This is a genomic window from Streptomyces ruber (assembly GCF_014648075.1).
Taxonomy (GTDB): Bacteria; Actinomycetota; Actinomycetes; order Streptomycetales; family Streptomycetaceae; genus Streptomyces; species Streptomyces ruber.
The window spans coordinates 57223-114150 of sequence record NZ_BMQK01000009.1 but is presented as its reverse complement, the minus strand read 5'-3'; the positions used below and the strand labels follow the sequence as shown (position 1 = coordinate 114150).

Sequence of the window (56928 nt, the reverse complement as noted above, 5' to 3'; positions counted from 1 at the left end):
TGGAGGCCGGGGTGTTGCCGCGGTTGTCCGCGAACTGCAGCGACAGCACCGCGAAGGCGATACCGACGATCAGCTGTCCGGCCATCTTCGCCTTGGCCCGCAGACCGAGCGACCGCCGCTTGACGATCTTGATGTAGTCGTCGAGGAAGCCGACCAGGCCCATGCCCGCCATCAGGCCGAGGACCAGCAGACCCGAGAAGGTCGGCGAGGCGTCGGCCTCGGGGTCCAGGTAGACCGTGAGCAGCTTGGCCCCGAAGTAGGCGAGGATCGTCGCCAGGATGAAGGCGATACCACCCATGGTCGGCGTACCGCGCTTGCTGCCGTGCGTCCGCGGGCCGTCGTCGCGGATGTACTGGCCGTAGCCCTTGCGGGCGAGCAGCTTGATCAGCAGCGGGGTGCCGATCAGCGTCAGGAAGAGGCCGATGACTCCCGCGAACAGGATCTGCTTCATCATCGGGTGACGACCTCACCCTCGGCACCGGTCTCGAGCAGCGCCTGGGCGACGCTCTCCAACCCCACCGACCGGGACGCCTTCACGAGCACGACGTCCCCTGGGCGCAACTCGCTGCGCAACAGGTCGACCGCCGCCTGTGCGTCGGACACGTGCACCGACTCCTCACCCCACGAACCCTCGTTATATGCGCCCAGTTGCAGCCAGGACGCTTCCCTGCCCCCGACCGCGACGAGCTTGCTGACGTTGAGCCGGACGGCGAGCCGTCCGACCGCGTCGTGCTCGGCGAGCGCCTCGTCCCCGAGCTCGGCCATCTTGCCGAGCACCGCCCACGTACGGCCCCCCTGTGCCTGTGCGGCCTTGCCCATCGCGGCGAGCGCGCGCAGGGCGGCCCGCATGGACTCGGGGTTCGCGTTGTAGGCGTCGTTGACGACCGTCACGCCGTCCGGGCGCTCGGTGACCTCCATCCGCCAGCGGGAGAGGGAGCCCGCCCCGGAGAGCGCGGTGGCGATCTCGGTTGCGGACATGCCCAGCTCATGGGCGACGGCGGCCGCGGCGAGCGCGTTCGACACGTGGTGCTCACCGTACAGGCGCATCGTCACATCGCTTGCACCGGAGGGTGTGTGAAGCCTGAACGCGGGCTGTCCGCTGTCCGTGAGTCGCACGTTCTCGGCGCGTACGTCCGCTTCGTCGCCCTCCCCGAAGAGGAGCACCCGGGCCCTCGTCCGGGAGGCCATGGCGCGGACGAGGGGATCGTCGGCGTTCAGCACCGCGACGCCGCCCTCGTCCGCCGGCGGCAGGGCCTCCACCAGCTCGCCCTTGGCCTGGGCGATCTGCTCCCGGCCGCCGAACTCGCCGATGTGCGCGGTGCCGACGTTGAGGACCAGGCCGATCCGCGGGGGCGTGAGGTCCGTGAGGTAGCGGATGTGACCGATGCCTCGGGCGCCCATCTCCAGGACGAGGTAGCGGGTGTCCTCGCCGGCGCTGAGCGCGGTGAGCGGCAGGCCGATCTCGTTGTTGAGCGAGCCGGGCGTCCACACGGTCGGCGCCCGGTGCTGGAGCACCTGGGCGACGAGGTCCTTGGTGCTGGTCTTGCCGGCCGAGCCGGTGAGGGCGACGACGGTCGCGCCGAGCCGGGTGACGACGTGGCGCGCGAGGGCGCCGAGGGCCGCCTGGACGTCGTCCACGACGATCGCGGGGACACCGACGGGGCGGGACGCCAGCACGGCCGCCGCGCCCGCCTCCACGACGGAGGCGGCGAAGTCGTGGCCGTCCACGTGCTCCCCGGCGAAGGCGACGAAGAGGCTGCCGGGCACCGCCTCGCGGGAGTCCCGGACGACGGGTCCGGTGACGAGCGCCGACGGATCCGGTATGTCGTGCGTCTGCCCGCCGACGACTGCTGCGATCTCGGCGAGAGAGAGGGCGATCACAAGTTCATCCCTGGGTCTTCTGGATAGCTTCGCGAAGCACCTGGCGGTCGTCGAAGGGACGCACCACCCCGGCGATGTCCTGGCCCTGCTCGTGTCCCTTGCCCGCGACCAGCACGGTGTCCCCGGGCCGTGCCCGGGCCACGGCGGCGGCGATGGCGGCGGCCCGGTCCTCGAAGACCTGGACCTCGCCGCGCTCGTGCGCGGGGACGGACGCCGCGCCCTGGAGCATGGTGGCGAGGATCGCGAGGGGGTCCTCTGAGCGGGGGTTGTCGGAGGTCAGTACGGCGGTGTCGGCGTGCCGGGCCGCGGCGGCGCCCATCGGGCCGCGCTTGGTGGTGTCCCGGTCGCCGCCGCAGCCGAGCACGACGTGCAGGTCGCCCTCGGTGACCTTGCGGAGCGCCTTGAGCACCGACTCGACCGCGTCCGTCTTGTGCGCGTAGTCGACGACCGCCAGGTACGGCTGGCCGGCGTCCACGCGCTCCAGGCGGCCGGGCACGCCGGGCACCGCGGCGACGCCGTCGGCGGCGGTCTGCGGGTCCAGTCCGGCGGCGGCGAGGGCGGTGATCGCGGCCAGGGTGTTGGCGACGTTGAAGGGGCCCGGCAGCGGCGACCTGGCGGTGATCCGCTCGCCCCGGGGGCCGAGGACGGTGAACGTGGAGTCCAGCGGGCCGACGTGGACGTCCACGGCGCGCCAGTCGGCGTCGGGGTGGCCCTCGGCGGAGTAGGTGACGACGGGGACGCCGGCCTCCTTCACCAGCCGGCGGCCGTACTCGTCGTCGAGGTTCACCACGCCCTGTTCGCTGCGTTCCGGGGTGAAGAGCTGCGCCTTGGCCCGGAAGTAGTCCTCCATGCCGGAGTGGAACTCCATGTGCTCCGGGCTGAGGTTGGTGAAGACGGCGACGTCGAAGACGCAGCCGTCGACGCGGCCGAGGACGAGCGCGTGGCTGGAGACCTCCATGGCGACCGCCTCGACCCCGCGTTCGCGCATGACGGCGAACAGGGCCTGCAGGTCGGTGGCCTCGGGGGTGGTCCGCTCGGACTTGATGCGCTCGTCGCCGACGCGCATCTCCACGGTGCCGATCAGTCCGGTGGCGTGGGCCGTCCTGAGGCCGCCCTCGACCAGGTACGCGGTCGTGGTCTTGCCGGAGGTGCCGGTGATGCCGATCTGGAGGAGGTCGTTCCCGGGCCGGCCGTAGATCGTGGCCGCCAGTTCGCCCATCCGCGCGCGCGGGTCGTCCACGACGAGCACCGGCAGCCCGGTGGCGGCGGCGCGCTCGGCACCGGACGGGTCGGTGAGCACGGCGACCGCGCCGAGCCCGGCCGCCTGGGTCACGAAGTCGGCGCCGTGCAGACGGGCGCCGGGCAGGGCTGCGTACAGGTCACCGGGGCGCACGGCGCGCGAGTCATGGGTGATGCCCGTGACGTCGGCGGCCGCCCCCGGCGGCTCGGCACCCAGCTGACCGGCGAGTTCCGCGAGGGGTGCGGCGGAGACGTGCACCGGCCTGGGCGGTCCCGGGTAGGTCACGGATTCGCCGTTCTGGGTGGTTTGGGACTGATCAGCGTGTGGCACGGCGGTGAGCGTACCGGGCGCACCCCCGCCGGAGCGAAGTGAGGCGCCGGGCGGGGCGTCCGGCGGAGTGTGGTTCCCGGCGTCGGGAGTGATCGTTGTCACGGGCTGGTTCCTGGTGGGTTCTGTCCGGTGGTGCTGATCGGTCGTTCGGGTCCGTCTGACCAGGGGTTCGCTGATCAGGGCTTGAAGGTGACGGGCAGCCGCGCGGGTTCGGCGCCGGTGGGCGGGATCTGGAGGGTCTTCAGCGCGAACTGCATGACCTCCTTGTACACGGGGCCGCAGATCTGGCCGCCGAAGTAGCTGCCCTCGGTGGCGTTCTGGATGGCGCAGTAGACGGTGACGCGCGGCTCGTCGGCGGGCGCGAACCCGGCGAAGGACGAGGTGTAGCCGTGGTACTTGCCGGTGGCCGGATCCACTCTGTTCGCGGTGCCGGTCTTGCCCGCGACGCGGTAGCCGGGGATGCGCGCCTTGGTGCCGGTGCCCTCCTCGTCGTCGACGACGGACTCCAGCATCCGGGCGAGCGTCTTCGCCGTCTTCTCGCTCACGACCCGGGTCTTCCCGGGCTCGGGTGCGGGGGTGAAGCGGCCGTCGGGTCCCTTGGTACCGCGGACCAGGCTGGGTTCGACGCGTACGCCGCCGTTCGCGATGGTCGAGTAGACGGAGGCCGCCTGCATGGCGTTGATGGAGACGCCCTGGCCGAAAGGGATCGTGTACTGCTGGGAGGTGGACCAGTCCTCCGGGTCCGCGAGGATGCCCTTCGTCTCGCCGGGGAAGCCGAGCCCGGTGGCGCTGCCGATGCCGAACTTGCGCAGGTAGGAGTGGAGCACCTGGTTGGCCTCGGCCTGGGTGTCGCCGAGCTGGCCGGTGGCCAGGATGGTGCCGATGTTGCTGGACTTGGCGAGCACGCCGTTGAGGGTGAGGTACCAGGTCGGGTGGTCCACGTCGTCCTGGAACAGCCGGTCGCCGCGGTGCAGCCGGTTGGGCACGGTGACGCGGGTCATCGGGGTGGCGACGTTCTCCTCCAGCACGGCGGCCATCGACATGACCTTGGCGGTGGAGCCGGGCTCGAAGGCGTCCTGGAGGGCCGCGTTGCCCATCGCGTCCGAACTGGCTTTCGACAGGTCGTTGGGGTCGAAGCCGGGCGAGTTGGCCATGGCGAGGATCTGACCGGTCCGCGTGTCCTGGACTATCACGTACCCGCGGTCCGCCTTCGACTCCTCCACCTGCTCGGTGATGGCGTGCTGGGCGGCCCACTGGATGTCGCGGTCGATGGTCAGCTCCACGTCGGAGCCGGGCACCGCCGGCGTCTCGGTGGAGTCGGCGGTGGGCACCTGGCGGCCGCCGGACTGGGCGTAGCGGATCTTGCCTTCCCTGCCGGCCAGTTCCGCGTTCAGCTGCTGCTCGATGCCACCGCCGCCCTTGCCGTCGGCGCTGACCCAGCCGAGTATCCCGGCGGCCAGCTCGCCGTTCGGGTACACGCGCTTGCTGCTGGGGTCCTGGAAGACGCCGGCCAGCACGTTCACCGTGCCGGAGTCCTCCCTGGCCTTCTTCGCGAGCGCCGACTTCAGGTCGCTGATCTGCTTCCACACCTGCGGGGTCTGGCGGCGGGCGAGCAGCACGTACCGGGTGTTCCCGGTCCGCAGCTTCCCGGCGATCTCCTTCTGGTCCTGGCCGAGGATCGGCGCGAGGAGCGCGGCCGCCTGCTCGGGCGCGTCGGGAATCTCCGTCTCCTCGCGGGTGAACATCGTGGGGTCGGCCGTGATGTCGTTCGCGTCGACGCTGATCGCCAGGGCCACGCCGTCGCGGTCGGTGATCCCGCCGCGCTCGGCGGCCAAGGTGTGCACCACGTAGCGGTTCTGCTGGGCCTTGGCGGCGTACTCGCCGGCGTCGACGGCCTGCACCTGGAGCAGCCGTACGACGAAGGCGGTCATCACCAGCGCCAGGGCGAGGCTCACCAGGCGCAGCCGGGGGCGCGGGCTGCCGAGCCGGATGGTGCGCGGCGCCCCGGGCCGGGAGGCGGGGCGGGGGGTGCCGCGGGAGGTGCTGCGCGGAGTGCCGGGGCGGCGTGCGGGACGGGCGCCGGGGCCGGGACGGCGCCGGGCGTCCGGACGCGCGGGCCGGGCGGGTCCGGGCACACGGCGGCGCGGCGGTTCCCTGTCGGACACTGACGTCACCTGCCGGAGGTCGTGGACGGCTGTGCGGGCTGCGGGGACTGGGCGGGCGGCGGCGGGGCGGGCTCCGGGGTCGTGGCCGGTGGCTCGGCCGCGGGCGGTGACCCGGTCGCGGTGAGCTCCTCGCGCGCGAGGACGAGGGGGACGGCCGGGGAGCGCGCGCCGGCGGGACGCGGCACGCCCTTGACGGTGCCGTCGGGGTTCAGGAAGGCGGGGGCGCCGCCCGGGACCATGCCCAGCTCGCGCGCGCGGCGCTGCAGGGCGTCGGGGGCCGCGTAGGCGTCCACGTCCCGCTGGAGCGCCTGTTCCTCGTCGGTGAGGCTCTTGGTCTCCTCCTTGAGGTCGTCCAGGCGGAACGACCCCTCGCTGAGCGCGGAGTTCAGCACGAGCAGGCCGATGAGCCCACCGCCCAGGACGAGCACGACCAGGAGGACGAACGGGGTGCGCGCGGCCTGGCCGGACGCCGTGGGGAAGAGCCGCGCCAGCCGGGCGGCCCGCCCCCTCAGCTCGGGTTTCCTGCTCAAGGCCCCTCCCTGCCGGTCGACTCGCGCGCCTCGGTACCGCTGTCGCGCCTCACCTGGCGTCCTCGCCGCTCCCGGCGGACTCGCGGATGCGTTCCGCCCCCCGCAGCCGGGCGGGCGCCGCCCGCCGGTTCTCGGCGATCTCTTCCTCGGTGGGAAGTTCGGCACCGCGGGTGAGCAGCTTGAGCCGGGGCTGGTAGCGCTCGGGGACGACGGGCAGCCCGGGTGGCGCGGTGGTGGCGGCCCCGGCCGCGAACACCTGCTTGACCAGCCGGTCCTCCAGCGAGTGGTACGACAGGACGGCGATCCGGCCGCCGACCGCGAGGGCCGCCACCGCCGCGGGGACGGCCCGCTCCAGGACGGAGAGTTCGCCGTTGACCTCGATGCGCAGCGCCTGGAAGGTGCGCTTCGCGGGGTTGCCGCCGGTGCGCTTCGCGGCCTGCGGCAGGGCGTCGCGGATCAGCTCGACGAGCCGGGCGCTGTTGGTGAACGGCTCCTTCTCGCGCTCGCGCACGATCGCGGACACGATCCGCTTGGCCTGCTTCTCCTCGCCGTACGCGCGCAGGATCCGCACCAGTTCGCCGGCGGGGTAGGTGTTGAGCACCTCGGCGGCGCTCATCCCGGTCGTCTGGTCCATGCGCATGTCGAGCGGGGCGTCCTGGGCGTAGGCGAAGCCGCGGTCCGCCTCGTCGAGCTGCATGGAGGAGACTCCGAGGTCGAACAGGACGCCCTGCACGCGCGGGACGCCGAGGCGGTCGAGCACGTCGGGCAGTTCGTCGTAGACGGCGTGCACCAGGGTGGCGCGCTCCCCGTACGGCGCGAGGCGTTCGCCGGACAGGCGCAGCGCCTCCTTGTCGCGGTCGAGGGCGACGAGCCGGGCCTCCGGGAAGCGCTCGAGCAGCGCCTCGCTGTGGCCACCGAGCCCGAGGGTGCAGTCGACCACGACGGCACCGGGCTCCGTGAGGGCCGGGGCCAGCATGTCCAGGCAGCGCCGGAGCATGACGGGGACGTGGCGGCTGTTGCTCAAGGGGCCCTCTCAGGTCCGGCACGGCGTCACGCACCGCCGGGTCCCCGCCCTCGCCCGGCCGGCGCCGGGCGTGCCCCCGGTGCGGGGACGGCCTGCCGGCGCCGGTGGCGTCAGCCGGCCGGGAGCGGGAGGAGGCCGAGCCGTACGTACGCGCCGCGCACGTTTCGGAAGGGGCCGGACGGCCGCCGGCCCTGACATGTCAGTCCAGCAGGGGGACCTCGCCTCCCGCTTCGCGTCACTTTAGTCCACGGTTTCGCGGGGTCAATCAACCGGCCTGCGCGTCGCGCTCCCGCCCGGCGGCGAACGGCGGAAGGGCCGGAATCACCCGTACGGCCGCGGCCCCGGGGCCCGTGTGGAGTACCTCACAACAAGTCCCGCCACTGTTCTTTGTCCGTGCTCACAGCGCGCTTGCGGGGCCGGTGACCAGTAACGTCTTAGGCATGACGACTTCCACACCAGTCCCCACCGGCCCCGAAGGCGCCATATCTCCCGAGGGCACCGTCACCGACCGGCTCGTCGAGGCGAACGAGCGGTACGCCTCCGCGTTCACCGACCCCGGGATGGACGCGCGTCCCGTCCTCCGGGTCGCGGTCGTGGCCTGTATGGACGCCCGCCTGGACCTGCACGCCGCGCTCGGCCTGGAGCTGGGCGACTGTCACACCATCCGTAACGCGGGCGGGGTCGTCACCGACGACGTGATCCGCTCCCTGACCATCAGCCAGCGGGCGCTCGGCACCCGCAGCGTGGTGTTGATCCACCACACCGGCTGCGGCCTGGAGTCCCTCACCGAGGAGTTCCGGCACGAGCTGGAGATGGAGATCGGCCAGCGCCCGTCGTGGGCGGTTGAGTCGTTCCGCGACGTGGACCAGGACGTGCGGCAGTCGATGCAGCGCGTGCGCACCTCGCCGTTCCTGCTGCACACCGACGACGTACGCGGCTTCGTCTTCGACGTGAAGACGGGGCTGCTGCGCGAGATCGACCCCGCGTAGCCCGTTTTCGTCACCCGGGCCGGGGCACTCGGACCCCTCGGTCACGCCGCCGTACCGGTTCTGCCACGCCCATAAGACCACGAGCCCGGCATATCGCGGGCAGTTGTCCACAGGCGAGTGACACGAATCGGTAACGGCGGCAAGAATGCGGGTGTGGCGTCACGCGGAACTTTTCGCGCGTGGTGTCCGTGTTCCGGGGTGGGCCGGTCCGCAACGCAGAGCGTCGGCCCGGGGAGTTGGGGTTCGCCCTGCTTCCGCACAGCCAGGGGAAGGGCCGAGGAGGGCCGGGTGACGACCTATGACGATCGAGCGAGCCTTACTGATCTGACCGCCACTGTGGATCGAGTCCGCAGTTCGGTCGAAGAGGTGATCGAGGGCAAGCCGGAGGTCGTACGGCTTTCGCTGACGGTGCTGCTCGCCGAGGGACATCTCCTCATCGAGGACGTGCCCGGCGTCGGCAAGACCATGCTGGCCAAGGCGCTGGCGCGATCCATCGACTGCTCGGTGCGGCGCATCCAGTTCACGCCCGACCTGCTGCCCTCGGACATCACCGGGGTGTCCATCTGGGACCAGCAGCGCCGGGACTTCGAGTTCAAGCCGGGAGCGATCTTCGCGCAGATCGTGATCGGCGACGAGATCAACCGCGCCTCGCCCAAGACGCAGTCCGCGCTGCTGGAGTCGATGGAGGAGCGCCAGGTCACCATCGACGGCCAGACCTACGAGCTGCCGAGCCCCTTCATGGTGGTGGCCACGCAGAACCCGGTCGAGATGGAGGGCACCTATCCGCTGCCGGAGGCGCAGCGCGACCGCTTCATGGCGCGGGTCTCCGTCGGCTACCCGAGCGCGGACGCCGAGCTGCGGATGCTGGACGTGCACGGCGGCGTCTCACCGCTGGAGGACATGCAGCCGGTGGCCCACGCCCACGAGGTGGTCAAGCTGGTCGAGGCCGTGCGCGGCGTGCACGTCGCCGAGCCGGTCCGGCGGTACGCGGTCGAACTGGTGGGCGCCACCCGCACCCACCCCGACCTGAGACTCGGCGCCTCGCCGCGCGCCACCCTGCACCTGCTGCGCGCGGCGAAGGCCTCCGCCGCCCTGAACGGCCGGGAGTACGCGCTGCCGGACGACGTGCAGGCGCTCGCCGTGCCCGTCCTGGCCCACCGTCTGCTGCCCACCGCCCAGGCCCAGTTGAACCGCCGGACGGCCGAGCAGGTCGTCCAGGAGATACTCCGGAACACACCCGTTCCCGCGGCCGCCCAGCCGCGGGACGGCTTCTCCGTGCACCACGGCACGTCCGCGTACGGCCGGCCGCCCCGGAGGCTGTGATGACCGCCGCGGTGCCGGTCCCCGACACGGAGCACGACACCGGCAAGGGCGGCCTGCGCACCACACTCGCCGGCCTCACCACCCGCGGCCGCTCCTTCCTGGCCGCCGGGGTGGCCGCCGCCGTCTGCGCCTACGTCCTCGGGCAGAGCGACCTGCTCCGTGTCGGCCTGCTGCTCGCCGTGCTGCCGGTGGTCTGCGCGATCGTGCTGCACCGCACCCGGCACCGCGTCGCGGGCACCCGCCGGCTGAGCCCCGCGCGCGTACCCGCGGGCGCCGAGGCCCGCGTCCACCTGCGGATGGAGAACGTCTCACGGCTGCCGACGGGGCTGCTGATGCTCCAGGACCGGGTGCCGTACGTCCTCGGTCCGCGTCCCCGCTTCGTCCTGGACCGGGTGGAGGCCGGCGGCCGCCGCGAGGTGTCCTACCGGGTGCGCTCGGACCTGCGGGGCCGCTATCCGCTGGGCCCGCTGCAGCTGCGTCTGGCCGACCCGTTCGGCATGTGCGAGCTGACCCGCTCCTTCTCGGCGTACGACACCCTGACGGTCGTCCCGCGCGTGGAGCCGCTGCCGCCGGTCCGCCTCAGCGGCGAGGCCAGGGGGTACGGGGACGGGCGGCAGCGCTCGGTGGCCCTCGCGGGCGAGGACGACGTGATCCCGCGCGGCTACCGGCACGGTGACGACCTGCGCAGGGTGCACTGGCGCTCCACCGCCCGCTACGGCGAGCTGATGGTGCGCCGCGAGGAACAGCCGCAGCGCGCGCGGAGCACGGTGCTGCTGGACACCCGGGGCGTCGCCTTCGAGGGCGCGGGCCCGGACTCCGCCTTCGAGTGGGCGGTCTCCGGCGCCGCGTCCGTCCTGGTGCACATGCTGGAGCGGGGTTTCTCCGTACGGCTGCTGACGGACACCGGCGACTCGGTGCCCGGCGAGGGCGCCGACGGGTTCGCGGGCGCGAGCCAGGAGTCGGCCGACGCGGCGGGCCTGATGATGGACACCCTCGCCGTGATCGACCACTCCGACGGTACGGGCCTGTCGCCCGCGTACGACGTGCTGCGCGGCGGGAACGAGGGCCTGCTGGTGGCCTTCCTCGGCGACCTGGACGAGGAGCAGGCAGCCGTGGTCGGCAGGATGCGCCGGCGCAGCGGCGGGGCGGTCGCCTTCCTGCTGGACAGCGAGGTGTGGGGACACGACCCGTCCGAGGTGCCCGCACCCGGCGCGGCGGGCCGGGGCGAGAAGACGGTACGGATGCTGCACGAGGCGGGCTGGACGGCCGTGAGCGTGCCGCGGGGCGCCTCGCTGCCGGACGTGTGGCGCCAGGCGGACCGGGAGCGGGCGACGGTGACCGCCCTGAGCGGCGCGGGCGCTACGGAGGGACGGTCATGAGCGGTCGGGCGAGGCTGGCGCTGTGCGCCTGGGCCGCCACGCTGATGGCGGCGTGCGCGCTGCTGCCGCTGGTGAGCGGCACCCTGTGGATCCTGCAGGCGGCGCTCCTGCTGTGCGCGCAGAGCGTGGTGGGCGTCCTGGCCCGCGGGGTGCCGCTGGCCCGTCCGCTGACCGTCGCGGCACAGGCGCTGGTGACGCTGCTGCTGCTGACGGCGGTCTTCGCCCGGGAACAGGCCGTCGCCTGGTTCGTCCCGGGCCCGCGGGCCTTCGACCACTTCCTCCGGCTGCTGGAGGCGGGCGCGGAGGACATAGGGCGGTACGCGATCCCGGCGCCGCTGTCCGGCGGCATCAAGCTGATGATCATCGGCGGGGTGCTGGCGATCGGCCTCGCGGTGGACGCCCTCGCGGTGACGTACCGCAGCGCGGCGCCCGCCGGGCTTCCGCTGCTCGCCCTGTACTCGGTCGCCGCGGGGCTGTCCGACGGCGCGGCGTGGCTGTGGTTCGTGGTCGCCGCCGCGGGCTACCTGATGCTGCTCCTCGCCGAGGGCCGGGAGCGGCTCTCCCAGTGGGGCCGGGTCTTCAGCGGCGCGTCGGGCGGCCCGGGGGCGCCGGCCGGCGGGGGCGCGGTCGCTCCGGTCCGTACCGGACGGCGCATCGGCGCGGTGGCGCTGGGTGCCGCGCTGGTGGTGCCGCTCGGTCTGCCCGCGCTGGACGGCGGGCTGCTGGACGGCACGGGCACCGGGGTGGGCGCGGGCCCCGGGGGCGGCGGCACGATCTCCGCGGTGAACCCTCTGGTGTCGCTGCGCGACAGCCTGAACGTGGACCAGGACCGCGAGGTCATGTCCTACCGCACCAACAGCGACGAGACCGACGACCTGTACCTGCGGATCGTCTCCCTGGACGATTTCGACGGCACGTCCTGGAAACCGGCCCAGCGGCGCATCGTGAACGTGCCGGACCCGTTCCCGTCCCCGGCCGGTCTCGGTCCCGACGTCAGGCGGACCGAGATCGACACCCGGATCTCGGCGGCGAAGGGCTACCAGCAGAACTGGCTGCCGATGCCGTACCCGGCCACGGGCGTGGACATCGACGGCGACTGGCGATTCGAGCCCGTGGGCCGCACCCTCGTCGGCGACCACGGGCAGGACACCGGGGGCCTGAGCTACGGCGTGCGGAGCATGATCGTGCAGCCGACCGCGGAGCAGCTCAGGAACGCGCCGGAGCCCGACGAGTCCATCAGGCGCCCGTTCACGCAGGTACCTCAGTCGCTGCCGCCCGTGGTGGCGCAGACGGCCCGTGACGTGACCGCGGACTCGGCGAACGACTACGAGCGGGCGGTCAAGCTCCAGGACTGGTTCGCGGTGAGCGGCGGCTTCACCTACGACACCGAGGTGCAGGTGGGCAGCGGTTCCTCCGCCATAGCCCGGTTCCTGAGGGACAAGGAGGGGTTCTGCATCCACTACTCCTTCGCGATGGCGGCGATGGCCCGCACGCTGGACATACCGGCGCGGGTCGCGGTGGGCTTCACCCCGGGCTCCCCGCAGGGGGACGGTTCGATGACGGTGGGCCTGCGGGACGCGCACGCGTGGCCGGAGCTGTACTTCGAGGGTGTGGGCTGGACCCGTTTCGAGCCGACCCCGAGCCGGGGGACGACCCCGTCGTACACGCAGACCGAGGCGCCGGGCAGCAGCAACCTGCCGGACGTGCCCCAGCCCACGCAGTCGGCGTCCAGCGCGCCGTCGGCCGCGCCCTCGTCGAGCGCGAGCTGCACGCCGCAGGAGGCGCGGCTGGAGCCGTGCGGGAGCGAGTCGCCGCAGGCCGGCGTGGGCGCGGGCGACGACGGCCCACGGCCGCCGGCCGTCGCGGCGTGGGCCCTCGGCGGCCTCGCGGTGGCGGCGCTGCCCCTGCTGCCCATGCTGTGGCGGATGCGGACCCGGGCCGTCCGGCTCGCGCCCCGCGGCCTGACGGGTGAGGGGCCGGCGGCCCACACCCTGGCGGTCTGGCAGGAAGTGATCGACACGGCGTGGGACCACGGGATCCCGCCGGACGAGTCGCGGACACCGCGGAAGGCCGCGGCGCGGATCGTACGGCTCGGCCGTCTGGACGAGCCGGCCGCGGCGGCGCTGCACCGCTTGGCCGGGGCGGTGGAGCAGGTCCTCTACGCCCCGCGCCCGCACCGGGCGCCGGGGCTCACCGAGGACGCCCGCAGCGTCGCGACGGCCCTGAGTGCGCAGGCCGGCCGGGGTACGCGGCTGCGGGCCCGGCTGGCCCCGCGGTCGGCCGTCCGCGTGCTCTGGGCGGCTTCGGCCCGCTATGCGGCGCTCAGGGCGGAGCTGTCGGCCCGCCGCCCGACGGTGCGCCGCCCGTTCGGCGCGAGCCGGAGCGGCTAGACGGTGGGTGGGCCGGTCGGCCGGTCGGTCGGCTGGCCGGCCGGCCGACAGAACCGCGCGGCGCGCTCGGTCACCGGGTCCGTCCGGGCGCTGCCCACCAGGGGCGGGGGTGCCTGTCCGGCCGGACGGACACCTCCGCCGAACCGCCCGGCCCGAGGACACTGCGCGTCTGCACGAGCCACGAGCCGAAGCACCCGGCCCACGCGATCGCGCCGTCAGCCGGGGTGGCGGTAACCGTCGGGCGCAAACGCACCACAGCCGCGTGTGAGGGGTGACCGACCAAGGTCGGTCACCCCTCACACGCGGCTGTGGTGCGGGCAGTCCGCGAAGCCTATTGACCCTGCTCGTCGCGGCGGCGCTGCCAGCGCTGTTCGATGCGGTCCATCATGGAGCGGCGCTGCCGTGGGCTGTTGCGGCTGCCGCCACCGGGAACGCCGGACGGCTGCTCACCCGGCTTGGGGGCCTTGCGCCAACCGGTCACGGCGAGCACCGCGCAGCCCAGCATGACGAGGAAGCCCACCACACTGACCCAGATCTGCTGTGCGACCATTCCGGCCATGAGAAGCGCGATACCCACCAGAAAGCCCGCGACCGCCTGGTAGACCCGTCGCCGGGTGTACGTACGCAGCCCGCTTCCCTCAAGCGCTGTCGCGAACTTGGGATCTTCGGCGTACAGCGCTCGCTCCATCTGCTCGAGCATTCGCTGCTCGTGCTCCGAGAGCGGCACGGAGTCCTCCTCATCGTGCGGTCGCCGGGGCGACCCGGGGGGTCCTCTTCAGGATAGGCAGGGAATCGCCCCCGTGAAACCCGCCCCTCTACGCCAATTCGCCAACCGTGACCCGTCATGGCACTCCGGTTCACTGAGGTGTGGATTCCCCAGCGACCGGCCCGTCATGCCGAACGGTCTCCCTCGATCATACGGCTCCGGACGCCCGATCGGAGGGGCTGTGGCGTACTCCATCTGCGGACGAGCCCCTGATCAGCGCTGCGCCGGCGCGGACGGGCCGAACCCCGGCCGTATCTCACGCCTCACCGAGCACGTGGAGCTGCGTGGCCACGGAGTGGAAGGCGGGCAGTTCGGCCGCCGCGGCCTCCAGCTTCAGCAGCGCGTCCATGGCGCCCGGCTCGGTGTCCACGAGCACGCCCGGGACCAGGTCGGCGAAGACCCGTACGCCGTGCACGGCGGCGACCGTGAGGCCCGCACCCTCGACGAGGGCGGTGAGCTGCTCGGCCGTGAAACGGTGCGGGACGGGGTCGCCCTCGCCCCAGCGTCCGTCCGGGTCGTCGAGCGCCCGCCTGGCCTCCGTGAAGTGCCCCGCGAGGGCCCGCGCCAGCACGGCTCCGCCGAGGCCCGCGGCGAGCAGGCTGAGCAGGCCCCCGGGGCGCAGCGCGGCGACCGCGTTGCCGAGGCCCTCGGCGGGGTCGTCCACGTACTCCAGGACCCCGTGGCACAGCACCGCGTCGTACCCGCCGCGCTCGACGACGTCGAAGAGGCCGTGCGCGTCTCCCTGCACGCCCCGTACCCGGTCGGCCACGCCGGCCTCGGCGGCGCGGCGCTCCAGCGCGAAGAGGGCGTTGGGGCTGGGGTCGACGACGGTGACGCGGTGCCCGAGGCGGGCCACGGGCACCGCGAAGTTGCCGCTGCCGCCGCCGGTGTCCAGCACGTCGAGGCCGCGGGCGCCGTGCGCCCCGTCCCCCGCGGCCTTGGCACGGCGGTCGAGCGCGTCCTTCAGGACCTCCCAGACCACGGCGGTACGGAGGGAGGCGCGGGGCCGGGAGGGGTCGGAGCGGAGCGACGTCGGTCGAGGGTGGGAGACGGGTGGGCGCATGGGGTCCGACACGGCAGTTGACTCCTCGGCGCGGCACCGCCTGCTGTGCGGCGGAGCGATGGAAATGCCTCCGCCCGTGCCGGGTGGCCGCGGCGGAGCGTACGGGTGTCCCACCCTAATGGGAAGCCGGGGAGCGCCCGTATCGCCGTCACGTCCCGCCTCATCCCGCGTCCGGTACGTCGCGCGGGTCCGGCGCGTCGGGCTTTCCGTCCTGCCGCGGCTGCGGCAGGACGGGCTGGAGTATGAGCATGCGCTCGACGATGCGGAGGAACATCGCCACGTCGCGGATCAGGTCGTCGGCGTCGCGGGCGCTCGCCGCGCCCCGGATGCCGGCCTCCGCGCGGGCGCGGCGCTGGGCCCCGGAGGCGAACAGGGCGCTCCATTCGGTCAGTTCGGGTGCGATCTCGGGGAGCACTTCCCAGGCGCTCCTGATGCGGGCCCGGCGTCGGGGGGTGGTCTCCGGGCGGCCACGTGCGGCGAGGACGGCGGCGGCGGTGCGCAGGGCGGCGAGGTGGGCCGTGGCGTACCGCTCGTTGGGAAGCTCCAGCCCGGTCGCCTCGTCCAGGCCGGAGCGCGCCTGGGTGAGCAGGTCGAGGGCGGCGGGCGGGGCCGTGGCCCGGCGGAGCACGGGGTGCACGTCGCCCGCCGGGCCGGTCAGTGAGGGGGCAGGGCCGGTGGCGCGGCGCCGGCGTGCGGCGGCTGCGTGGTGACTGGCCATGACGAACCTCCTGTCGTCTTCGTGACGGCACGCCCTGTATGGGCTTGCCGTATGTGCCCATCGTGGAGTACGGCACTGACAATCCGGTCTGACCTGGACTTTTGCTCCGTTCATAGGTTCGGAGTAGCTTTTGCACTGACCAGTCAGTGCAAAAAGTGAGCAGCAAGGGGGGACATGGACGGGCCTCACGAGCCGGCGGACGGCACCGGCGCCGGCACCCGCACCACCGGAGTCACCGTGGAGGCCGACGGACTCGGGCTGAAGGGGCCGCGCGGCCGGGTGTTCCGGAACATCGGGTTCCACGCGGAGGCGGGATCACTCATCGTCATTGAGGGTCCGTCAGGTTCCGGCCGTACATGCCTGCTGCTGGCGCTCACCGGCCGGATGAGGCCCACCGAGGGGCGTGCGAAGGTCGGCCCGCACCGGCTGCCCCGGCACATGGCGGCCGTACGCCGCGTCAGCGCGCTCGCCCACGTCCCCGGCGTCACCGATCTGGACCCCGCCCTGACCGTCGACGAGCACCTGCGCGAACGCGTGTTGCTGCAGCGGCGGTTCGGCGGATCGGTCCGGGGCGCGCTGCACGGACTGCTGCGGCTCCGGGGCGGCCGGGCTGCCGCGGCGGATCCACGGGTCGACGAGGCCCTGGCCGCCGCCGGACTCGACCGCGGGGCGCTGCCCAAGGGCGGCCGTACCGCCGTACGCGACCTCGGACGGCTGGAGGCGCTGCGGCTGTCCGTGGCGCTCGCGCTGATCGGCCGGCCGCTGCTCCTCGGCGTGGACGACACCGACCTGAAGCTCGCGGGCGCCGAACGGGCGGCGGCATGGTCCCTGCTGGCGTCCGTCGCCGCGGCCGGGACCACGGTGCTGGCGGTGTGCAGCGAGGCCCCTGAAGACGTCGGGGGCACCGGGAGCCCCCTTCACGTCCTGACCCTCCCGGACGGCGACGACGATCCGGCCCTCCCGGACGACGACGATCCGGCCCTTCCGGACGACGACGATCCGGCCCTTCCGGACGACGACAAGGAGACGGCGGATGCGCTCGCCGAAGCTGGCCGCACTTGAGCTCCGGCGGTTCGGCCGGGGCAGGCTCCCGCGCGCGGCGCTGGTCGCGCTCCTGCTGCTGCCGCTGCTGTACGGAGCCCTGTACCTGTGGTCCTTCTGGGACCCGTACGGCCGTCTGGACCGGGTGCCCGTGGCCCTGGTGAACGAGGACGAGGGGGCCACGGCGGACGGGGAGAGGCTGACGGCGGGCGACGACATCACCGAGCGGCTGCGCGACAGCGAGGTCTTCGACTGGCACGAGGTGAGCGCCGCCGACGCGCGCGCGGGCGTCGAGGACGGCAGGTACTACCTGTCGCTGACCGTGCCGCCGGACTTCAGCGAGCGGATCGCCTCCAGCTCCGGCGACAGTCCCGCGACCGGCGCCCTGCAGGTGCGGACGAACGACGCCAACAACTACATCGTCGGGCAGATCTCCCGGACGGTGTTCGCCGAGGTGCGCACCGCCGCGTCCACCAAGGCCTCGCGCTCGTTCCTGGACCGGATCTTCATCTCGTTCTCCGGCCTCCACGACGAGACGCGGAAGGCCGCCGAGGGGGCCGACGACCTCAAGGGCGGCATCGGGCAGGCCGAGCGGGGCTCCAGGGACCTCGCGGACGGGCTGGCGGACGCCAAGGAGGGCAGCGGGGACCTGTCGGCCGGGCTGACCAAGCTGGACAGCGGGGCCGGCGATCTGGAGAAGGGCTCCGCGCAGGTCGCGGCGGGCACCCAGGCGCTCGCCGACAAGGTCGGCGGCGCGGCGGACCAGGTTCGCCCCTTCCTCGCGGAGAACGGCCGGACCATCGCGGACACCGCGGACCTCGTGGCGGACGCGGCGGGCGGGATCCGCGAGCACCTCGACGCGTTCGTGAAGACCGCCCCAAAGGCGGCGAGCGGCACCCGCACGGCCGCCGAGACCCTCGACGAGATCCACGCCGGGCGCTGCGAGCGGCAGCCCGCACCCGACCCCGCCTGCGACGACCTGGAGAAGGCCAGGGACGCGGCGGCCGACGCCGCGGCGCTCGCCGCGGACGTGGACACCCTGGTGCGGAAGTACGACGGCGACATGAAGGCCCTCGACGAGGACCTCGCCGCGTTCGAACGGCAGGCCAGGGCCCTCGCCGAGGCGGCGCCCCACCTCTCCGAGGACCTCGACGACGCGGTGGCCGAGGTCGAGGCGCTCAACGAGGGCGCCGCGAAGGTCGCCCGGGGCGCGAAGACGCTGCACACCGGTCTCGGCACGGCACAGGAGGGCGCGGCGGACCTCGACACGGGGGTCGGCGAGCTCGCGACCGGCGCGACCGATCTCGAAGGGGGCCTGTACCGGCTGGCCGACGGCTCCGCGGAGCTCGCGGGCGGACTGCACGACGGCGTCGGCAGGATCCCCGACTACGACGAGGACGACCGCGACCGGCGCACCGAGGTGATGGCCGACCCGGTGCGGCTGGTCACCGGTGACCTGCACAAGGCACCCAACTACGGCACCGGCTTCGCCCCGTACTTCATCCCGCTGTCCCTGTGGGTGGGCGCGATGGTGGCGTACATGCTGATCCCGCCGCTCAACCGGCGCGCGCTCGCGGCGGGCGCCCCGGCGTGGCGGATCGCGCTGGCGGGCTGGCTGCCCGTGGTCGCCCTGGGGCTGCTCCAGGTGACCGCCCTGATGGCCGTGCTGCACTGGGCGGTGGGCCTGCGGATGGTCCGGGCGGCCGGGACGGTGGGCTTCCTGTTCCTGGTGACGGCGTGCTTCGCGGCGCTCGTGCAATGGCTGAACGCGCGCTTCGGGGCGGCGGGCCGCATCCTGGTGCTCGCGTTCCTGATGCTCCAGCTGACGTCCGCCGGCGGCACGTATCCCGTGCAGACCAGTCCGGGCTTCTTCAACGCGATCCACCCCTTCCTGCCGATGAGTCACGTCGTCGACGCCCTCAGGAGGCTCATCACGGGCGGGGGTACGGGACCGGTCTGGGAGGCGTGCGCGGTGCTCGCGGTCTTCACGGCGGCCGCCCTCGCGCTGACCACCCTGGCGGCCCGCCGCAGGCAGGTGTGGACCCTCGACCGGCTGCACCCGGAGCTGAGCCTGTGACCGCGCCGCCGCCGTCTGCTGTGAGAATCGACGCCATGGAACGCAAGCCCGACCCGGGGAGCGGCGGCAGCAGCCGTCGCGAGGCGACCCGGCAGAAGCTCTACGAGGCCGCCGTCACCCTCATCGCGGAACAGGGGTTCTCCGCCACCACGGTCGACGAGATCGCCGAGCGCGCGGGAGTCGCGAAGGGCACCGTCTACTACAACTTCGCCAGCAAGTCGGTCCTCTTCGAGGAGCTCCTCCGGCACGGCGTGGGCCTCCTCACCGCCTCCCTCCGCCAGGCTGCCGAGCGCACCGCCGAGGAGGGCGGGAGCAGGGTCGACGCCCTGGACGCGATGGTCCGCGCGGGGCTCGTGTTCATCGACCGCTACCCGGCCTTCACCCAGCTGTACGTGGCCGAGCTGTGGCGCACCAACCGGGCCTGGCAGTCCACGCTGCTGGTGGTGCGGCAGGAGGCGGTCGCGGTCGTCGAGGACGTGCTGCGCGCGGGCGTGGCCGGCGGTGAGTTCAGCGAGGAGCTCGACATCCCGCTGACCGCGGCCGCGCTGGTCGGCATGGTGCTGGTGGCCGCCCTGGACTGGCAGGCGTTCCAGCCGGAGCGCTCCCTGGACGACGTGCACGCGGCGCTGTCCCGGCTGCTCCAGGGGCGGGTGAGCGGCGGCCGCTGACGGAAACGCCGGTCCGTTGCGGCCCGTCCCCCGCGGGCCACCCCGAACCGGCGCTTCGCCGTACCCCCCGTTCCCCCCGGGTTCTCCCCGCTCCCCCGTGCGGTCTCCCCGGTCCCTCCGATCCCCCCGGTCTCCCCCGTGCCTCGCTCCCGCCGACTCGTCGGACTCACCGGCGGAAGGAGCGGTCAAGGGCGCGCACCGTTCCGCCGCCCCGTGTCGGCGGTGCCGGAGCCGCGCCCCTTTCCGTGCCCCCACTCTCTCGTCAGCGCAGGTCGGACCCCATCCGCGCGCGTACTCATCTCGTCGGCTAGGTACCCGTACCTAGATCTGCGCGCTCGCCCCCATGCCGGGCCGGGGGCGGCCGCCGCTCCCCGCCGGGGTCCCGGACGGGCTGTCGGCGGGGGCCGATAAAGTCGCGGCATGGCACGGATTGCGGTGATCGGAGCCGGGTTGGGGTCGATGGCGGCCGCCGCCCGGCTGGCCGTCGCGGGCCACCGGGTGGTGGTGTACGAGCGGTCGGAGACGTACGGCGGGGCCGTGGGCCGCTTCGAGCGGGACGGTTTCGCGTTCGACACCGGCCCCGGTCTGCTGCCGCTGCCCGCCGTCTACCGGGACCTGTTCCTGAAGACGGGCAAGCAGCCGCTGGAAGCCTGCGTCGACCTGGTCCAGGTGGACCCGGCCGCGCGGCACGTGTTCCCGGACGGCACGGACGTCCGGCTGCCGAACGCCTCGCGCGCGGGCGTGGTCGACGCGCTGAACACGGCGCTCGGCTCGGGGGCCGGCGACCGGTGGGGCGACTTCCTGGTGCGGGCGCGCGATGCCTGGGACCGGACCCGGCGGCCGCTCCTGGAGGAGCCCCTCTGGCCCGACTGGCAGGTGCTGGCCGAGCGCGAGCCGTACCCGGCCGTGCCGCACAAGCGGCTGCTGCGCACCCGGCGCGCGGGCACGCTCGCCGGGATCGCCGAGCTGGAGCTGCGCGACGACCGGCTGACCGCCCTGCTGGACAGCCACGCGCTCGCGTACGGCCTGGATCCCCGCACCACCCCGGCGAGCGCGGCCGTGCTGCCGTACATGGACCACGCCTTCGGCACCTGGTACGTGCGCGGCGGCATGCGGGAGCTGGCGCGGGCCGTGTACGAGCGGTGCCGGGCGCGCCGGGTGGAGTTCGTGTTCGGCGCCGAGGTCGTCCGGATCCTCGAGAAGGACGGGCGGGCCGCCGGGGTGGAGCTCGACGGGGGCACCTCCCAGGCTTCCGGCCCTGGGGGAGAAAGGGCCGAGGCGGACCACGTGGTGGCGGGCATACCCCCCGCGCGCGTGGCGTCGCTGACGGAGCACCCGCTGCAGGAGGACGGCGACGTACGGCCCGGCCGCGGGCCCGCGCCGGCCGGGCGGTTCACCGTGCTGCTGGCGCTGCGCGGCGCACCGGAGGCGGGAGCGGCGCACCGCACGGTCGTGCACACACCCGACCGCGTCGCGGAGCTCGACTTCCTCGGCGGTGCGGCCGGCACCGGCATCCCGGCGATGGCCGCGCCGCCGACGGTCACCGTGCTGCGCCCGGACGACCCGGCCCTGCGGCCGGACGGCGCGCACGAGTCGGTGGTCGTGTCGGCGGCGGCCCCGGCCACGGCCGGCTGGGCGGAACCCGGCCGGGCCGAGCGGTTCGCGGACCTCCTGGTCACGGCCGCGGAGACCGCCGTCCCGGGGCTGCGGGAGCGTCTCCTGTGGCGCGAGGTGCGCACCCCCGCCCGTACCGCGCACGAGACGGGCGCCGCGGACGGTGCCGTGCCGCCGCCCGCGTTCGCCGCGGCGGACGGCCGCTTCCTGCTCCCGGGCAACACCACCCGCCTGCCCGGCCTGTACCTGGCCGGCGGCTGGGCGCACCCGGGCGGCGGCCTGCCGCACGCGGGCATGTCGGGCGCGCTGGTCGCGGGGCTGATCGTGGAGGGGCCGGGCTTCCGGGGCTCGCAGTGAGCCGGGGCCCCGCGCGCGAGGGCTCCCGGTGACCCGTCAGTACCGGTACTGCTGCCCGTCGTACCCGTAGCCGTTCCCGGCGCCCTGCGCGTCGCCCTGGTACGGGTACGGCTGCTCCTGCGGCAGCCCGGTGCCGAACACGTCGGCCGGGTGGGCCGGTTCGGCCGGGTGGTCGGTGGTGCGCTGCTGCGGCACCCACACCCCGCCCGGCGGGGTCTCGCCGTACGTGCCGGTGCCGTACTGGTCCTGACCGTGGCCCTGCTGCGCGCCGTACGCCTGCGGGTCCGCGTAGCCGGTGCCGTACCCGCCGTCGTCGTAGCCCTGGGTCCCGGCGTACGGGTCGGAGTAAGCGGCGTACTGCTGCTGCTCGTGTCCCGCGGCGGAGTAGCCGTACTGCTGCTGGTCGTAGCCGTCGTAGCCGAAGGACTGGTCCTGGGAGTGCGCGGCGGCCGCGTAGGTCGGGTCGTTGGCGGCGGCGTACGCGGCGTCGGTGTAGACGCCGTAGGAGCCGGTCTCGTCCGGCAGGGGCTGCGGCGAGTACACCGCGGTGGCCTCGCCCTCGGACGGGGCGGGCCGCTGGGGGACGAACACGTCGTCGTCCTCGTCGAAACGGTTCCCCGGGCCGAAGGGGTCGTCCGGCTGCCCGGACCCGTCGGCCACGACGGTCTCCTCCAGATCGGAGACCTCCAGCGTCGGGTCCTGGTTCCGCGGCTCGTCGCGGCGGCGCCTGCTGCCGGACTCACCGCGGTTGCCGATGGCCCAGCCGGTGGAGAAGCCGCGGCGGAAGGACAGCGTCACGTACGTCTGCCCGACCGCGAACGCGACGGCGCCCAGCGCGATGACCACCACGGAGGGGATTAGGACGCCGACGACGACCCCGAGGAAGCCGCCGAAGGCGAGGAGCCGCCAGCGCAGCCGCGCCTTGTACTGCAGCAGCACCTCACCGAGCAACCACAACGCGACGATGCCGAACGCGATGTAGAGGACCGTCCAGCCCATGTACGCCCCTCTCCCTGCGGCCGCGGCCGCCCCAAGTCCCGTCGTACGCGGTCCAGGCGTCTAGGTCTGCCGCTGGTGGTGCAGACCGAGATTCTCGTAGATCTCGAGCGTGGCGGTGGAGTTGTTGAGCGTGATGAAGTGCAGTCCGGGCACACCTTCGGCCAGCAGCCTCGCGCAGAACTCCGTGGCGAACTCGATACCGATGGAGCGTACAGCGGCAGGATCGTCTTTTGCTGTGAGGATCCGCTCTTTCAAGGCGTCCGGGAAGGCGGCGTTGCTCAGCTTGGGCAACCGTTCCAGCATTTTCACACTTGTCACGGGCATCACTTCCGGAATGACCGGAGTTGTGCAGCCCGCCGCCTCCACGCTGTCCCGCAGCCGCAGGTACGACTCCGGGTGGAAGAACATCTGGGTGATCGCGTAGTCGGCGCCGGCGCGGCACTTGTCGACGAAGTGCGCGATGTCACTGTCCCGGTCGGCGGAGCGCGGGTGCGTCTCCGGGAAGGCTGCGACGCCCACGCAGAAGTCGCCGGACTCCTTGATCAGACGGACGAGTTCGGCGGCGTAGGTCAGTCCCCGGGGGTGCGGCACCCACTCGCCCATGGGGTCGCCGGGCGGGTCGCCGCGGACCGCGAGCATGTTGCGGATCCCGGCGTCCGCGTACTGGCCGATGATGTTGCGCAGCTCGGCCAGGGAGTGGTCGACGGCGGTGAGGTGGGCGACCGGGGTCAGCGTCGTGTCGGCGACGATCTGCTGGGTCTCCTTGACCGTGCCCGCGCGCGTGGAGCCGCCCGCGCCGTAGGTCACGGAGACGAAGTCGGGGGCGACCGCCTCGACCCTCCGGAGCGCGTTCCACAGGTTGCGCTCGCCCTTGGGCGTCTTCGGCGCCGAGAACTCGAAGGAGTACGTGGTCTTGCCGGACGCCAGTATGTCGCGCACGGTACGGGCGCGATCCGTCCTGGTGGAGGCGGTTCCTAGGGCCATACGGGCAGGTTAGCCAGGTGGGGGCGGCACCCCAACCACAGTCATCCTTTTTGTCCTGCTTGTCTAGGGTGTTGTCCACTCCTCGGACAAGAGAGCCCGCGTGGTGCGTCCCCGTACCACCCGCCCCGAAGGTCACACGGCGCGCAGACGCTTCGCGAACTCCGCGGCGGCCGCCTGCGGGTCGTCGGCCTCGGTGAGCGCGCGGACGACCACGACCCGGCGGGCGCCCGCGTCGAGGACCTCGTCGAGGTTGCCCAGGTCGATGCCGCCGATGGCGAACCACGGACGGTCGGTGCCGAGGGACGCGGTGTGACGGACCAGGCCGAGTCCGGGAGCCGGACGGCCGGGCTTGGTGGGGGTGGGCCAGCAGGGTCCCGTGCAGAAGTAGTCCACGCCCTCCTGGACGGCCGCCGCCTCGGCCTCCCCGGCCGCGTGGGTGGAGCGGCCGATCAGCACGCCGTCGCCCAGGATCGCGCGGGCGGCGGGCACGGGCAGGTCGCCCTGGCCGAGGTGCAGCACGTCCGGGCGGGCGGCGTGGGCCACGTCCGCGCGGTCGTTGACGGCGAGCAGCTTGCCGTGGCGGCGGCAGGCGTCCGCGAAGACCTCGAGGTGGTCGAGCTCCTCGGCGGCCTCCATGCCCTTGTCGCGCAGCTGCACGATGTCCACGCCGCCGGACAGGACCGCGTCCAGGAACTCCGGCAGGTCGCCCTGGCGCCTGCGGGCGTCCGTGCAGAGGTAGAGGCGGGCGTCGGCGAGCTGCCGTCGCGCGGCGTCGGACATGGTGGTGCTCCCCCGGGTGGAGGGCGTACGGGCGGGACCGGGCCGTCCCGTGGTCCGGCCCCGCCCGTACGCCGGACGGTGATGATCGGTTCAGACGGCGAGCGCCTGGGCGCGGCGCTTGACCTCCGTGCCGCGATTCTCGCTCAGCGCCTGGGCCGGCGTGCCGGGCAGGCTGTCGTCGGGAGTGAAGAGCCACTCCAGCATCTCTTCGTCCGTGAAGCCGTCGTCCCTCAGGAGCGTCAGGGTGCCCGACAGGCCCTTGACGACCTTGTCCCCGTCGATGAAGGCGGCGGGGACGTGCAGCGCGCGGTTCTCTCCCCGGCGTACGGCGATGAGCTGGCCCTCCTTGACCAGCTGCCGGACACGGGTCACCTCGACGCCGAGCTGCTCGGCGATGTCGGGCAGGGTCAGCCACGCGGGGACGAGAGCATCGATGTTCGCGTCAATCTCGGTCACGGCACCAGCCTGCCACGTCCCCGGCCGGGGTGACAGCCACGCACCCCCGGACCGCCGTCCTCGGAGCGGCCGTGACGTGCGAGGTCGCGGGCCCGTCGCCGGTGCCGCGGCCGTTCCGCCGGCTAGCGCGCGGCCGCCTTCATGGGCCTGGCCGGATCCGCCAGAAGGGTCCTGTCCAGCACGGTGCCCGCCTCGACGAGACGGCGGCCCTGGGCCAGGTCGCGGGGGCGGCCCACCGCCAGCAGGGCGACGAGCCGCTCCTCGCGGAGCCAGCAGACGGTCCAGGCGGCTCCCTCGGGATCGCCACGCCACACCGTCTCGTCGGCCGCCGCGTGGTGCCCCGCGTACTGCACGAACCGGCCGAACTGCTCCGACCAGAAGTACGGGACGGGGTCGTACGCCACGGGCGCCTCCCCGATGATGTCGGCCGCGACCGTCCGGGGTCCCTGGAGGGCGTTGTCCCAGTGGTGGATCAGCAGGCGCTCGCCGTACCGGCCCGAGGGGAAGGAGGCGCAGTCGCCGACCGCGTACACGTCCGGCACCGAGGCGCGCAGGTGCGCGTCGGCCACGATCTCCCCCCGCGCACCGAGCTCGATGCCCGAACCCGCCAGCCAGGCCGTCGCCGGGCGGGCGCCGACGCCCACGACCACCGCGCCGGCCGGCAGCCGGGAGCCGTCGTCCAGGACGACCGCCCCGGCCTCGACGCGCCGCACGCGCGCGTGGGTGCGCAGGGTCACCCCGCTGTCCGCGTACCAGCCGGTCATCGGGGCGGCCACCGCGGCGGGCAGGGCGCCCGCCAGCGGGCGGTCGGCGGCCTCGACGACCGTGACCGCGCAGCCCGCCTCCCGCGCGGCCGTCGCGAACTCCGCCCCGATCCAGCCCGCGCCCACCACGACGATGTCGTGCTGCCGGGCCAGGACGGGCCGCAGCCGCTCCGCGTCGTCCAGGGTGCGCAGCAGATGGACGCCGGGCACGCCCTCCGCGCCCGGCAGCCGGACCGGTTCCGCGCCGGTCGCGACGACCAATACGTCGTACGGGACGGGGCCCTCGGCGGTGTCGAGCTCGTGGTCGCCGGGGCGCACCCCGAGCACCTCGCGGCCGAGTCGCAGTTCGATGCCGAGCGCGTCGAAGTCGATGTCGAAGGCGGAGCCCTCGGCCTTGCCGAGCAGGACCGCCTTGGACAGCGGCGGCCGGTCGTACGGCTGGTGCGGCTCGGCGCCGATCAGCGTCACACCGCCGGTGAACCCCTGTTCGCGCAGGGCCACCGCGGTCTGCACCCCGGCCATGCCCGCGCCCACCACGACGACCCGTCCGGCCGTCCGGACCCGCGCCCGCGTCTGCTCGCTCACCTGGTCACCATAGTCCCTGACGGCCCGTCAGCCCGCAGCGGTGGGCCGTGAGCTGTTCCACACCGCGTTCCGCGCCGGTTTCCGGGGATTTCCCTGGAGATGCGAGGCGCTAGGGTGGCACCGTAGGACACTCGCGGGAGCCCGGACGCACCGGGCTGAGAGGGAGGCTGGCGGCCTCCGACCGTACGAACCTGATCCGGGTCATGCCGGCGAAGGGAGGGGCTGGACGCCCATGTCACGTACTCACGCACCGGAAGCCCACGCATCGGATGTCCTCGTCGTCGGGGGCGGGATCATCGGGCTGGTGACGGCCTGGCGGGCCGCGCAGCGCGGACTGGCCACGGCGGTGGTGGACCCGGCGCCCGGCGGCGGAGCCGCGCAGGTGGCGGCCGGGATGCTGGCCGCCGTCACGGAACTGCACTACGGCGAGGAGACCCTACTGGGTCTCAACCTGGAGTCGGCGCGCCGTTATCCGGCCTTCGCCGCCGAACTCGCCGAGGCGGCCGACCTGGACCTCGGCTACCGGCAGTGCGGCACCCTCGCGGTCGCCCTGGACGCCGACGACCGCGCCCACCTGCGGGAACTGCACGCCCTGCAGGTCCGCTCCGGTCTCGCCTCGGAATGGCTGAGCGGGCGCGAGTGCCGCCGCCTCGAACCGATGCTGGCCCCGGGGGTGCGCGGCGGGCTGCGGGTCGACGGCGACCACCAGATAGACCCCCGGCGCCTCGCCAGGGCCCTCGTGGTCGCGTGCGAGCGCGCCGGAGTCGTCTTCCACCGGGTGTGGGCCGAGGAGCTCACCGTCGTGCGGGAGCGGGCCACCGGGGTACGGACCGCCGACGGCACCGCCCTCTCCGCGGGGCAGGTCGTGCTCGCCGGCGGAAGCCTCAGCGGGCGGCTCGCGGGCATACCGGACGCCGTCCTGCCGCCCGTACGGCCGGTGAAGGGGCAGGTGGTGCGGCTGACCGTGCCACCGCGGTACGCGCCGTTCCTGAGCCGCACCGTGCGCGCCGTGGTCCGCGGCAGCCACGTCTACCTGGTGCCGCGCGAGAACGGCGAACTCGTCGTCGGCGCCACCAGCGAGGAGCTCGGCTGGGACACCACGGTGACCGCGGGCGGGGTGTACGAGCTGCTGCGGGACGCGCACGAGCTGGTGCCCGGCATCACGGAGCTGCCGCTCACCGAGACGCGCGCGGGGCTGCGGCCCGGCTCCCCCGACAACGCGCCCCTGCTCGGCCCGACCGGCCTCGACGGTCTCGTCCTCGCCACCGGCCACTACCGCAACGGCGTGCTCCTCACCCCGGTCACCGGCGACGTCCTGGCCCAGGTGCTCACCACCGGTGCCCTCCCCGACGTGGCCCGCGACTTCAGCCCCCGGCGCTTCGCCGCCGCACCCACGGACACCGCACGCCCGCACACCGCACTCTCGGAGCAGCCCGCATGAACATCTCGGTCAACGGCGAGTCCCGGGACATCGCCCCGGGCACCGCGCTGGACGCGCTGGTGAGCACCCTCACCGCCGCCCCCTCCGGTGTCGCCGCGGCCCTCAACGAAACCGTCGTCCCGCGCGCGCAGTGGCCGTCCACCGCCCTCTCCGAGGGAGACCGGGTCGAAGTCCTCACCGCAGTCCAAGGAGGCTGACCCATGGCCGACGATCCCTTCGTCCTCGGCGGTACGACCTACACGTCCCGGCTGATCATGGGCACGGGCGGCGCGCCCAGCCTGGACGTCATGGAGCGCGCCCTGGTGGCGTCCGGCACGGAGCTGACGACGGTCGCGATGCGCCGCGTGAACCCGGAGTCGCACGGCTCGGTCCTGTCCGTGCTCGACAAGCTGGGCATCCGCCTGCTGCCCAACACGGCGGGCTGCTTCACCGCGGGCGAGGCCGTGCTGACCGCCCGCCTCGCGCGCGAGGCCCTCGGCACCGACCTGGTGAAGCTGGAGGTCATCGCCGACGAGCGCACCCTGCTGCCCGACCCCGTCGAGCTGCTTGACGCCGCCGAGACCCTGGTCGACGACGGCTTCACGGTGCTGCCGTACACCAACGACGACCCGGTCCTCGCCCGGAAGCTGGAGGACGTCGGCTGCGCGGCGGTCATGCCGCTCGGCTCTCCCATCGGCTCGGGCCTCGGCATCCGCAACCCGCACAACTTCCAGCTGATCGTGGAGCACGCGAGCGTGCCGGTCATCCTGGACGCGGGCGCGGGCACCGCCTCCGACGTGGCGCTCGCGATGGAGCTGGGCTGCGCGGGCGTGATGCTCGCCTCGGCCGTGACCCGCGCCCAGGAGCCGGTGCTCATGGCGGAGGGCATGCGGCACGCGGTGGAGGCGGGCCGGCTCGCGTACCGGGCGGGCCGCATCCCGCGGCGCCACTTCGCCGAGGCGTCGTCCCCGGCGGAGGGCCGCGCGCGGTTCGACCCCGAGCGCCCCGCGTTCTGACCGCGCCCGCCGGGCGGACCCGTACTGCGGCCCGGGAAGCGGTTCCGGCTGCTCACCGCGCTCTCGGGGCCGTCGCGCGACAGTCACGACTTCGCTGCATTCCGTCCGTCCCGTCCCGGGGCCGGCCGGCCTGACAGTGGCGGCTCGTACACTCACCTGCGTGGACACGACCCTTGGAGATCCGCTGATCGGGCAGGTGCTCGACGGCCGCTACCGCATCGACGCGCGGATCGCGGTCGGCGGGATGGCCACGGTCTACCGGGCCGTGGACACCCGCCTCGACCGCGTCCTCGCGGTCAAGGTGATGCACCCGGCCCTGGCCGCCGACGGCACGTTCGTCGAGCGGTTCATCCGCGAGGCCAAGTCGGTGGCGCGGCTGGACCACCCGAACGTGGTGGGGGTCTTCGACCAGGGCACGGACGGCCGGTACGTCTACCTCGCGATGGAGTACGTCGCCGGATGCACCCTGCGTGACGTGCTGCGCGAGCGCGGCGCCCTCCAGCCCAGGGCCGCGCTGGACATCCTGGAACCGGTGCTCGCCGCCCTCGGTGCCGCGCACCGCGCCGGGTTCGTCCACCGGGACATGAAGCCGGAGAACGTCCTGATAGGGGACGACGGCCGGGTGAAGGTGGCCGACTTCGGTCTCGTCCGGGCGGTGGACACGGTCACCAGCTCGACGGGCGCCGTCCTCGGCACCGTCTCCTACCTCGCCCCGGAGCAGCTGGAGCACGGCACGGCGGACACCCGGGTCGACGTCTACGCGTGCGGGGTCGTCCTGTACGAGATGCTCACCGGCGCCAAGCCGCACTCCGGGAACTCCCCCGCCCAGGTGCTCTACCAGGCCCTGCACACGGCCGTGCCCGCGCCGTCGGCCGCGGTGCCGGGGCTGGCGCGGGAGCTGGACGAGCTGGTGGCGGCGGCGACCGCCCACGACCCCGGCTCGCGCCCGTACGACGCGGTGGAGCTGCTCGCCCGGACCCGCGAGGCGCGGGCGGGCCTGAGCGACGGGCAGCTGGACGCGGTGCCCCCACAGGCGATATCCGGGGGGACCGACAGCCACGGGCACCACGGGCACCACGACAATTCCGACGACCGCACCAGCGTCATCCCGCGCGCGCTGACCCTGCCGCAGACCGCACCGGCGGACGACGGCAGCGGGGGCGACGGGCTGAACCGTACGAGCCGGCTCCAGGCACCGCCCGCCGCGCCCCGGCGGCCCTCGGCGGCCCCGCGGCGCGGGCTGGTCGCGGTCGTCACCGGGGTCCTGCTGGTGCTCGGCGTGGGCGCGGGCGTCTGGTACATCAACTCCGGCCAGTTCACCAAGGTCCCGGCGGTGCTCGACCAGACCCAGGCCGACGCGCGGAAGCGGGTGGAGGACGCCGGACTGGCCGTCGAGATCGAGCGCGCGTACAGCGACACCGTCGACCGCGGCAAGGTCGTCCGCACCGACCCGGAGCCGAGCGCCCGGATACGGGACAACGGCACGGTGACGCTGACCATCTCCAGGGGCCCGGAGACCGCGAAGGTGCCCGACCTGGAGGGCGTCGGGCTCGACGAGGCCAGGGCCGAGCTGAAGGAGGCGGGCCTGGAGCCCGGCCTCGTGTCCCGCGCGTTCAGCGAGGACATCCCGAAGGGCTCCGTGATCTCCACGAAGCCGGAGGCGGGTACGGAGCGCCGCTCGGGCTCGGCGATCGCGCTGACCGTCAGCAAGGGCGCCCCGGTGGAGGTGCCGGACCTGACGGACTCCTCGGTGGAGGACGCCACCCGGCAGCTGGAGGACGCCGGCCTGAAGGTGAGGATCTCCGGGAAGCGCGTCCACTCCGAGGTCGACGAGGGCCGGGTCGCCGGGCAGTCGCCGGGCGAGGGCAAGGAGCTCGCCGAGGGCGACACGGTCACCCTGACGCTCTCCAAGGGCCCCGAGATGATCGAGGTCCCGGACGTCGTGGGCGACAGCGCGGACGAGGCGAAGCAGAAGCTGAAAGACGCGGGTTTCGAGGTGAAGGAGGACCGGGGACTGCTCGGGTTCTTCGACGACGAGGTCAAGGACCAGTCGGTCGACGGCGGCGACACGGCACCCAAGGGCTCGACCGTCACCATCAGAATCGGCTGACGGGCGCACCGCCGGCGGAGCACCGCACGGCGCGTGTCACCCTGGAAGGGTGAGCAGCACGCACCTTCGCAACCCCGTCGGCGGCCATGTCCCCGTGGCCGGCGGCCTGCACTCCGTCGGCCTCGCCTACGCCCGCGAGCTGAGGGCCGAGGCCGTCCAGGTCTTCGTCGCCAACCCGCGCGGCTGGGCCACGCCCGCGGGCAACCCGAAGCAGGACGAGGCGTTCCGCGCGGCCTGCGCGGAGCAGTCCGTCCCCGCGTACGTGCACGCCCCGTACCTGATCAACTTCGGCTCGCACACCGAGGCGACGGTGGAGAGGTCCGTCACGTCGCTCAGGCACTCGCTGCGCCGGGCCCGGGAGATCGGCGCCCTGGGCGTGGTCGTGCACACCGGCAGCGCCACCGGCGGACGGGAGCGTTCCGTGGCGCTCGCGCAGGTGCGTGAGCACATGCTGCCGCTGCTCGACGAGCTGACGCACGACGACGACCCGTACCTGCTGCTGGAGTCGACCGCGGGCCAGGGCGCCTCCCTGTGCTCGCGGACCTGGGACTTCGGCCCGTACTTCGAGGCGCTCGACGCCCACCCGAAGCTGGGTGTCTGCCTGGACACCTGCCACATCTTCGCCGCGGGCCACGACCTGACCGGGCCGAGCGGCATGCACCAGACGCTCGACCTGCTGGTGGGGACCGTCGGCGAGGGCCGGCTGAAGCTGATCCACGCCAACGACTCCAAGGACGTGGCGGGCGCCCACAAGGACCGGCACGAGAACATCGGCGCCGGTCACATCGGCGAGGACCCCTTCCGCGCGCTGATGACCCATCCCGCCACCGCGGGCGTGCCCCTGGTCATCGAGACGCCCGGCGGCCAGGCGGGACACGCAGCGGACGTGGAGCGGCTGAAGAAGCTCAGGGACGGCTGACTCACAGCCCGGGCCCGTCCCCGGCCTCCTCCTGGTACGAGTACCGCTGCTCCTTCCAGGGGTCGCCGACGTTGTGGTAGCCGCGTTCCTCCCAGAAGCCGCGGCGGTCGGCGGTCATGTACTCCACGCCGCGCACCCACTTGGGTCCCTTCCAGGCGTACAGATGGGGCACGATCAGCCGGAGCGGGAAGCCGTGCTCCGCGGTGAGCAGCTCGCCGTCCTTGTGGGTGGCGAAGATCGTGCGCTCGGACGCGAAGTCCGCGAGGCGGAGGTTGGAGCTGAACCCGTACTCGGCCCAGACCATCACATGGGTGACGTCCGGCGCGGGCGGCGCGATGTCCAGGATCGTACGGGCCGGGATGCCGCCCCACTCGGCGCCCACCATGCTGAACTTCGTCACGCAGTGCAGGTCCGCCGACACCGTGGAGTACGGCAGCGCCGTGAACTCCTCATGGGTCCAGCGGTGTTTCCCGCCGTCCGCGGTGGCGCCGAAGACCTGGAAGTCCCAGCGCTCGGGGCGGAACCTGGGAACGGGCCCGTAGTGGGTGACCGGCCAGCCACGCTGGAGGCGTTGTCCCGGGGGGAGCTGCGGACCCGCCGCGCCGTCCGGGGCGCGATCTGTGGAGGTACCAGCACCAGATTCGCGTTCCACCGGCTGACCCATGACTCCATCCTGACAGACACGGAACGGTGGAGATGACCCAGGTAGCTGTTATTTCAGGACAATTGGTACGAAGCGGACTAAGCATGCACTTACTTACTAAGTATGCACTTACTGGACGCCCCCGTACGGCGGTGCAATCATGCGGCGCAACCGGCCACTCTTCCCACGTCCGGAAGGAGCCTCTGCGATGCAGGGCGACCCCGAGGTCCTCGAGTTCCTCAACGAACAGCTGACCGCCGAGCTGACCGCGATCAACCAATACTTCCTGCATTCGAAGCTGCAGGACCACAAGGGCTGGACGAAACTCGCCAAGTACACGCGTGACGAGTCCTTCGAGGAGATGCGGCACGCCGAGCTGCTCACCGACCGCATCCTGCTCCTGGACGGCCTGCCCAACTACCAGCGGCTCTTCCACGTCCGCGTCGGGCAGACGGTGACGGAGATGTTCGAGGCGGACCGGCAGGTCGAGGCCGAGGCCATCGACCGGCTGCGGCGCGGTGTCGACGTGATGCGGCACAAGGGCGACATCACGTCCGCGAACATCTTCGAGGCGATCCTCGGCGACGAGGAGCACCACATCGACTACCTCGACACCCAGCTGGAGCTGATCGAGAAGCTCGGGGAGCCGCTGTACATCTCGACGGTCATCGAGCAGTCGCAGCCGGACAGGTCGGGCCCCGGGACCCACGGCTTCTCGGCCCCCTGAGGCCCGCACAGGCCGTACCCGCCCCGTGGACGGCCGCCGCCCGCCCGGCGGAGCGTTCAGGCCGCGTCGGGCAGCTCGGCGAGGGCGGACCCGCCCCGGTCGACCATCTCCCGGCGGGGGCACGCGCCACGGCCCAGCAGCGCCTGGATGCGCCTGACGCAGCCACCGCAGTCGGTGCCGGCCTTGCACGCGGAGGCGATCTGCCGGGGGGTGCAGGCGCCGGCTTCCGCGTGCTTCTTCACCTGCTCCTCGGTCACGCCGAAACAGCTGCACACGAACACGCTCTCCACCTCCCGACTCAAGGGTTCCGTCGTCGTGCCGTACCGATTGACCGGCGGCGTACGACCGAAGGCCCGAACTGATCGGTGAGGCAAACCTAACCTTACCCGCCACACAAGTGCCGCAAAAGCCGGAAGGGGCGCGGACCGTATGTGATCCGCGCCCCAGTGGACACTCCGGTAACAGATGACGTCCCTACTGATCCCGGTACATCTCGGCGACCAGGAACGCCAGGTCCAGCGACTGGCTGCGGTTGAGCCGCGGGTCGCAGGCCGTCTCGTACCGCTGGTGGAGATCGTCGACGAAGATCTCGTCGCCGCCGCCCACGCACTCGGTCACGTCGTCACCGGTCAGCTCCACGTGGATGCCGCCCGGGTGGGTGCCCAGCGCCTTGTGGACCTCGAAGAAGCCCTTGACCTCGTCGAGCACGTCGTCGAAGCGGCGGGTCTTGTGCCCCGAGGCCGCCTCGAAGGTGTTGCCGTGCATCGGGTCGGTCACCCAGGCCACGGTCGCGCCCGACGCGGTGACCTTCTCCACCAGCTCCGGCAGCTTGTCGCGGACCTTGTCGGCGCCCATCCGGACGATGAAGGTCAGCCGGCCGGGCTCGCGCTCGGGGTCCAGGCGCTCGATGTACTGCAGCGCCTCCTCGGCCGTCGTGGTCGGGCCGAGCTTGATGCCGATCGGGTTGCGGATCTTCGAGGCGAACTCGACGTGCGCGTGGTCCAGCTGCCGGGTGCGCTCACCGATCCACACCATGTGGCCGGAGACGTCGTACAGCTGCCCGGTGCGCGAGTCCACGCGGGTCAGCGCCGACTCGTAGTCGAGCAGCAGCGCCTCGTGGGAGGCATAGAACTCGACCGTCTGGAACTCGGCCGGGTCGGTGCCGCAGGCCCGCATGAAGTTCAGCGCGTTGTCGATCTCGCGCGCGAGCTGCTCGTAGCGCTGACCCGAGGGGGACGACTTCACGAAGTCCTGGTTCCAGGCGTGCACCTGCCGCAGGTCGGCGTAGCCGCCGGTGGTGAAGGCGCGCACCAGGTTCAGCGTCGAGGCGGACGCGTGGTACATCCGCTTCAGGCGCTCCGGGTCCGGGACCCGGGCCTCCTCGGTGAACTCGAAGCCGTTGACGGAGTCGCCGCGGTAGGTCGGCAGGGTCACCCCGTCGCGGGTCTCGGTCGGCTTGGAACGCGGCTTGGAGTACTGCCCGGCGATCCGGCCCACCTTCACGACCGGCACGGACGCCGCGTAGGTGAGGACGGCGCCCATCTGGAGCAGCGTCTTGAGCTTGGCCCGGATGTCCTCGGCGCCGACGGCGTCGAAGGCCTCCGCGCAGTCGCCGCCCTGAAGGAGGAACGCCTCACCTCTGGCGACGGCCGCCATCCGGGCACGCAGCTGATCGCACTCGCCGGCGAACACCAGCGGGGGATACGACTCCAGCTCGGCGATCACATGACGCAGAGCCTCGGGGTCGGGGTATTCCGGCTGCTGCGCCGCGGGCAGGTCTCGCCAGGTCGCCTGGGCGGCGACGGCTCGGGAATCAGCGTTCACGGTCACCCAGTACACATTACGGGGTCATGACGGGTCCCCCTTTCCCTGCTCATCACGTGAGACGCGGCCCGCCCGGCCGGCGGTCCGGCCGGGCGGCTCGATGGCGACGGCCGTATCCGGTAGGGTTCCGGTCATGTCCGCGCACTCGACCCCGCACCAGAACTGGTGGTGGACCGCTCACCCGGCGGCCCGCTGACTGCGCGTACCCACACGACTTCGCGAAGGCCGCCCGAGGGGCGGCCTTCGGTGTTTCCCCCGCCGGACCCGGCCGCTTCCTCCCCACCGAGAGGAACCGCCGTGCACCTGTCCGACCTGCTGGACGATCCCCGTCCCTTCGCCCTGCTGCACCGCCGCACCCCCGGCCACGACCAGGACGGCGTGGAGCTCCTGGTGGGCCCCGTCACCGCGTACGAGCGGCTCGCCGACCTCCCGGACGAGGGACTCGCCCTCGTGCCGTTCCGCCAGATCCGCGAGCGCGGCTTCGACGTCCGCGACGACGGCACACCGCTGGCCGCGCTCGTTCCCGAGGAGACCCACCGCATCCCGCTGGAGCGGGCGCTCGCCGAGCTGCCCGGTCACGAGGTCCGCGTCGAGGACGGCGGTTTCGACGTCAGCGACGAGGAGTACGCGGAGATCGTCGGCCGGGTGCTGCGCGAGGAGATCGGACGGGGCGAGGGCGCGAACTTCGTGATCCGGCGGACGTACGGGGCGCGAATCCCCCAGTTCGGCCGGGCCGACGCGCTGGCGCTGTTCCGGCGGCTGCTGGCGGGCGAGCGGGGCGCGTACTGGACGTTCGTGGTGCACACCGGGGACCGGACGCTGGTCGGGGCCAGCCCGGAGGTCCATGTGCGGATGTCCGGCGGGACGGTCGTGATGAACCCGGTCAGCGGGACCTACCGCTACCCGGACGGCGGGCCGACGCCCGGGCACCTGCTGGACTTCCTCGCCGACCGCAAGGAGATCGAGGAGCTCTCGATGGTCGTCGACGAGGAGCTCAAGATGATGTGCACGGTCGGCGACATGGGCGGGGTCGTGGTCGGCCCGCGGCTCAAGGAGATGGCCCACCTCGCGCACACCGAGTACGAGCTGCGCGGGCGGTCGTCACTGGACGCGCGGGACGTGCTGCGGGAGACCATGTTCGCGGCGACCGTCACCGGCTCGCCCGTGCAGAACGCCTGCCGGGTGATCGAACGGTACGAGCCCGTCGGCCGGGACGGTGCCGGGCGCGGGTACTACGCGGGCGCGCTGGCACTGCTCGGGCGGGACGAGGGCGGCGCCCAGACCCTCGACTCCCCCATCCTGATCCGTACCGCCGACATCGCCGCGGACGGGCGGCTGACGGTGGGGGTGGGTGCCACGCTGGTGCGCGGTTCGGACCCCGCGGGCGAGGTCGCCGAGACGCACGCCAAGGCGGCGGGCGTACTGGCCGCGCTGGGCGTACGGCCGGGGCGGCCGCGTGCGGAGGGGGCGCGGCCGCGGCTGGCGGACGACCCCCGGGTGCGGGCCGCGCTCGACGGGCGGCGGTCCTCGCTGGCGCCGTTCTGGCTGCGGATGCAGCGGCAGCCCGACCCGACCGCGGCGCTCACCGGGCACGCGTTCGTCGTGGACGGCGAGGACACCTTCACCGCGATGCTCGCGCACGTGCTGCGGTCGAGCGGCCTGGACGTCACCGTGCGGCGGTACGACGCGCCGGGGCTGCGCGCGGCGGTGCTCGGCCACGAGGGGCCGGTGGTGCTGGGGCCGGGGCCGGGCGACCCCTCCGACATGAGCGACCCCAAGATGCGGTTCCTGCGCGGGCTGGCCGCCGACGTCATAAGGGAACGCGCGGACCACGGGCACGGGGTCCTCGGCGTCTGCCTGGGCCATGAGCTGATCGCCGCGGAGCTGGGTCTCGACATCGTGCGCAAGGAGGTCCCGTACCAGGGGGCGCAGACGGAGATCGACCTGTTCGGGCGCACGGAGACCGTCGGCTTCTACAACAGCTACGTGGCCGTCTGCGACGACGCGACGGCGGAGGAGCTGGCGGCGCACGGGGTCGAGGTCAGCCGGAGCGCGACGGGCGAGGTGCACGCGCTGCGCGGCCCGGGCTTCGCGGGCGTGCAGTTCCACCCGGAGTCGGTGCTGTCCCTGCGCGGCGCGGCCGTCGTACGGGAGCTGACCGGGGAGCTGATCGGCACGCGCGCGTTCCCCCGGTAGGCGGGAACGCGCGCGCGAGACGGCCGGCCTCAGCCGAAGAAGACCCCGACCTCCTCGTACAGCTTCGGGTCGACCGTCTTCAGCTTCGCCGTGGCCTCCCGGATGGGGACGCGGACGATGTCCGTGCCGCGCAGGGCGACCATCTTGCCGAAGTCGCCGTCGTGGACGGCGTCGATCGCGTGCAGCCCGAAGCGCGTGGCGAGCCAGCGGTCGAAGGCGCTCGGGGTGCCGCCGCGCTGGACGTGGCCGAGGACGGTCGTCCGCGCCTCCTTGCCCGTGCGCTTCTCGATCTGCTTGGCCAGCCACTCGCCGACGCCGGACAGCCGGACGTGCCCGAAGGAGTCGAGGGACTCGTCCTTCAGCACCATGTCGCCGTCCCTGGGCACGGCCCCCTCGGCCACGACGACGATCGGCGCGTAGGAGGCCCGGAAGCGCGAGGTCACCCAGGCGCACACCTGGTCGACGTCGAAGCGCTGCTCGGGAATGAGGATGACGTTGGCGCCGCCGGCGAGGCCCGAGTGGAGGGCGATCCAGCCGGCGTGGCGGCCCATCACCTCGACGACGAGGACACGCATGTGGGACTCGGCCGTGGTGTGCAGCCGGTCGATCGCCTCCGTCGCGATGCCGACCGCCGTGTCGAAGCCGAACGTGTAGTCCGTGGCCGAGAGGTCGTTGTCGATGGTCTTGGGGACGCCGACGACGGGCACGCCGTACTCGTCGGTCAGCTCGGCGGCCACACCGAGCGTGTCCTCGCCGCCGATCGCGATGAGCGCCTCGACCTCCTGTTTGGCGAGGTTCTCCTTGATGCGGCGGATGCCGTCGTCCCGCTTGAGGGGGTTGGTGCGCGAGGAGCCGAGGATGGTGCCGCCGCGCGGCAGGATCCCGCGCACGGCGGGGATGTCGAGCCGCACGCTGTCGTTCTCGAGAGGACCGCGCCAGCCGTCCCGGAAGCCGACGAAGTCGTAGCCGTAACTCTGCACGCCCTTGCGGACGATGCCCCGGATGACGGCGTTGAGCCCGGGGCAGTCGCCGCCTCCGGTCAGTACTCCGACCCGCATGGTTTGTCCCTTCGCCATACGCGTGCCTGACGCGCGTCGCGGACGCACGGCACCTGACACCCGTCACGCTAATAGTGATCCAGGTCACCCGGGCATGGCGCGGAAGGTCAAACCGGAGGCAATACGGGCGAGTTGATCAAATGGACACCACCCTATGGGGTGAAACGCCCCGGTTTACGCCTCGTCGAGCCCTCTCTCTATGGCGTAGCGCACCAGCTCGACGCGGTTGTGCAGCTGGAGCTTGCCCAAGGTGTTCTGCACGTGGTTCTGCACCGTGCGGTGGGAGATCACCAGCCGCTCCGCGATCTGCTTGTAGCTCAGACCCTTGGCGACCAGGCGGAGCACCTCGGTCTCGCGGTCGGTGAGCCGGGGCGCGTCGGGCCCACCGCCCCCCGGGGCCGGGGCCGGTTCGGAGGCCAGGCGCCGGTACTCGCCGAGGACCAGGCCCGCGAGGCCCGGCGTGAAGACGGGGTCACCGGCGGCCGTCCGGCGCACCGCGTCGATCAGCTCCTCCGTCGAGGCCGACTTCAGCAGGTAACCGGTGGCCCCGGACTTCACCGCCTCCAGCACGTCCGCGTGCTCACCGCTGGCCGACAGGACGAGGACGCGCGGGCCCGGGTCCGCGCCCACCAGTTCCTTGCAGACCTGCACACCGGGCTTCACGGGCAGGTTCAGGTCCAGGACGAGGACGTCCGGCGCGGCGGCCCGGGCGCGGCGCACCGCCTGCTCGCCGTCGCCGGCGGTGGCGACCACCTCGAAGCCCGACTCGGCCAGGTCGCGGGCGACGGCGTCGCGCCACATCGGGTGGTCGTCGACCACCATGACCCGGATGTGGCCCGGGCGGCCGCCGCCCTGCCCGGCGTCCCGCCCGTCGCCCTGCCCCTCGTACGCCTCCTCGGCGCCGCCCGTCATCGCCGTACCGCCTTCGCCCCGGACCGTGCCACGCCCGTCCTTTCCGTCACGTCCGTTCCGCCTTCCCCCGTGTGCCGTCGGTGCCCTCGCGGGCCTTCGGTACCTTCAGTTCGACTTCCGTGCCCTGTCCCGGGATCGAGATCACCTCGGCCGTGCCGCCGACGTCCCGCAGCCGCCCCCGGATGGAGAGGGCGACACCGAGCCGCCCCTCGCCCTCGGCCTGCGCGAGCCGCCCCTCCGGGATGCCGGGGCCGTCGTCGCGCACGGTCACGATCACCTCGTCCGGCTCGTCCTCGACCAGGATCCACGCGCGCGCGTCCGCACCCGCGTGCCGGCCGACGTTGTCCAGGGCGGCCCCGACCGCGGCGGCCAGCTCACGCGCGGCGTGCGGGGCGAGCGGCACCGGGGCACCCGGCTCGGAGAGGGTGACCGTGGCACCGGCGTACCGGGTGAGCAGCGTCCGCAGGTCCACCGGGTCCCCGGCCCGCGCGCCGTCCTCGTCCGGCGCGTCGACCAGCCGGACCACCGCGCCCTCGGCCGCGTCCTCCGACGTACGGGACACGGGGACGAGCCCGCCCATGACCAGGCTGCGCAGCGCCACCTCCTGCTCGCCCGCCAGCCGGCCCAGCTCCGCCGCCTCACCGCCGAGCGCGGTCCCGCGGCGCTGCACCATGGCGAGTACCTGGAGCACGCTGTCGTGGATGTCGCGGGCCAACCGCTCCCGTTCCCTCGTCGCGGCCTCGATCTCCAGGGCGCGGGCGAGGGTGCGCTCGGAGGCGCGGGCGACCTCGACGACGTAGCCGATGCCGATGGAGGCGATGCAGACCAGCAGCACGTTGTGCACGGTGTCGCGGGTCACGTCGCCGCGCTCGGCCAGGTTGGCGACGGCGACCAGCGTGGAGGCGAAGGCGGCCCAGCGCCAGCCGCCCTTGATCGCGTACGCCAGCACGGCGCCCGCGGTCCAGATCGACGGCAGCGTGGGGCCGCCGGCCTCTATCCGGGACACGTCGTCGGCGACACGGGTGAGCAGGATGCCGGTGAGCGCGACGGTGAGGTCGGCGGCGAGGAACCGTCTGGTGCAGTTGGCGGCGTTCGCCACCTTGGGCAGGGTCGCCAGCGTCCACACGCACAGGACGGCGAAGTAGGCGATGGCCACCCAGGGGCGCACGAACCTGTCGTACGCGCTGACGAACAGGCCCGTCGCGTACACCAGGGTGAGGATGCGATAGCCGGTCAGCGCACGCCACAGCGGCTGCTCGACCGACATCCTCATGACTGTCTCGCGCTTGGGCACAAGGCTCACCCCCACCCCTCACGGACGCGTCTACGGACCGGAGCGTTCCTTCTCCGGCTCCGTCTCCCGCTTCTCGTGCGCCTTGTCTTCCCTGTCCGCCTTGCCTGCTTCCTTCTGTGCTTCCTTCTGGGCCTGCTTCTCCGCCTTCGCCGCCTCCGCGATCTGCCGCTTGGCGGCCGTCGCGTACATGTCGACGTACTCCTGGCCGGAGAGCTTCATGATCTCGTACATGACCTCGTCGGTCACCGCGCGCAGGATGAAGCGGTCCTGTTCCATGCCCTGGTAGCGGCGGAAGTCGAGGGGCTTGCCGATCCGGATGCCCGGGCGCATCAGCTTCGGGACGACCTTCCCGGGCGGCTGGATCTTCTCGGTGTCGATCATGGCGACCGGGATCACGGGGGCGCCGGTGGCGAGCGTCACGCGCGCGAGGCCGCCGGGCTTGCCCCGGTACAGCCGGCCGTCGGGCGAGCGCGTGCCCTCCGGGTAGATGCCGAACAGCTCACCGCGCTCCAGGACCTCGATGCCGCTCTTGATCGCCGCCTCGCCCGCGCCCCGCGTACCGGAGCGGTCCACCGGGAGCTGGCCGACCCCCTTGAAGAAGGCGGCGGTCATCCGGCCCTTGATGCCCGGCGTCGTGAAGTACTCGGCCTTCGCGATGAACGTCACCTTGCGGTCGAGGACCGCGGGCAGGAAGAACGAGTCGGAGAACGACAGGTGATTGCTCGCGAGGATCGCGGGGCCCTCGGCGGGGATGTTCTCCAGGCCTTCCACCCAGGGCCTGAAGGCGAGCCTCAACGGCCCCCCGATGCCCACCTTCATCGCGCCGTACAACAACCGAGTGCCTCCTGTGTCTGTCGATCAGACCTTAACCCGGAGCGCCGACACGGGGCTCCACGGGCCGATGCGCGGACCGCGTGGTACGGGTGCGGCGCGGTCGCCGAAGGCCGTCCCGAGTGGGCGAAACCCCTGGTCGGTGTCAGTGCGGTCGCGTACGGTGAAGTACGCCTCGAAAGCCCCACCTCACCGAACAGGAGACCGAACGTGCCGGTCCTTCCTGGAGCCGAGCCGTACCGCCACGAGGGCGGGGAGACCGGCGTCCTGCTCTGTCACGGCTTCACCGGTTCCCCCCAGCCGCTGCGCCCCTGGGCCGAACACCACGCCGAGCGCGGTCTGACCGTCTCGCTGCCGCTGCTGCCCGGGCACGGCACGCGCTGGGAGGACATGCAGCTCACGGGCTGGCAGGACTGGTACGCGGAGGTGGACCGCGAGCTGCGCTCCCTGCGCGAGCGCTGCGCGCGCGTGTTCGTCTGCGGGCTGTCCATGGGCGGCGCCCTGGCCCTGCGGCTGGCCGCGAAGCACGGGGACGGCGTCAGCGGGGTCGTCGTCGTCAATCCCGCGAACAAGGTGCACGGCCTGGCCGCGCACGCCCTTCCCGTGCTCCGTCACCTCGTCCCCACGACGAAGGGGATCACGAGCGACATCAGGAAGGAGGGCGGCGTCGAGGTCGGTTACGACCGGGTGCCGTCGCACGCGGCGCACTCGCTGCGCGCCTTCCTCCGGCTGGTCGACAAGGAGCTCCCGCAGGTCACCCAGCCGTTGCTGCTGCTGCACAGCACGCGGGACCACGTGGTGCCGCCCGTCGACTCGGCGCGCGTCCTGGGCCGGGTGTCGTCCAGGGACGTCCGGGAGGTGCTGCTGGAACAGAGCTACCACGTGGCGACGTTGGACAACGACGCGGACCTGATCTTCGAGGAGAGCCACGCGTTCATCGGCCGGCTCAGTGCCTCCCCCGGCGGCGCCGGCGAGGAGGCGACCGCGGCGCCGGCGAAACAGCAGGAAGGGACGGCCACTGGTGGCTGAGCACGACTCCGAGCGCGAGCCTGAGGAGAAGGCGGCGCCCGCCTCCTCTCCCGGTGACTCCGCTGGTACTCCGCCCGCCGGTACGCCCGCCGGCAGACCGCCGTCCGGGGACGGGGACAGAGACGGGAACGACGGGAACGACGGGAACGACGACAGGAACAGGAACAGGAACAGGAACAGGGACAGGGACAGGGACAGGGGCGGCGACGGGCAGAACGTGCCGTTCGACGAGGACGCCGCGTGGCGGGCCATCGTCGCCGGGTACGGGGAGGAGCCGCCGGACCCGCCCGGGACGAAGCCGTTCAAGTCCGTGGAGGACCTGGCCCTGCTCGAGGCGGGGTCCCCCGACGACGCCGCCCCCTCCGGCAACGCCGACGCCACCGACACCGGCGCCACCTCCGACGACGAGCAGGGCGGGCCGGCCACGACACGCCCCCTGGGCAGCTCCGTCGCCTTCGCCCCCGGCGTCGGGCCGCGCGACTACCGGCTGGCCGAGCCCGACGGGGACGGTCAGGGCACGAAGAGCGGGAAGGGCGGGGACGCCGAGGACGACGAGGGCCACTTCGTGCCGCCCGAGCCGCCGCCGCTGCCCGCCGCCGACACGACGGCCAGGTTCGCCTGGCTCGGAGTGATGGGCGGACCCCTCCTGCTGCTGCTCGCCGTGCTCCTGGGCTGGCACATGACCTGGTGGCTGGCCACGCTCGGCATCGGCGGCTTCCTCGGCGGCTTCGCCACGCTGGTGGTGCGTATGAAGGACGACGACGAGGAGAACGACGACCCGGGGCGCGGCGCGGTCGTCTGACTCAGGAGGCGGGCACCCTGAGCGCGGCCAGCACCGGCAGATGGTCGGTGGCCGCCCTCAGGTCCGCCTCCGTCACCCCGGGGTGGCCCACGGGCACCCCGCAGCCCAGGACCTCGATGCCCCGGGTGGCGAAGATCGCGTCGATCCGCTTCACGGGGTCCGTCGCCGTCGAGGTGTGCTCCCCGCCCCACGGAGCGGCCGCCCGGCAGTCCTGGAGCCCGGCGGCGAGGCGTCCGAAGCTCCGGCCGTCCGGGGTGTCGTTGATGTCGCCGCCCGCGACCGCGTGCTCCACGCCCATGCCGGCGAGCCGGTCGAGGAGCAGACCGGCCTGCTCGTACCGCTCGTCCTTCTGCAGGCTCAGATGCGTGCCGAGCACGCCGAGCCGGGCCCGGCCGAACCGTACGACCGCCGTGGCGAAGCCGCGCCGGTGCAGGCCGGGGGTGAGGGGCAGCAGCACGTCCTCCGTGCGTTCGACCGTCGCCCGCAGCGAGCACAGGAGGGCCGGTCCCGCGGCGGTGGCGCCGCCCGAGAGGACGACCAGTCCGGAGGCCGCCGCGAGCCGCGCCAGTTTCTTGCGCCAGCGGAAGAACCGGGGGGCCTCCGCGATCAGCACCAGGTCGGGGGCGCAGGCCGTGATCACCCGGGCCAGCGCGGCGGTGTCGTCCTGCATCGAGCGGATGTTGTAGCTCAGCACCCGTACGACGGCGGAGCCGTCCGCCTCGGTCCGGGAGCCGGGAAGCACCGTGGTGGTCGCCATGACGATCAAGATACGCCCGCGCCCGCCGTCCCCGGGACGGGGGCGGCGGGCGCGTACGAGGAGCCGTCGCTCTCACATGATCGGGTCGGGTTCCCTGGCCAGGTCCGCCGCGCCCACCAGTCCCGCCTCGTTGCCGAGCTGGGCGGCGATCACGTCGGCCACCGGGCGGAGGTGGCTGCCCACCAGCCAGCGCTTGTACGACTTGCGGATCGGGTCGAGGACCAGCTCGCCCTCGTCCGACAGGCCGCCGCCGACGATGAACGCGGACGGGTCGAACAGCGACGCCAGGTCGGCGAGGCCCGCACCGGCCCAGCGGGCCAGCTCGCGGTAGGAGTCGACGGCCACCGGGTCGCCCTGGCGCGCGGCCATGGAGATGTGCTTGCCCTCGATGCCCTCGGGGGAGCCGTCGCCCAGCGAGAGCAGTACCTCGGCGCGCTCCGGCGTGGCGTTCGCGCGCTGCTTGGCGTACCGCACGAGGGCGCGGCCGGAGGCGTACTGCTCCCAGCAGCCCTGCGAGCCGCAGCCGCACAGCAGACCGTCGGGCACCATCCGGATGTGGCCGAACTCGGCGGCCACGCCGAAGTGGCCGCGGCGCAGCTTGTTGCCGATGATGATGCCGCCGCCGAGGCCGGTGCCGAGCGTGATGCAGATGACGTTGCGGTGGCCCTTGCCCGCGCCGAACTTGTACTCGCCCCACGCGGCCGCGTTCGCGTCGTTCTCCACCACGACCGGCAGGCCGACGCGCGCCTCGACCTTCTCCTTGAGCGGCTCCTGCCGCCAGTCGATGTTGGGCGCGAAGTAGACCGTCGAGCGCTGCCGGTTCACGTAGCCGGCGGCGCCGATGCCGACACCGACGATCTCGTGGCCGGCCCGCGCGCCGTCGACGGCGGAGGCGATGGCGTCCACGATGCCCTCGGGGGTGCCCGGGGTCGGCACCTTGTGGGTCGAGAGGATGTTGCCTTCCTCGTCGACCACGCCGGCCGCGATCTTCGTGCCGCCGATGTCGACGCCGATGGTGAGTCCCATGAATCCCTCAGTTTCGGTCGAGCCCCGCTACGGCCAACCGTACCCGAGGGAACCGTCAGTCCACGTCGATGCGCTCACCGTGGCCGGGACCCTCACCCTCGTCCCGGCGGCCGGTGCCCCGGCCGGTCCAGCGCCGCTCCTGGGCCTGGACCGCCGAACGGTAGGCGGCGAGCAGTTCGGAGCCGGCCGCGGCCAGGTGGTCGAAGACCTGGGGGTTGCGCTCGATCACGGGTTCCACCGCGGCCTTCGCCTGGCGCACCACCTGGTTCACCATCTGCTGCGCCGTGCCCGAGGCGGCGGCGCCGAGCAGCGGCGACTGCAGCCCGGACAGCTTGTCGGCGACGGCGTCGACCAGTTTGCGCAGTTCCTCGGCGGCCGATCCCGGGGGCGGCCCGTACCGCTCGCGGCGCCGGGCCTTCTCCGCCGCGAGGTCCTCCTCGCAGGCCGTCGCCCAGGCGTCCGGATCGGCCGTGCGGGCGGCTCGCACCTCGTCGGCCGCCTTCTCGTGAGCGGCGTCGGACGGGGGGCGCTCTTCGCTCATGGCGGACTCCTGTGACTGGGATGCGTGCTTTCGACGGTACCCGAACGGCAGCGCCCGGTTCACCCCGCGCGCCCGTGGCGCGCGGTCGCCCGGCGTCTTCCGGACCCGTCCCTCCCCGGGGCGGGCGGCGGTTCAGCGGCCCTTCGGCCACAGCTCGGGGTCGGGTGCGAACCGGATGCGCAGCTCCCCCTCGCGCAGGGCCGCGCCCCGCACCGTGCACCGGCGCAGGGCCGAGGGCAGCGGGACGATGCGGCGGGTCCCCCCGGCGGTGACGACGATCTCGTCGCCGCGCCGGATCAGGTCGAGTTCCTCGCGTACCGCGCCGGGCAGCGGGATGTGCCAGACCAGGACGCCCTCGTCGGCGAGGGCGTCGGTGACGGGCCACGCGACCGGGGCGGGCGCGGGGACGGCGCCGGGCACCCCGAGCGCCGTGAGGTCGTCGCCGCCACGGGGGTCGCGACCGAGGTGGGCGACCTCGTGCACCGGCGGCGGCGCCGCCCGCCCGCTTCCGTACGTGTCCCGCCACTCCTCCAGGACCTTGCGCTGCTGGGCGACGGGCCCGGCGAGCCAGGTGTCGGGCGTGGCGGGCGGCAGCACACGGTTGGCGACCAGCGCGTCCGGACGCAGTCCGCGCAGGGCGAGGCCGGTCCGGGCGGCACGCACCTGGTCGGCACCGCCCGGGCCGGGCTCGGCGACCAGCCGTACGGTCGTGGCGGGTTCCTCCAGGACGGCCTGTACGGCGGCCAGTTCGGCGTCCCAGCGGGCGGCCGTCTCGTACAGCCACTCGGCGGGCATGGGGACGCCCGCGAGGCGGCCGAGCACGGGGCGCAGGGCGCGGGCGGCCTGCCGTTCCGGGGGCAGCAGCCGGCGCAGGTAGCGGCGCAGCTCCTCGGGGAGGGCGAGCAGGTCGAGGGCGTGCGGGGCCGGGGGCAGGTCGACGACGAGCAGGTCGTGGCGCCCGGCGAGGACGGTGTCGCGCAGGGCGCGCAGCAGGGCGAGCTCCCCGGCGCCGGGCAGGGGCGTGACCTCCTCGGCGTCGAGCCGGGAGGCGCCGAGCAGGTCGAGGACGGTGGCCGCCCGTTCCTGGAGGGCGACCAGGTCCTCCCGGAAGCCGTGCGCCGCGTCGGGGCGCCACGCGGTGAGCCCGGGCGCCGCCTCGACGGGCCGGTCCCCGGTGGGGACGCCGAGCGCGGCGCCGAGGCTGTCGGCGCGGTCGGCGCTGAGCACGAGGGTGCGGGTGCCGTCGCGGGCGGCGTCCAGCGCGGTGGCCGCCGCGACGGTCGTACGGCCGCTGCCGCCGGGACCGGTGATCAGGATGGAGCGCATGGGGGTGAACGCTACCCGCGCACCGCGGGCGGGGAGATCACCGTCCGGTGCGGGGGGATCACGGACCGGTGCGCGGGACCGTGCCGACGTGCGGCTCCGGCCGCTCGGGCGCGGCCGGCACCCGTGCGGGTGCGGCTCCCGCCGCTCGGGCGCGGCCGGCACCCGTACGACAGGATCCGCCGCGGCGCCCCGCGGACGGCGCGCCGGTCGCCACGGGGCCCGCCCCGGTCCGTCGGCCCGTTACTGCGCCCCGGCTCCGGCCGCCGCCTCGACCCTCTTCTTCAGGCCGGCCAGCGCGCGGTCGATGATGACCTTCTCCGCCTTGCGCTTGATCAGGCCGATCATGGGCATCTTGACGTCGACCGTGAGCCGGTAGGTGACCTCGGTGGCGTCGGGACCGGCCGGCCGGAGGAGGTACGAGCCGTCGAGCTGGCGCAGCATCTGGGACTTCACCAGGGTCCAGGAGACCTCGTGGGCGCCGGTCCAGGTGTAGGCGAGGACCTGGTCGTCCTTGATCGCGCCCGCGTCCATGACGAGGCGGACCTGCTCGGCGCGGCCCTGGTCGTCGGTCGCGAGGACCTCGGCGTCCTTCACCTCGCCGGTCCAGTCCGGGTAGCGGGCGAAGTCGGCGATCACGCCCATGACGTCGGCCGGTGCCGCCTCGATCGTGATGCTCGAACTGGTGTGTTCCGCCATCGCCGTGGCTCCTCCAGATGCGGTCCGGATCGAAGGTCGCCCCCGGCCGGCGGGGCCTGGCCCGGGGAGGGGGATCGTACGCACGTGTGTGCAGCGTGAAGGCTACCGCGCGCCCGCCGGAGCGTCGGCACCCGACCTGGGGTTCGTCCGGTTCACGGGGGTCGCCAGACACCCTCCTCCCGCTGCCGCCCCGCCCGCCCCTCTCACCACTCCAGCGCGTACGGCTTCCCGCTCGCCGCGAAGTGCCCGACGTTGACGCACTCGGTCGCCCCGATCCGCATCCGCCGTGCCAGCGGCTGGTGGACGTGACCGAAGAGGGAGTAGCGGGGCCGGGTGCGGCGGATGGCCTCCAGCAGGGCGCGGCTGCCGCGCTCGAAGCGCCGGGCGACCGTGTCGTACACAAGTTCCGGCACCTCGGGAGGGATGTGCGTGCAGAGCACGTCGACCTCGCCGACCGCCTCTATCTTCGCCGCGTACTCCTCGTCGCTGATCTCGAACGGGGTCCGCATCGGGGTGCGCAGGCCGCCGCCGACGAAGCCGAAGGTCCGGCCGCCGATCTCGACGCGCTGCCCGTCCAGGACGGTGGTGCCGGGACCGGCGTACTCGGGCCACAGGGCCGGCATGTCGACGTTGCCGTAGGTGGCGTACGTCGGGGTCGGGAAGGCCGCGAACAGTTCCGCGTACTGTCTGCGGACCGCCTTCTCGACGACCTCGGCCCGGTCGTCCTCGATGCCCGCCCACAGCCGGGCCCCGAAGTCGCAGGCCTCCTCGAAGCGGCGGGCGGTGCGCAGCTCCACGATCCGGTCGGCGTTCTCGACCCCGAAGAGATCGGGGAAGATGCCGCGCGAGTGGTCGGCGTAGTCGAGGAAGAGCATCAGGTCACCGAGGCAGACCAGGGCGTCGGCGCCCTCGCCCGCCCGGGCCAGGTCCGCCGCGTTGCCGTGCACGTCGCTGACCACGTGGACGCGCGTCCTGCGATGACCGCCGTTCGTGGGTGCCATGCCGATCAAGATAGGACGCATGGTGCGGATGTGAACAGAGGCGCCGGACCTGCGATTACTGGCCAGTCGTGAAGGCCGTGGACTACTGTGCGGCGGGGCACTCCCCACATGTGATGGAGAGAACATCTCGCCGAGACCCCCTGTCGCGGGGTCATACCGGCGGGTAACGTCCGGGCAGTCCGGTCCGTGCTCGGAATGTCCACAGAGGGTCCCGGAGCACCTGCCCGAGCCTTGGACCGCACCGTCGCAGCAACACAGAGTCGTGGCGCCGGCGCCCGAAGAGGAGCAGCAGTCTTGCGCGAGTTCAGCCTTCCGGCTTTGTACGAGGTCCCGACGGACGGCAACCTCACCGACATCGTCCGCAGAAACGCCGCGCAGCACCCGGACGTCGCCGTCGTCGCGCGCAGGACGGACGCCGGCTGGCAGGACGTCAGCGCCACCGCGTTCCTCGCCGAGGTGCGGGCCGCCGCCAAGGGCCTGATCGCCGCGGGCGTCGGGCCCGGTGACCGGGTCGGCCTGATGTCGCGCACCCGCTACGAGTGGACCCTGCTCGACTTCGCGATCTGGACCGCGGGCGGCGTGACGGTGCCGGTGTACGAGACGAGTTCGCCGGAGCAGGTGGAGTGGATCCTCGGCGACTCCGGCGCCACCGCCTGCGTGGTGGAGCTGCCGGCCCACGCGGAGGCCGTCGAGTCGGTGCGGGAGAGCCTGCCCGCCCTCAAGCACGTGTGGCAGTTCGAGGCCGGCGCGGTGGAGGAGCTCGGCCGGCTCGGCCAGGACGTCACCGACGCCACGGTCGACGAGCGCAGCTCGCTGGCGAAGGCCGACGACCCGGCGACCATCGTCTACACCTCCGGCACGACCGGCCGCCCCAAGGGCTGTGTGCTCACCCACCGCAGCTTCTTCGCCGAGTGCGGCAACATCGTGGAACGGCTGCGCCCGCTGTTCCGTACGGGAGAGTGCTCGGTCCTGCTCTTCCTGCCGCTCGCACACGTCTTCGGACGGCTGGTGCAGATCGCGCCGATGATGGCCCCGATCAAGCTGGGCTGCCTCCCGGACATCAAGAACCTCACCGACGAACTGGCCGCGTTCCGGCCCACGTTGATCCTCGGCGTGCCGCGGGTCTTCGAGAAGGTCTACAACGGGGCGCGCGCGAAGGCGCAGGCGGACGGCAAGGGGAAGATCTTCGATCTCGCGGCGGACACGGCGATCGCGTACAGCCGCGCGCTGGACACCCCCTCGGGTCCGTCCCTCGGCCTCAAGGTCAGGCGCTTCGTCTTCGACAAGCTCGTCTACGGCAAGCTGCGGGCCGTCCTCGGCGGCCGCGGCGAGTACGCCGTCTCCGGTGGCGCCCCGCTGGGCGAGCGCCTCGGCCACTTCTTCCGGGGCATCGGCTTCAAGGTCCTGGAGGGCTACGGCCTGACCGAGTCGTGCGCCGCCACCGCCTTCAACCCCTGGGACCGGATGAAGATCGGCACGGTGGGCCAGCCGCTGCCCGGCTCGGTGATCCGCATCGCGGACGACGGGGAGGTGCTGCTGCACGGCGAGCACCTGTTCAAGGAGTACTGGAACAACCCGGCCGCGACCGAGGAGGCGCTGAAGGACGGCTGGTTCCACACCGGTGACCTCGGCACCCTCGACGAGGACGGCTACCTCAGCATCACGGGCCGCAAGAAGGAGATCATCGTCACCGCGGGCGGCAAGAACGTCGCGCCCGCCGTGATCGAGGACCGTATCCGCGCCCACGCACTGGTCGCGGAGTGCATGGTGGTGGGCGACGGACGGCCGTTCGTGGGCGCGCTGGTCACCATCGACGAGGACTTCCTGGCCCGCTGGTGCGCCGAGCGGGGCAAGCCGGCCGGCTCCACCGCGGCGACGCTGTGCGAGGACCCGGACCTGCTGGCCGCGATCCAGTCGGCGGTCGACGACGGTAACGCCGCGGTGTCCAAGGCCGAGTCGGTGCGCAAGTTCCGCATCCTGACCTCCCAGTTCACCGAGGACTCGGGCCACCTCACGCCGTCGCTGAAGCTCAAGCGGAACGTGGTGGCGCGGGACTTCGCGGACGAGGTGGAGGCCCTGTACCGCAAGTGAGCGGTGCGGGCGGCTCTCAGAGCAGCTCTTCCAGCCGCTCCGCGAGCAGGTCCCAGCGCCACTTCTCCTCGACCCACTCGCGCCCCCGCTCCCCCATGCGGCGGCGCAGCTCGGGGTCGTCGAGGAGGGCGAGCACGCGCTCGGCGGTCTCCTCCTCGGAGCCGCCGCGCACCACCCAGCCGGTCTCGCCGTCCAGCACCGCGTCCGGCGCGCCGCCCGAGTCGCCCGCCACCACGGGCAGACCCGTCGCCGACGCCTCCAGGTACACGATGCCGAGGCCCTCGACGTCGAGGCCGCCCCGGCGGGTCCGGCAGGGCATGGCGAAGACGTCACCGGCGCCGTAGTGGGCGGGCAGCTCCGACCAGGGCACGGAGCCCGTGAACCGCACCGAGTCGGCGACCCCGGTCTCCCGCGCGAGCCTGCGCAGGTCGTCCTCGTACGGGCCGCCGCCCACGACGAGCAGCACCGTCTCCGGCTGCCGGGCGAGGATGCGCGGCATGGCCCGGATCAGCGTGTCCTGCCCCTTGCGCCGCACCAGCCGGGAGACGCAGACGACCACCGGACGGTCGGTGAGCCCGAGGCGGGCGCGGACCTCGTCGCCGCCCGAGCCGGGGTGGAAGGTCTTCTCGTCGACGCCGGGCGGGAGCTGGACCATGCGCGCGGCCGCGTCCGGGGTGAGCGCCGTGGCGATGCGGGAGCGCGTGTACTCGCCCAGGTAGGTGATCGTGTCGGTGGACTCCCCGATCCGGCCCAGCAGTTGCCGCGCGGCGGGCAGCTGCGCCCAGCCGGCCTCGTGCCCGTGGGTCGTGGCCACCAGCCGCTCCGCCCCGGCCCGGCGCAGCGCCGGTGCCATCAGGCCGAGCGGGGCCGCCGCCCCGAACCACACCGAGGTGCAGCCGTGTTCACGCAGCAGCGACACCGCGCGCCGGGTGGCCGCCGGGGTCGGCAGCAGCATGGTCGTCCGGTCGCGCACGACGGTGAAGGGCTGCTCGGCGTCGAAGGCGGCCGTCGCCTCCACGCCCTCCCGGCTCCGCTTCCAGGTGGAGGCGTACACGACGACCCGCTCGGGGTCCAGGCGCAGCGCCATGTTGTGCAGGAACGCCTGGATGCCACCGGGCCGGGGCGGGAAGTCGTTGGTCACGATCAGGGTCTTGTGCATCGCCGCCGACCTTAGCCGACCCGCAGCTCCCGGCCACGTCCGGCCGCGCTGCCAGCCCGCGCACAGCCGGGCGGGGGATAATGCCGTTCCACCCGCGACACCGAGGAACAGGGGCACACGTGGACACTGCGGGCATACGGCGCTCACCGGCCCTGCTGCTGGTGACGTGGGGCGCGACCAGACTGCTCCTGCTGCTCTTCGTCTTCAGGGTGCTCCTCTTCCCCGGCCCGGACGTCACCACCGACGTGCGGTCCATCTACCAGGGCTGGTACGAGGTCCTGAGCGCCGGCACGTACCCGCTGGACGACGTGACCTGGCAGTACCCGCCCGTCGCCGCGCTCCCGATCCTCTCCCCCGGACTGCTGCCGTTCCTGGACTACGCGGAGGCTTTCTTCGTCCTGGCCTGCCTCGCCGACCTGGCGGTCCTCGCGCTGCTGCTGCACGCGGGCCGGGGGCCGGGCCGGACCTGGCGCGGCGCCTGGGTGTGGGTGGTGGGCGTACCCCTGATCGGGCCCACCGTGTACGCCCGGTACGACGTGATGGTGACGGCGGTGGCGGTCGCGGCGCTCGTCGCCGGGGTGCGCCGCCCGCGTGTGATGGGCGCGCTGGTGGCGTTCGGCGCGCTGCTCAAGGTGTGGCCCGCGCTGCTCCTGCTGGGCGCCGCCCGGCTGCGGGCGTGGGTCTCGGCCGTGGTGACCGCCGTGGTGCTGGCGGCGCTGTGCGCGCTGGCGATGCCCGGCGCCTTCGCCTTCCTGACGTTCCAGCAGGACCGCGGGACGGAGGTGGAGTCCCTCGGCGCGCTGGTGTTCCACGTGGCCCGCTTCTTCGGCTGGGAGGGCCGGGTGGCCTACAACTACGGCTCGATGGAGTTCCTCGGCCCGTACGTCGACGTCGTGAGCCAGGCGGCCCTGCTGCTGAGCGCGCTCGGATTCGGCTGGCTGCTGCTGTGGCGGCTGCGGGCGCGGCACCTGACGGCGCACACGGTCGCGGAGGCGGCGTTCGTGGCGGTCCTGGTGTTCACGGTCACGAGCCGGGTGATCAGCCCGCAGTACATGGTGTGGCTGGTCGGGCTCGCCGCGGTGTGCCTGTGCTTCTCGGACAGCCGGATGACGCGGCCCGCGTGGCTCGTGGTGGCCGCGAGCCTGGTGACGGTGCTGGAGTTCCCCATCTGGTTCACGTGGGTGGTCACCAGCGACTGGCGGGGCGTCGCGCTGCTCTTCCTGCGCAACGGCCTCCTCGTCGCCGCCACGCTGCTCGCCGCGCGGGAGCTGTGGCGGGGCACGGTCGCCGTCCCGTCCCCGGCGCGCGTCCCCGGTCAGGCCACGCGCGCGAGGGAACCGCTCTCGTCCTGACCGCCCCGGCCGGCGCCGCTGTGCAGCGCCGGCTCAGCCCAGCTGCCGCCGCAGGTACTCCCGCCACTCCCCGGTGAACCGTTCCCGCGTCGTGCCGAGCACGTCCCGCAGCGCGGTCTCCACGGCTCCCGCCCGTTCCCCGTGGCCGCCCACGGCCCGGTAGAACTCGTTCAGACGGGCGTCGCCCCACCGTTCGGCGATCATCCGGCAGGCCAGCCAGCTGCCCTCGTAGGCCACCGCGAGCCCGGCCGCGTCCCCGCCGAAGGCGAAGTCCGCGTCGTCCGGCAGCCCGGCCGGCACCCGGCCCGCCCGCACCTCCCGCCGCAGTTCCGGCGCGATCCGGTCCGCGCCGCGTCCGGTGGACCGGTAGGCGGCCCAGTCGGCGTACCCCTCGGAGAGCCACAGCGGGGTGGCCGCGGTCGTGCGGGCGCGGGTGGCGACGTGGGTCGTCTCGTGGGTGAGGACCACCTGCCCGCCGAAGTCGCCGAGCAGGTCGTACGCGTCGGGGTTGACGATGACCCGGTCCGCGGGCGCCCTCGCGCGGCCGCCCGTCTCCCCCGTCGTCACCGCCGCGATGCCCCGGTACGAGGAGGCGGGCGCGCCGAGCAGTCCCGCCATCTCCTCCAGCGTCTCGGGCACCAGGACGACGACGCGGCCCGTCCAGTCGTCGCCCCAGGCGTCGCTCACCGCGGGCACGGCGCGGTCCGCGGCGTCGGCGTACGCGCGCAGCGCCGCCTCGGAGTGGCCGACCCCCAGCACGAGGCTGTACCGCCCGTCGACGGCCCGCACGGAGCCCTGCTCCCACAGCTGCTCGGCGGCGTCGTGGGCGGGCTCGTCGGAGGCGACGTACCAGGTGCCGTCGTCGTGGCTCAGGGTCAGGGCGCGGGCGGCGGTGACGGGCTCCCGGTCGTAGCCCCGGATCCGGTACCGCAGCTCCGCCTCGGCCGTCGCGCGGTCCCCCGAGCGCCGGAACCCGGTCAGCCGGTACGACCAGGATGCGAGCGGCAGTTGCCGCAGGTGTGCGAACTCGGCCATTCCGGTGGCGCGTTGGTCGGCGCCGGCGTCGGCCGCCGGCGCCTCCGTGGAGCGGTACGCCGTCTCGTCCCGTTCCAGGACCGCCTCGGAGCGCCGGTCGAGCACCCGCTGCACCTCGGTGCGGGCCGGGTCGGACGGCGCCGGGTCCCCGCCGCAGCCCACCACGAGCGCGCACACCAGGGCCGGCACCGCTCTTGTCACGCGCCTTCGCCCGGTCACGTCCCGATCGTACGGTGACCGCGCCCCGTTGTCGCAGGCCCGGGTGGTCCTCAGACCCGGGTGACACCCGCGATCGGCATCATGCCGACCGGGTCGGAGCGGACCGGGGCGCCCGGGTACGGCGCGTGGATCACCTGGCCGCCGCCCACGTACATCCCGACGTGGCTGGCGTCCGACCGGTAGATCACCAGGTCGCCGGGGAGCGCCTCGGACAGCGGCACCTGCCGGCCCGCGTGCTGCTGGGCCTGCGAGGTGCGCGGCAGCCCGATGCCGGCCCGGGCGTACGACCACTGCATCAGGCCCGAGCAGTCGAAGCCGTGGGGTCCGCTGGCGCCCCACATGTACGGCTTGCCGAGGGCGGAGCGGACGGCGGCGACGGCGGCGCCCGCGCGGCCGTTCGGGGCGACGGCGGCGGCGTCGCCGGCCGGGGGACCGGGCACCTCGTCGCGGCCGGCGCGGGAGGCCCGCGAGGCCCGGTCGTAGGCGGCGCGGTCGGCCTCGGTGAGGGAGTTGAGGAGCCGGCGGGCCTGCGCGAGCTTGCGCTCGACGCTGCGCTTGTGCCGGGCGACGGTACGGCGGCTGCGCTCCAGCTCCGCCAGCTTGCCGGTGGCCTCCTCGCGCTCCTGGGACAGGGTCCGCAGGGCCCGCTGCAGTTCGTCGAGCTCGTCCGCCTGGTGGGCGCTGATGCGGTCCAGGGTGGCGGCCTTGTCGAGGTAGTCGTCCGGGTCCTCGGAGAGCAGCAGGGCGAGGGAGGGGTCGAGCCCGCCGGAGCGGTACTGGGCGCCCGCGAGGAAGCCGATCGCCTCCCGCATGGTGTTGACGTGCTCCTGCTGGCGGGCGATCCGGTCCTGCGCGTCGCCGACCTGCCGACGCAGGGTGTCGGCGCGCTCGTCGGCCTTGTTGTACGCCTCGGTGGCCCGCTCGGCCTCCTCGTGGAGGCGCTCCACCTCGGCGCGGGTGTGGTCGGAGGGGGCGGCGGCGGCCGGGACGGCGGCGCCGAGGGCCGCGGCGGCGGACAGCGCGCAGAGGGCTGCGCTGATGCCCCGGTCGAACCCGGACGGGGCAAGGCGGCGGTGGGACCCCACGGGTAGCCGCACTCCCTTCGCTGTCGGACACGGACCGCTCCCCGACACCGTGAGGCAACCCTGTGTCGGGGAATCGCGCCAGACAGTAGCCGTACGTCTCGCGACGGCCAAAGACCCGGGTGGGTACGGAGCGTGACGCCCCGCCGGGGATCCAAGTGATCAGCGGGGCGTGGGGTCAGCTCGCGGCACCGGATTTCGCCCGTTCGGGCGGGTCGGTGCGGCGGCCGTGCGGGTCCCCCGCCGGGGGACCCGCCGCGTGCCGGACGTCAGATGCGGACGCCGAACTGGAAGGGCATGTTGTTGATCGACTCGTAGCGGACGACCGTGCCGGTGCGCGGGGCGTGCAGCACCTGGCCGTTGCCCGCGTAGAAGCCGACGTGGTGCAGGTCGCCGTAGAAGATGACCAGGTCGCCGACCTTGAGGTCGCTCTGCGAGTAGATGCGCGTGCCCGCGTTGGCCTGGGCCTGCGAGGTGCGCGGGATGGTCATCCCGGCCTGGGCGTAGGCCCAGGAGGTGAGACCGGAGCAGTCGAAGGAGCTGGGGCCGGAGGCGCCGTACACGTACGGCGAGCCGATCACGCTCTGCGCGGCCGCGTAGGCCGAGGAGGCGCGGCCGGAGGCGGGCGCGACGCTGCCGCCACTGCCGGTGCTGGTGTCGAGGGCGGCGCGCTCGCTGGCGCGGGTGGCCCGGGTCTCCTCCTCCTCGAGCGCCGCCTTCTCGGCCGCCGTCAGGGAGTTGAGGAGCTTCTGGGCCTCCGCGAGCTTGGCCTTGACCTCGTTCTTCTTCTTGCCCAGGGCCTCGCGGGTGTCGGCGAGGTCGTCGAGCTTGGCGGTGGCCTCCTCGCGCTGCTGGGCGAGCGCGCGCTGCTTGTCCTGGATCTTCTGCAGCTGGTCGACCTGCTGGGCGCTGAGCTGGTCGAGGGTGGACGCCTTGTCGAGGTAGTCGTCCGGGTCCGCGGAGAGGAACAGCTGCAGGGAGGAGTCGATGCCGCCGGAGCGGTACTGGGCGCTGGCCGCGAGACCGATGCCCTCGCGCAGCTGGTTGAGCTCGTCCTGGCCGCGGGCGACGTTGTCCTGGAGGGTGGAGATCTCCTTCTCGAGCTTCTCCTGCTTCTCCTTGGCGCCGTTGTACTTCTCGGTGGCCTGCTCGGCCTCCTCGTACAGCTTGTCGACCTTGGACTTGACCTCGTCCTTGCTCGGCTTCTCGCTCGGAGCGGCGTTGGCGGTCTGGGAACCCAGGGCCACGGCGGCGGCCGCGGCGGTGGTCAGCACGGTCACTCGTGCGCGGCTCGGCTGCTTGGGTCGACGATGGGACGCCACGGAGGCGAGCTCCTCTTCCTCCAGCCGCCTACCGGCACGCCGGCGGGCGGTGCCCCTCCGCCGTCACTCCCGATGAGTGATCACCCGAGCGGAGGTTCGACGCCAGACCCTAGTGACCTTCTTGTGATCAGTTCAAATCCTGTCGTGAAAAAAGTATGTGATGCTCGACATTCTTTACCCGGCAACTCACCGCTGGTGACGCCTCATTGACGTTGTGTCGCACGGGACGGGGGTCAATTCCGGCAATGTGTACGTACGTTGCCGTTGCGACCTAGGCCGCCCATGGGGGCGTACGAGACAGAAAGGTCTCAGCCTCGCGTGAAGCGCTTGAGGAGCACCGCCGACGCCACCGGACGGGCGCCCGCCCGGGCCACTCCGTCGGCCACCTCGCGGTCGGTGGAGGCGACGATGACCGGC

52 protein-coding genes and 1 riboswitch (2 of these 53 cut by a window edge) are annotated in these 56928 nt (G+C 73.3%); of the genes, 20 read left to right on the top strand and 32 right to left on the bottom strand.

Annotation, left to right across the window (positions count from 1 at the left end; all coding sequences use genetic code 11):
* The 6 genes from mraY to rsmH form a co-directional block, all read right to left on the bottom strand.
* Positions 1-451 carry the 5' end (the start) of a phospho-N-acetylmuramoyl-pentapeptide-transferase gene (gene mraY, locus IEZ04_RS20260; RefSeq protein WP_189218472.1) on the bottom strand. Its footprint begins 641 nt before the window's first position, so only the first 451 of its 1092 coding nucleotides appear in the window; the start codon lies at positions 449-451; its stop codon lies beyond the left edge, outside the window.
* Positions 451-1881 carry a UDP-N-acetylmuramoyl-tripeptide--D-alanyl-D-alanine ligase gene (locus IEZ04_RS20255; RefSeq protein ID WP_189218332.1) on the bottom strand — a complete coding sequence of 477 codons (1431 nt, stop codon included), beginning with the start codon at positions 1879-1881 and terminating at the stop codon, positions 451-453. The genes mraY and IEZ04_RS20255 overlap by 1 nt, the downstream gene beginning before the upstream one ends.
* 4 nt (positions 1882-1885) lie before the next feature.
* Complete coding sequence (locus IEZ04_RS20250; protein ID WP_189218471.1) at positions 1886-3406, bottom strand: UDP-N-acetylmuramoyl-L-alanyl-D-glutamate--2,6-diaminopimelate ligase; 1521 nt, start codon at positions 3404-3406, stop codon at positions 1886-1888.
* 221 nt (positions 3407-3627) lie between these two features.
* Positions 3628-5616, bottom strand: a complete 1989-nt coding sequence (locus tag IEZ04_RS20245) for a peptidoglycan D,D-transpeptidase FtsI family protein (RefSeq protein WP_308429817.1) — start codon at positions 5614-5616, stop codon at positions 3628-3630.
* A gap of 5 nt (positions 5617-5621) precedes the next feature.
* Complete coding sequence (ftsL, locus tag IEZ04_RS20240; RefSeq protein ID WP_189218330.1) at positions 5622-6146, bottom strand: cell division protein FtsL; 525 nt, start codon at positions 6144-6146, stop codon at positions 5622-5624.
* 49 nt (positions 6147-6195) lie between these two features.
* The gene (rsmH, locus tag IEZ04_RS20235; protein WP_189218329.1) at positions 6196-7170 is read right to left on the bottom strand and encodes a 16S rRNA (cytosine(1402)-N(4))-methyltransferase RsmH; all 975 of its coding nucleotides are present in this window, start codon (positions 7168-7170) and stop codon (positions 6196-6198) included.
* A 440-nt stretch (positions 7171-7610) separates the two neighbouring features.
* Between rsmH and IEZ04_RS20230 the strand changes: the two genes are divergently transcribed.
* The 4 genes from IEZ04_RS20230 to IEZ04_RS20215 all read left to right on the top strand — a co-directional run bounded on the left by IEZ04_RS20230 (position 7611) and on the right by IEZ04_RS20215 (position 13251).
* Positions 7611-8159: a beta-class carbonic anhydrase gene (locus IEZ04_RS20230; RefSeq protein WP_189218328.1), complete on the top strand. Its 549-nt coding sequence runs from the start codon at positions 7611-7613 to the stop codon at positions 8157-8159.
* Positions 8160-8447: 288 nt separating this feature from the next.
* The gene (locus IEZ04_RS20225; protein WP_189218327.1) at positions 8448-9482 is read left to right on the top strand and encodes an AAA family ATPase; all 1035 of its coding nucleotides are present in this window, start codon (positions 8448-8450) and stop codon (positions 9480-9482) included.
* Positions 9482-10861 carry a DUF58 domain-containing protein gene (locus IEZ04_RS20220; RefSeq protein ID WP_189218326.1) on the top strand — a complete coding sequence of 460 codons (1380 nt, stop codon included), beginning with the start codon at positions 9482-9484 and terminating at the stop codon, positions 10859-10861. Before IEZ04_RS20225 ends, IEZ04_RS20220 begins: the two co-directional genes overlap by 1 nt.
* The gene (locus IEZ04_RS20215; protein ID WP_189218325.1) at positions 10858-13251 is read left to right on the top strand and encodes a transglutaminase TgpA family protein; all 2394 of its coding nucleotides are present in this window, start codon (positions 10858-10860) and stop codon (positions 13249-13251) included. Before IEZ04_RS20220 ends, IEZ04_RS20215 begins: the two co-directional genes overlap by 4 nt.
* 331 nt (positions 13252-13582) lie before the next feature.
* On the opposite strand, the gene IEZ04_RS20210 is transcribed toward IEZ04_RS20215, so the two are convergent.
* The 3 genes from IEZ04_RS20210 to IEZ04_RS20200 form a co-directional block, all read right to left on the bottom strand.
* Positions 13583-13978, bottom strand: coding sequence for an SCO2097 family morphological protein (locus IEZ04_RS20210; RefSeq protein WP_189218324.1), 396 nt, complete (start codon positions 13976-13978; stop codon positions 13583-13585).
* A 295-nt stretch (positions 13979-14273) separates the two neighbouring features.
* Positions 14274-15092 (bottom strand): class I SAM-dependent methyltransferase, encoded by an 819-nt coding sequence (locus tag IEZ04_RS20205; protein ID WP_189218323.1) that lies wholly within the window; start codon positions 15090-15092, stop codon positions 14274-14276.
* Positions 15093-15240: 148 nt separating this feature from the next.
* Complete coding sequence (locus IEZ04_RS20200; protein ID WP_189218322.1) at positions 15241-15798, bottom strand: SAV_6107 family HEPN domain-containing protein; 558 nt, start codon at positions 15796-15798, stop codon at positions 15241-15243.
* 174 nt (positions 15799-15972) lie between these two features.
* Here IEZ04_RS20200 and IEZ04_RS20195 point away from each other — a divergent pair, with 174 nt between their 5' ends.
* The 4 genes from IEZ04_RS20195 (at position 15973) to IEZ04_RS20180 (ending at position 21555) form a co-directional block, all read left to right on the top strand.
* Positions 15973-16860, top strand: a complete 888-nt coding sequence (locus tag IEZ04_RS20195; RefSeq protein ID WP_189218321.1) for an ATP-binding cassette domain-containing protein — start codon at positions 15973-15975, stop codon at positions 16858-16860.
* Positions 16832-18916: a YhgE/Pip domain-containing protein gene (locus IEZ04_RS20190; RefSeq protein WP_189218320.1), complete on the top strand. Its 2085-nt coding sequence runs from the start codon at positions 16832-16834 to the stop codon at positions 18914-18916. The genes IEZ04_RS20195 and IEZ04_RS20190 overlap by 29 nt, the downstream gene beginning before the upstream one ends.
* Positions 18917-18951: 35 nt before the next feature.
* Entirely contained in the window at positions 18952-19584 is a 633-nt protein-coding gene (locus IEZ04_RS20185) for a TetR/AcrR family transcriptional regulator (RefSeq protein ID WP_189218319.1), read from the top strand.
* A gap of 420 nt (positions 19585-20004) precedes the next feature.
* Positions 20005-21555: a phytoene desaturase family protein gene (locus tag IEZ04_RS20180; RefSeq protein ID WP_189218318.1), complete on the top strand. Its 1551-nt coding sequence runs from the start codon at positions 20005-20007 to the stop codon at positions 21553-21555.
* Between the two features lie 36 nt (positions 21556-21591).
* Here IEZ04_RS20180 and IEZ04_RS20175 read toward each other — a convergent pair whose 3' ends face one another.
* From IEZ04_RS20175 to IEZ04_RS20155, 5 genes are all read right to left on the bottom strand, one after another.
* On the bottom strand, positions 21592-22554 hold the full coding sequence (locus tag IEZ04_RS20175; RefSeq protein WP_189218317.1) for an SCO2102 family sporulation regulator: 963 nt from the start codon (positions 22552-22554) through the stop codon (positions 21592-21594).
* Positions 22555-22614: 60 nt separating this feature from the next.
* On the bottom strand, positions 22615-23538 hold the full coding sequence (gene metF / locus IEZ04_RS20170) for a methylenetetrahydrofolate reductase [NAD(P)H] (RefSeq protein ID WP_189218316.1): 924 nt from the start codon (positions 23536-23538) through the stop codon (positions 22615-22617).
* Positions 23539-23670: 132 nt separating this feature from the next.
* A complete protein-coding gene (gene thiE, locus IEZ04_RS20165; protein ID WP_189218315.1) occupies positions 23671-24318 on the bottom strand; it encodes a thiamine phosphate synthase in 648 nt (215 codons plus the stop codon).
* Between the two features lie 90 nt (positions 24319-24408).
* Positions 24409-24774 (bottom strand): Rv2175c family DNA-binding protein, encoded by a 366-nt coding sequence (locus tag IEZ04_RS20160; RefSeq protein WP_189218314.1) that lies wholly within the window; start codon positions 24772-24774, stop codon positions 24409-24411.
* 122 nt (positions 24775-24896) lie between these two features.
* Positions 24897-26123, bottom strand: coding sequence for an NAD(P)/FAD-dependent oxidoreductase (locus tag IEZ04_RS20155; protein ID WP_189218313.1), 1227 nt, complete (start codon positions 26121-26123; stop codon positions 24897-24899).
* A gap of 123 nt (positions 26124-26246) precedes the next feature.
* A riboswitch (TPP riboswitch) is annotated at positions 26247-26358 on the top strand.
* Here IEZ04_RS20155 and thiO point away from each other — a divergent pair.
* From thiO to IEZ04_RS20130, 5 genes are all read left to right on the top strand, one after another.
* The gene (thiO, locus tag IEZ04_RS20150) at positions 26356-27564 is read left to right on the top strand and encodes a glycine oxidase ThiO (RefSeq protein ID WP_189218312.1); all 1209 of its coding nucleotides are present in this window, start codon (positions 26356-26358) and stop codon (positions 27562-27564) included. Its footprint overlaps the riboswitch before it by 3 nt.
* Complete coding sequence (gene thiS, locus IEZ04_RS20145) at positions 27561-27761, top strand: sulfur carrier protein ThiS (protein WP_189218311.1); 201 nt, start codon at positions 27561-27563, stop codon at positions 27759-27761. Before thiO ends, thiS begins: the two co-directional genes overlap by 4 nt.
* 3 nt (positions 27762-27764) lie before the next feature.
* Complete coding sequence (locus IEZ04_RS20140; RefSeq protein WP_189218310.1) at positions 27765-28559, top strand: thiazole synthase; 795 nt, start codon at positions 27765-27767, stop codon at positions 28557-28559.
* A 160-nt stretch (positions 28560-28719) separates the two neighbouring features.
* A complete protein-coding gene (pknB, locus tag IEZ04_RS20135) occupies positions 28720-30669 on the top strand; it encodes a Stk1 family PASTA domain-containing Ser/Thr kinase (RefSeq protein ID WP_189218309.1) in 1950 nt (649 codons plus the stop codon).
* Positions 30670-30718: 49 nt separating this feature from the next.
* The gene (locus tag IEZ04_RS20130; protein ID WP_189218308.1) at positions 30719-31588 is read left to right on the top strand and encodes a deoxyribonuclease IV; all 870 of its coding nucleotides are present in this window, start codon (positions 30719-30721) and stop codon (positions 31586-31588) included.
* A 1-nt stretch (position 31589) separates the two neighbouring features.
* Here IEZ04_RS20130 and IEZ04_RS20125 read toward each other — a convergent pair whose 3' ends face one another.
* Positions 31590-32252, bottom strand: coding sequence for a sulfite oxidase-like oxidoreductase (locus IEZ04_RS20125; RefSeq protein WP_189218307.1), 663 nt, complete (start codon positions 32250-32252; stop codon positions 31590-31592).
* 187 nt (positions 32253-32439) lie between these two features.
* On the opposite strand from IEZ04_RS20125, the gene bfr reads away from it, so the two are divergent.
* Positions 32440-32958: a bacterioferritin gene (gene bfr / locus IEZ04_RS20120; protein WP_189218306.1), complete on the top strand. Its 519-nt coding sequence runs from the start codon at positions 32440-32442 to the stop codon at positions 32956-32958.
* Positions 32959-33014: 56 nt separating this feature from the next.
* On the opposite strand, the gene IEZ04_RS20115 is transcribed toward bfr, so the two are convergent.
* Together IEZ04_RS20115 and IEZ04_RS20110 are read right to left on the bottom strand one after the other, a co-directional pair.
* Positions 33015-33239, bottom strand: coding sequence for a (2Fe-2S)-binding protein (locus IEZ04_RS20115; RefSeq protein WP_189218305.1), 225 nt, complete (start codon positions 33237-33239; stop codon positions 33015-33017).
* Between the two features lie 193 nt (positions 33240-33432).
* Entirely contained in the window at positions 33433-34788 is a 1356-nt protein-coding gene (locus IEZ04_RS20110; RefSeq protein WP_189218304.1) for a class II 3-deoxy-7-phosphoheptulonate synthase, read from the bottom strand.
* 94 nt (positions 34789-34882) lie between these two features.
* Here IEZ04_RS20110 and IEZ04_RS35980 point away from each other — a divergent pair, with 94 nt between their 5' ends.
* A complete protein-coding gene (locus tag IEZ04_RS35980; protein WP_189218303.1) occupies positions 34883-34978 on the top strand; it encodes a trp operon leader peptide in 96 nt (31 codons plus the stop codon).
* A gap of 101 nt (positions 34979-35079) precedes the next feature.
* The gene (locus IEZ04_RS20100) at positions 35080-36978 is read left to right on the top strand and encodes an anthranilate synthase family protein (protein ID WP_189218302.1); all 1899 of its coding nucleotides are present in this window, start codon (positions 35080-35082) and stop codon (positions 36976-36978) included.
* 29 nt (positions 36979-37007) lie between these two features.
* On the opposite strand, the gene IEZ04_RS20095 is transcribed toward IEZ04_RS20100, so the two are convergent.
* From IEZ04_RS20095 to IEZ04_RS20080, 4 genes are all read right to left on the bottom strand, one after another.
* Positions 37008-38036 (bottom strand): 6-phosphofructokinase, encoded by a 1029-nt coding sequence (locus tag IEZ04_RS20095; protein ID WP_189218301.1) that lies wholly within the window; start codon positions 38034-38036, stop codon positions 37008-37010.
* A gap of 174 nt (positions 38037-38210) precedes the next feature.
* The gene (locus IEZ04_RS20090) at positions 38211-38858 is read right to left on the bottom strand and encodes a response regulator (protein ID WP_189218470.1); all 648 of its coding nucleotides are present in this window, start codon (positions 38856-38858) and stop codon (positions 38211-38213) included.
* A 136-nt stretch (positions 38859-38994) separates the two neighbouring features.
* On the bottom strand, positions 38995-40242 hold the full coding sequence (macS, locus tag IEZ04_RS20085; RefSeq protein ID WP_373296339.1) for a MacS family sensor histidine kinase: 1248 nt from the start codon (positions 40240-40242) through the stop codon (positions 38995-38997).
* A 30-nt stretch (positions 40243-40272) separates the two neighbouring features.
* On the bottom strand, positions 40273-41061 hold the full coding sequence (locus IEZ04_RS20080; RefSeq protein ID WP_189218469.1) for a lysophospholipid acyltransferase family protein: 789 nt from the start codon (positions 41059-41061) through the stop codon (positions 40273-40275).
* A 222-nt stretch (positions 41062-41283) separates the two neighbouring features.
* On the opposite strand from IEZ04_RS20080, the gene IEZ04_RS20075 reads away from it, so the two are divergent.
* Both IEZ04_RS20075 and IEZ04_RS20070 read left to right on the top strand, forming a co-directional pair.
* Positions 41284-42102, top strand: a complete 819-nt coding sequence (locus IEZ04_RS20075) for an alpha/beta hydrolase (RefSeq protein ID WP_189218299.1) — start codon at positions 41284-41286, stop codon at positions 42100-42102.
* Positions 42095-42904: a hypothetical protein gene (locus tag IEZ04_RS20070; protein ID WP_189218298.1), complete on the top strand. Its 810-nt coding sequence runs from the start codon at positions 42095-42097 to the stop codon at positions 42902-42904. Before IEZ04_RS20075 ends, IEZ04_RS20070 begins: the two co-directional genes overlap by 8 nt.
* A 1-nt stretch (position 42905) precedes the next feature.
* On the opposite strand, the gene IEZ04_RS20065 is transcribed toward IEZ04_RS20070, so the two are convergent.
* The 6 genes from IEZ04_RS20065 to IEZ04_RS20040 all read right to left on the bottom strand — a co-directional run bounded on the left by IEZ04_RS20065 (position 42906) and on the right by IEZ04_RS20040 (position 48251).
* Positions 42906-43661: an endonuclease/exonuclease/phosphatase family protein gene (locus tag IEZ04_RS20065; RefSeq protein WP_189218297.1), complete on the bottom strand. Its 756-nt coding sequence runs from the start codon at positions 43659-43661 to the stop codon at positions 42906-42908.
* Between the two features lie 72 nt (positions 43662-43733).
* Positions 43734-44687: an ROK family glucokinase gene (locus IEZ04_RS20060; protein WP_189218296.1), complete on the bottom strand. Its 954-nt coding sequence runs from the start codon at positions 44685-44687 to the stop codon at positions 43734-43736.
* Between the two features lie 55 nt (positions 44688-44742).
* A complete protein-coding gene (locus tag IEZ04_RS20055; RefSeq protein WP_189218295.1) occupies positions 44743-45228 on the bottom strand; it encodes a DUF5304 domain-containing protein in 486 nt (161 codons plus the stop codon).
* A 132-nt stretch (positions 45229-45360) separates the two neighbouring features.
* Positions 45361-46554, bottom strand: coding sequence for an ArsA family ATPase (locus tag IEZ04_RS20050; protein WP_189218294.1), 1194 nt, complete (start codon positions 46552-46554; stop codon positions 45361-45363).
* 240 nt (positions 46555-46794) lie between these two features.
* Positions 46795-47250 carry an SRPBCC family protein gene (locus IEZ04_RS20045; RefSeq protein ID WP_189218293.1) on the bottom strand — a complete coding sequence of 152 codons (456 nt, stop codon included), beginning with the start codon at positions 47248-47250 and terminating at the stop codon, positions 46795-46797.
* Positions 47251-47453: 203 nt separating this feature from the next.
* Positions 47454-48251: a metallophosphoesterase family protein gene (locus IEZ04_RS20040; RefSeq protein WP_189218292.1), complete on the bottom strand. Its 798-nt coding sequence runs from the start codon at positions 48249-48251 to the stop codon at positions 47454-47456.
* Between the two features lie 294 nt (positions 48252-48545).
* Here IEZ04_RS20040 and IEZ04_RS20035 point away from each other — a divergent pair, with 294 nt between their 5' ends.
* Entirely contained in the window at positions 48546-50342 is a 1797-nt protein-coding gene (locus IEZ04_RS20035) for an AMP-dependent synthetase/ligase (protein WP_189218291.1), read from the top strand.
* Positions 50343-50358: 16 nt separating this feature from the next.
* Here IEZ04_RS20035 and IEZ04_RS20030 read toward each other — a convergent pair whose 3' ends face one another.
* A complete protein-coding gene (locus IEZ04_RS20030; RefSeq protein WP_189218290.1) occupies positions 50359-51501 on the bottom strand; it encodes a glycosyltransferase family 4 protein in 1143 nt (380 codons plus the stop codon).
* Between the two features lie 119 nt (positions 51502-51620).
* Between IEZ04_RS20030 and IEZ04_RS20025 the strand changes: the two genes are divergently transcribed.
* A complete protein-coding gene (locus IEZ04_RS20025; RefSeq protein ID WP_229821138.1) occupies positions 51621-52853 on the top strand; it encodes a glycosyltransferase 87 family protein in 1233 nt (410 codons plus the stop codon).
* Positions 52854-52886: 33 nt separating this feature from the next.
* Here the strand turns inward: IEZ04_RS20025 and IEZ04_RS20020 are convergent, their stop codons facing one another.
* From IEZ04_RS20020 to IEZ04_RS20005, 4 genes are all read right to left on the bottom strand, one after another.
* On the bottom strand, positions 52887-54107 hold the full coding sequence (locus IEZ04_RS20020; protein ID WP_189218288.1) for a hypothetical protein: 1221 nt from the start codon (positions 54105-54107) through the stop codon (positions 52887-52889).
* A gap of 50 nt (positions 54108-54157) precedes the next feature.
* Positions 54158-55192 carry a C40 family peptidase gene (locus IEZ04_RS20015; RefSeq protein ID WP_229821137.1) on the bottom strand — a complete coding sequence of 345 codons (1035 nt, stop codon included), beginning with the start codon at positions 55190-55192 and terminating at the stop codon, positions 54158-54160.
* Between the two features lie 266 nt (positions 55193-55458).
* Positions 55459-56511, bottom strand: a complete 1053-nt coding sequence (locus IEZ04_RS20010) for a C40 family peptidase (RefSeq protein WP_189218287.1) — start codon at positions 56509-56511, stop codon at positions 55459-55461.
* Between the two features lie 308 nt (positions 56512-56819).
* Positions 56820-56928: the end of an NYN domain-containing protein gene (locus IEZ04_RS20005; RefSeq protein WP_189218286.1), read on the bottom strand. 1241 nt of this gene lie beyond the right edge of the window; 109 of the gene's 1350 nt are visible here — the last part of the coding sequence; the start codon falls outside the window, past its right edge; its stop codon occupies positions 56820-56822.

Excerpts from the sequence above, each read along its gene's own strand:
- IEZ04_RS20230 (WP_189218328.1), top strand. The coding sequence starts at position 7,611 with ATGACGACTTCCACACCAGTCCCCACCGGCCCCGAAGGCGCCATATCT.
- IEZ04_RS20220 (WP_189218326.1), top strand. The coding sequence starts at position 9,482 with ATGACCGCCGCGGTGCCGGTCCCCGACACGGAGCACGACACCGGCAAG.
- IEZ04_RS20215 (WP_189218325.1), top strand. The coding sequence starts at position 10,858 with ATGAGCGGTCGGGCGAGGCTGGCGCTGTGCGCCTGGGCCGCCACGCTG.
- IEZ04_RS20200 (WP_189218322.1), bottom strand. The coding sequence starts at position 15,798 with ATGGCCAGTCACCACGCAGCCGCCGCACGCCGGCGCCGCGCCACCGGC.
- IEZ04_RS20195 (WP_189218321.1), top strand. The coding sequence starts at position 15,973 with ATGGACGGGCCTCACGAGCCGGCGGACGGCACCGGCGCCGGCACCCGC.
- IEZ04_RS20190 (WP_189218320.1), top strand. The coding sequence starts at position 16,832 with ATGCGCTCGCCGAAGCTGGCCGCACTTGAGCTCCGGCGGTTCGGCCGG.
- IEZ04_RS20185 (WP_189218319.1), top strand. The coding sequence starts at position 18,952 with ATGGAACGCAAGCCCGACCCGGGGAGCGGCGGCAGCAGCCGTCGCGAG.
- IEZ04_RS20180 (WP_189218318.1), top strand. The coding sequence starts at position 20,005 with ATGGCACGGATTGCGGTGATCGGAGCCGGGTTGGGGTCGATGGCGGCC.
- IEZ04_RS20175 (WP_189218317.1), bottom strand. The coding sequence starts at position 22,554 with ATGGGCTGGACGGTCCTCTACATCGCGTTCGGCATCGTCGCGTTGTGG.
- metF (WP_189218316.1), bottom strand. The coding sequence starts at position 23,538 with ATGGCCCTAGGAACCGCCTCCACCAGGACGGATCGCGCCCGTACCGTG.
- thiE (WP_189218315.1), bottom strand. The coding sequence starts at position 24,318 with ATGTCCGACGCCGCGCGACGGCAGCTCGCCGACGCCCGCCTCTACCTC.
- thiO (WP_189218312.1), top strand. The coding sequence starts at position 26,356 with ATGTCACGTACTCACGCACCGGAAGCCCACGCATCGGATGTCCTCGTC.
- thiS (WP_189218311.1), top strand. The coding sequence starts at position 27,561 with ATGAACATCTCGGTCAACGGCGAGTCCCGGGACATCGCCCCGGGCACC.
- IEZ04_RS20140 (WP_189218310.1), top strand. The coding sequence starts at position 27,765 with ATGGCCGACGATCCCTTCGTCCTCGGCGGTACGACCTACACGTCCCGG.
- IEZ04_RS20125 (WP_189218307.1), bottom strand. The coding sequence starts at position 32,252 with ATGGGTCAGCCGGTGGAACGCGAATCTGGTGCTGGTACCTCCACAGAT.
- bfr (WP_189218306.1), top strand. The coding sequence starts at position 32,440 with ATGCAGGGCGACCCCGAGGTCCTCGAGTTCCTCAACGAACAGCTGACC.
- IEZ04_RS35980 (WP_189218303.1), top strand. The coding sequence starts at position 34,883 with ATGGCGACGGCCGTATCCGGTAGGGTTCCGGTCATGTCCGCGCACTCG.
- IEZ04_RS20095 (WP_189218301.1), bottom strand. The coding sequence starts at position 38,036 with ATGCGGGTCGGAGTACTGACCGGAGGCGGCGACTGCCCCGGGCTCAAC.
- IEZ04_RS20090 (WP_189218470.1), bottom strand. The coding sequence starts at position 38,858 with ATGGTGGTCGACGACCACCCGATGTGGCGCGACGCCGTCGCCCGCGAC.
- IEZ04_RS20080 (WP_189218469.1), bottom strand. The coding sequence starts at position 41,061 with ATGAAGGTGGGCATCGGGGGGCCGTTGAGGCTCGCCTTCAGGCCCTGG.
- IEZ04_RS20065 (WP_189218297.1), bottom strand. The coding sequence starts at position 43,661 with ATGGCGACCACCACGGTGCTTCCCGGCTCCCGGACCGAGGCGGACGGC.
- IEZ04_RS20060 (WP_189218296.1), bottom strand. The coding sequence starts at position 44,687 with ATGGGACTCACCATCGGCGTCGACATCGGCGGCACGAAGATCGCGGCC.
- IEZ04_RS20055 (WP_189218295.1), bottom strand. The coding sequence starts at position 45,228 with ATGAGCGAAGAGCGCCCCCCGTCCGACGCCGCTCACGAGAAGGCGGCC.
- IEZ04_RS20050 (WP_189218294.1), bottom strand. The coding sequence starts at position 46,554 with ATGCGCTCCATCCTGATCACCGGTCCCGGCGGCAGCGGCCGTACGACC.
- IEZ04_RS20045 (WP_189218293.1), bottom strand. The coding sequence starts at position 47,250 with ATGGCGGAACACACCAGTTCGAGCATCACGATCGAGGCGGCACCGGCC.
- IEZ04_RS20040 (WP_189218292.1), bottom strand. The coding sequence starts at position 48,251 with ATGGCACCCACGAACGGCGGTCATCGCAGGACGCGCGTCCACGTGGTC.
- IEZ04_RS20030 (WP_189218290.1), bottom strand. The coding sequence starts at position 51,501 with ATGCACAAGACCCTGATCGTGACCAACGACTTCCCGCCCCGGCCCGGT.